This is a genomic window from Lysinibacillus sp. NPDC097231 (assembly GCF_044761885.1).
Classification (GTDB): domain Bacteria; phylum Bacillota; class Bacilli; order Bacillales_A; family Planococcaceae; genus Lysinibacillus.
Map to the genome: position 1 here is coordinate 1 of NZ_JBIWDH010000006.1, position 57,671 is coordinate 57,671.

58 protein-coding genes, 1 pseudogene and 2 other annotated features (1 of these 61 running past the window's edge) are annotated in these 57,671 nt (G+C 37.8%); of the genes and pseudogenes, 7 read left to right on the plus strand and 52 right to left on the minus strand.

Annotated elements, in window-relative coordinates; translation table 11 throughout:
- Positions 1-154 precede the first annotated feature (154 nt).
- Positions 155-1,411 (minus strand): MFS transporter, encoded by a 1,257-nt coding sequence (locus tag ACIQXF_RS05690; RefSeq protein WP_402780300.1) that lies wholly within the window; start codon positions 1,409-1,411, stop codon positions 155-157.
- A gap of 236 nt (positions 1,412-1,647) precedes the next feature.
- Between ACIQXF_RS05690 and ACIQXF_RS05695 the strand changes: the two genes are divergently transcribed.
- Positions 1,648-2,094: a MarR family winged helix-turn-helix transcriptional regulator gene (locus tag ACIQXF_RS05695; protein WP_402780065.1), complete on the plus strand. Its 447-nt coding sequence runs from the start codon at positions 1,648-1,650 to the stop codon at positions 2,092-2,094.
- Positions 2,095-2,136: 42 nt separating this feature from the next.
- On the opposite strand, the gene ACIQXF_RS05700 is transcribed toward ACIQXF_RS05695, so the two are convergent.
- A complete protein-coding gene (locus tag ACIQXF_RS05700; protein WP_402780302.1) occupies positions 2,137-2,484 on the minus strand; it encodes a PhzF family phenazine biosynthesis protein in 348 nt (115 codons plus the stop codon).
- Positions 2,485-2,555: 71 nt separating this feature from the next.
- Positions 2,556-2,963, minus strand: a pseudogene (locus ACIQXF_RS05705) (PhzF family phenazine biosynthesis protein).
- 115 nt (positions 2,964-3,078) lie between these two features.
- Here ACIQXF_RS05705 and ACIQXF_RS05710 point away from each other — a divergent pair.
- Positions 3,079-3,207, plus strand: coding sequence for a hypothetical protein (locus ACIQXF_RS05710; protein WP_402780067.1), 129 nt, complete (start codon positions 3,079-3,081; stop codon positions 3,205-3,207).
- 121 nt (positions 3,208-3,328) lie between these two features.
- Here the strand turns inward: ACIQXF_RS05710 and ACIQXF_RS05715 are convergent, their stop codons facing one another.
- From ACIQXF_RS05715 to ACIQXF_RS05750, 8 genes are all read right to left on the minus strand, one after another.
- Positions 3,329-3,841 carry an adenine phosphoribosyltransferase gene (locus tag ACIQXF_RS05715; protein ID WP_402780069.1) on the minus strand — a complete coding sequence of 171 codons (513 nt, stop codon included), beginning with the start codon at positions 3,839-3,841 and terminating at the stop codon, positions 3,329-3,331.
- 33 nt (positions 3,842-3,874) lie between these two features.
- Positions 3,875-6,193, minus strand: coding sequence for a single-stranded-DNA-specific exonuclease RecJ (gene recJ, locus ACIQXF_RS05720; RefSeq protein WP_402780071.1), 2,319 nt, complete (start codon positions 6,191-6,193; stop codon positions 3,875-3,877).
- Between the two features lie 134 nt (positions 6,194-6,327).
- A complete protein-coding gene (gene trpA / locus ACIQXF_RS05725) occupies positions 6,328-7,116 on the minus strand; it encodes a tryptophan synthase subunit alpha (protein WP_402780073.1) in 789 nt (262 codons plus the stop codon).
- Complete coding sequence (gene trpB, locus ACIQXF_RS05730; RefSeq protein WP_402780075.1) at positions 7,113-8,324, minus strand: tryptophan synthase subunit beta; 1,212 nt, start codon at positions 8,322-8,324, stop codon at positions 7,113-7,115. The genes trpA and trpB overlap by 4 nt, the downstream gene beginning before the upstream one ends.
- On the minus strand, positions 8,324-8,938 hold the full coding sequence (locus tag ACIQXF_RS05735; protein WP_402780077.1) for a phosphoribosylanthranilate isomerase: 615 nt from the start codon (positions 8,936-8,938) through the stop codon (positions 8,324-8,326). The genes trpB and ACIQXF_RS05735 overlap by 1 nt, the downstream gene beginning before the upstream one ends.
- Positions 8,935-9,726, minus strand: a complete 792-nt coding sequence (trpC, locus tag ACIQXF_RS05740) for an indole-3-glycerol phosphate synthase TrpC (RefSeq protein ID WP_402780079.1) — start codon at positions 9,724-9,726, stop codon at positions 8,935-8,937. Before trpC ends, ACIQXF_RS05735 begins: the two co-directional genes overlap by 4 nt.
- A complete protein-coding gene (gene trpD, locus ACIQXF_RS05745; protein ID WP_402780081.1) occupies positions 9,723-10,754 on the minus strand; it encodes an anthranilate phosphoribosyltransferase in 1,032 nt (343 codons plus the stop codon). Before trpD ends, trpC begins: the two co-directional genes overlap by 4 nt.
- Positions 10,754-12,127 (minus strand): chorismate-binding protein, encoded by a 1,374-nt coding sequence (locus ACIQXF_RS05750; RefSeq protein ID WP_402780083.1) that lies wholly within the window; start codon positions 12,125-12,127, stop codon positions 10,754-10,756. The genes trpD and ACIQXF_RS05750 overlap by 1 nt, the downstream gene beginning before the upstream one ends.
- 430 nt (positions 12,128-12,557) lie before the next feature.
- On the opposite strand from ACIQXF_RS05750, the gene ACIQXF_RS05755 reads away from it, so the two are divergent.
- Both ACIQXF_RS05755 and ACIQXF_RS05760 read left to right on the plus strand, forming a co-directional pair.
- A complete protein-coding gene (locus ACIQXF_RS05755) occupies positions 12,558-12,713 on the plus strand; it encodes a hypothetical protein (RefSeq protein WP_402780085.1) in 156 nt (51 codons plus the stop codon).
- Positions 12,714-13,050: 337 nt separating this feature from the next.
- On the plus strand, positions 13,051-13,788 hold the full coding sequence (locus tag ACIQXF_RS05760) for a methyl-accepting chemotaxis protein (RefSeq protein WP_402780087.1): 738 nt from the start codon (positions 13,051-13,053) through the stop codon (positions 13,786-13,788).
- A gap of 161 nt (positions 13,789-13,949) precedes the next feature.
- Here ACIQXF_RS05760 and secDF read toward each other — a convergent pair whose 3' ends face one another.
- Positions 13,950-16,217, minus strand: coding sequence for a protein translocase subunit SecDF (gene secDF, locus ACIQXF_RS05765; protein WP_402780088.1), 2,268 nt, complete (start codon positions 16,215-16,217; stop codon positions 13,950-13,952).
- A 347-nt stretch (positions 16,218-16,564) separates the two neighbouring features.
- Entirely contained in the window at positions 16,565-16,873 is a 309-nt protein-coding gene (locus ACIQXF_RS05770) for a post-transcriptional regulator (protein ID WP_402780090.1), read from the minus strand.
- Positions 16,874-16,966: 93 nt separating this feature from the next.
- Between ACIQXF_RS05770 and ACIQXF_RS05775 the strand changes: the two genes are divergently transcribed.
- Positions 16,967-18,484: a putative polysaccharide biosynthesis protein gene (locus tag ACIQXF_RS05775; protein WP_402780092.1), complete on the plus strand. Its 1,518-nt coding sequence runs from the start codon at positions 16,967-16,969 to the stop codon at positions 18,482-18,484.
- Here the strand turns inward: ACIQXF_RS05775 and ACIQXF_RS05780 are convergent.
- Complete coding sequence (locus tag ACIQXF_RS05780) at positions 18,481-19,116, minus strand: DUF421 domain-containing protein (RefSeq protein ID WP_402780094.1); 636 nt, start codon at positions 19,114-19,116, stop codon at positions 18,481-18,483. The two genes, ACIQXF_RS05775 and ACIQXF_RS05780, sit on opposite strands and share 4 nt — an antisense overlap.
- A gap of 457 nt (positions 19,117-19,573) precedes the next feature.
- Here ACIQXF_RS05780 and ACIQXF_RS05785 point away from each other — a divergent pair, with 457 nt between their 5' ends.
- A complete protein-coding gene (locus tag ACIQXF_RS05785) occupies positions 19,574-20,425 on the plus strand; it encodes a polysaccharide deacetylase family protein (RefSeq protein WP_402780096.1) in 852 nt (283 codons plus the stop codon).
- A gap of 96 nt (positions 20,426-20,521) precedes the next feature.
- On the opposite strand, the gene yajC is transcribed toward ACIQXF_RS05785, so the two are convergent.
- From yajC to ACIQXF_RS05820, 7 genes are all read right to left on the minus strand, one after another.
- Positions 20,522-20,794 carry a preprotein translocase subunit YajC gene (gene yajC, locus ACIQXF_RS05790; protein ID WP_402780303.1) on the minus strand — a complete coding sequence of 91 codons (273 nt, stop codon included), beginning with the start codon at positions 20,792-20,794 and terminating at the stop codon, positions 20,522-20,524.
- A 173-nt stretch (positions 20,795-20,967) separates the two neighbouring features.
- A complete protein-coding gene (gene tgt / locus ACIQXF_RS05795) occupies positions 20,968-22,113 on the minus strand; it encodes a tRNA guanosine(34) transglycosylase Tgt (RefSeq protein WP_402780098.1) in 1,146 nt (381 codons plus the stop codon).
- 122 nt (positions 22,114-22,235) lie between these two features.
- Positions 22,236-23,276 (minus strand): tRNA preQ1(34) S-adenosylmethionine ribosyltransferase-isomerase QueA, encoded by a 1,041-nt coding sequence (queA, locus tag ACIQXF_RS05800; RefSeq protein WP_402780100.1) that lies wholly within the window; start codon positions 23,274-23,276, stop codon positions 22,236-22,238.
- Between the two features lie 18 nt (positions 23,277-23,294).
- Positions 23,295-24,299: a Holliday junction branch migration DNA helicase RuvB gene (gene ruvB / locus ACIQXF_RS05805; RefSeq protein ID WP_402780102.1), complete on the minus strand. Its 1,005-nt coding sequence runs from the start codon at positions 24,297-24,299 to the stop codon at positions 23,295-23,297.
- Positions 24,300-24,317: 18 nt separating this feature from the next.
- The gene (gene ruvA / locus ACIQXF_RS05810; RefSeq protein WP_402780104.1) at positions 24,318-24,938 is read right to left on the minus strand and encodes a Holliday junction branch migration protein RuvA; all 621 of its coding nucleotides are present in this window, start codon (positions 24,936-24,938) and stop codon (positions 24,318-24,320) included.
- A 113-nt stretch (positions 24,939-25,051) separates the two neighbouring features.
- Entirely contained in the window at positions 25,052-25,813 is a 762-nt protein-coding gene (locus ACIQXF_RS05815; protein ID WP_402780106.1) for a phosphotransferase, read from the minus strand.
- A 106-nt stretch (positions 25,814-25,919) separates the two neighbouring features.
- Positions 25,920-26,918, minus strand: coding sequence for a LysM peptidoglycan-binding domain-containing protein (locus tag ACIQXF_RS05820; protein ID WP_402780107.1), 999 nt, complete (start codon positions 26,916-26,918; stop codon positions 25,920-25,922).
- A gap of 142 nt (positions 26,919-27,060) precedes the next feature.
- Here ACIQXF_RS05820 and ACIQXF_RS05825 point away from each other — a divergent pair, with 142 nt between their 5' ends.
- Positions 27,061-27,594, plus strand: a complete 534-nt coding sequence (locus tag ACIQXF_RS05825; RefSeq protein WP_402780109.1) for a transcription repressor NadR — start codon at positions 27,061-27,063, stop codon at positions 27,592-27,594.
- A 192-nt stretch (positions 27,595-27,786) separates the two neighbouring features.
- On the opposite strand, the gene ACIQXF_RS05830 is transcribed toward ACIQXF_RS05825, so the two are convergent.
- From ACIQXF_RS05830 to ACIQXF_RS05980, 31 genes are all read right to left on the minus strand, one after another.
- On the minus strand, positions 27,787-28,149 hold the full coding sequence (locus tag ACIQXF_RS05830; RefSeq protein WP_402780111.1) for a thiol-disulfide oxidoreductase DCC family protein: 363 nt from the start codon (positions 28,147-28,149) through the stop codon (positions 27,787-27,789).
- Positions 28,150-28,323: 174 nt separating this feature from the next.
- Entirely contained in the window at positions 28,324-29,202 is an 879-nt protein-coding gene (gene pheA / locus ACIQXF_RS05835) for a prephenate dehydratase (RefSeq protein ID WP_402780113.1), read from the minus strand.
- Between the two features lie 323 nt (positions 29,203-29,525).
- Complete coding sequence (locus tag ACIQXF_RS05840) at positions 29,526-29,981, minus strand: ACT domain-containing protein (protein ID WP_053484814.1); 456 nt, start codon at positions 29,979-29,981, stop codon at positions 29,526-29,528.
- Positions 29,982-30,005: 24 nt separating this feature from the next.
- Positions 30,006-31,295 (minus strand): GTPase ObgE, encoded by a 1,290-nt coding sequence (gene obgE / locus ACIQXF_RS05845; protein WP_402780115.1) that lies wholly within the window; start codon positions 31,293-31,295, stop codon positions 30,006-30,008.
- Positions 31,296-31,300: 5 nt separating this feature from the next.
- Entirely contained in the window at positions 31,301-31,828 is a 528-nt protein-coding gene (locus ACIQXF_RS05850) for a Spo0B domain-containing protein (protein WP_402780117.1), read from the minus strand.
- 141 nt (positions 31,829-31,969) lie between these two features.
- Positions 31,970-32,269, minus strand: coding sequence for a 50S ribosomal protein L27 (gene rpmA, locus ACIQXF_RS05855; RefSeq protein ID WP_053484817.1), 300 nt, complete (start codon positions 32,267-32,269; stop codon positions 31,970-31,972).
- Complete coding sequence (locus ACIQXF_RS05860) at positions 32,266-32,622, minus strand: ribosomal-processing cysteine protease Prp (protein ID WP_402780119.1); 357 nt, start codon at positions 32,620-32,622, stop codon at positions 32,266-32,268. The genes rpmA and ACIQXF_RS05860 overlap by 4 nt, the downstream gene beginning before the upstream one ends.
- 16 nt (positions 32,623-32,638) lie before the next feature.
- Positions 32,639-32,947, minus strand: a complete 309-nt coding sequence (rplU, locus tag ACIQXF_RS05865; protein WP_402780121.1) for a 50S ribosomal protein L21 — start codon at positions 32,945-32,947, stop codon at positions 32,639-32,641.
- A gap of 14 nt (positions 32,948-32,961) precedes the next feature.
- Positions 32,962-33,037 (minus strand) — a sequence feature (ribosomal protein L21 leader region).
- 45 nt (positions 33,038-33,082) lie between these two features.
- Positions 33,083-33,694 carry a site-2 protease family protein gene (locus ACIQXF_RS05870; RefSeq protein ID WP_402780123.1) on the minus strand — a complete coding sequence of 204 codons (612 nt, stop codon included), beginning with the start codon at positions 33,692-33,694 and terminating at the stop codon, positions 33,083-33,085.
- Complete coding sequence (locus tag ACIQXF_RS05875; RefSeq protein ID WP_402780125.1) at positions 33,684-34,238, minus strand: peptidoglycan DD-metalloendopeptidase family protein; 555 nt, start codon at positions 34,236-34,238, stop codon at positions 33,684-33,686. Before ACIQXF_RS05875 ends, ACIQXF_RS05870 begins: the two co-directional genes overlap by 11 nt.
- A gap of 89 nt (positions 34,239-34,327) precedes the next feature.
- Positions 34,328-35,125: a septum site-determining protein MinD gene (minD, locus tag ACIQXF_RS05880; protein ID WP_402780127.1), complete on the minus strand. Its 798-nt coding sequence runs from the start codon at positions 35,123-35,125 to the stop codon at positions 34,328-34,330.
- 1 nt (position 35,126) lies between these two features.
- Positions 35,127-35,795 (minus strand): septum site-determining protein MinC, encoded by a 669-nt coding sequence (gene minC, locus ACIQXF_RS05885; protein ID WP_402780129.1) that lies wholly within the window; start codon positions 35,793-35,795, stop codon positions 35,127-35,129.
- A gap of 27 nt (positions 35,796-35,822) precedes the next feature.
- A complete protein-coding gene (gene mreD, locus ACIQXF_RS05890; RefSeq protein WP_402780131.1) occupies positions 35,823-36,347 on the minus strand; it encodes a rod shape-determining protein MreD in 525 nt (174 codons plus the stop codon).
- A complete protein-coding gene (mreC, locus tag ACIQXF_RS05895; RefSeq protein WP_402780133.1) occupies positions 36,347-37,261 on the minus strand; it encodes a rod shape-determining protein MreC in 915 nt (304 codons plus the stop codon). Before mreC ends, mreD begins: the two co-directional genes overlap by 1 nt.
- A 13-nt stretch (positions 37,262-37,274) precedes the next feature.
- Positions 37,275-38,294, minus strand: a complete 1,020-nt coding sequence (locus ACIQXF_RS05900) for a rod shape-determining protein (RefSeq protein ID WP_402780135.1) — start codon at positions 38,292-38,294, stop codon at positions 37,275-37,277.
- A gap of 517 nt (positions 38,295-38,811) precedes the next feature.
- Positions 38,812-39,483 (minus strand): RadC family protein, encoded by a 672-nt coding sequence (radC, locus tag ACIQXF_RS05905; protein WP_402780305.1) that lies wholly within the window; start codon positions 39,481-39,483, stop codon positions 38,812-38,814.
- Positions 39,484-39,517: 34 nt separating this feature from the next.
- Positions 39,518-40,111: a Maf family protein gene (locus tag ACIQXF_RS05910; RefSeq protein WP_402780137.1), complete on the minus strand. Its 594-nt coding sequence runs from the start codon at positions 40,109-40,111 to the stop codon at positions 39,518-39,520.
- A gap of 99 nt (positions 40,112-40,210) precedes the next feature.
- Entirely contained in the window at positions 40,211-40,855 is a 645-nt protein-coding gene (locus ACIQXF_RS05915; RefSeq protein WP_402780139.1) for a hypothetical protein, read from the minus strand.
- A 568-nt stretch (positions 40,856-41,423) separates the two neighbouring features.
- Positions 41,424-42,677, minus strand: coding sequence for a bifunctional folylpolyglutamate synthase/dihydrofolate synthase (locus ACIQXF_RS05920; protein WP_402780141.1), 1,254 nt, complete (start codon positions 42,675-42,677; stop codon positions 41,424-41,426).
- Positions 42,674-43,966: a bifunctional folylpolyglutamate synthase/dihydrofolate synthase gene (locus ACIQXF_RS05925; RefSeq protein ID WP_402780143.1), complete on the minus strand. Its 1,293-nt coding sequence runs from the start codon at positions 43,964-43,966 to the stop codon at positions 42,674-42,676. Before ACIQXF_RS05925 ends, ACIQXF_RS05920 begins: the two co-directional genes overlap by 4 nt.
- 185 nt (positions 43,967-44,151) lie before the next feature.
- Positions 44,152-44,553 carry a hypothetical protein gene (locus ACIQXF_RS05930; RefSeq protein ID WP_402780145.1) on the minus strand — a complete coding sequence of 134 codons (402 nt, stop codon included), beginning with the start codon at positions 44,551-44,553 and terminating at the stop codon, positions 44,152-44,154.
- Between the two features lie 203 nt (positions 44,554-44,756).
- Positions 44,757-47,402 carry a valine--tRNA ligase gene (locus ACIQXF_RS05935; RefSeq protein WP_402780147.1) on the minus strand — a complete coding sequence of 882 codons (2,646 nt, stop codon included), beginning with the start codon at positions 47,400-47,402 and terminating at the stop codon, positions 44,757-44,759.
- Between the two features lie 137 nt (positions 47,403-47,539).
- Positions 47,540-47,824: a binding site (T-box leader), on the minus strand.
- Positions 47,825-48,101: 277 nt separating this feature from the next.
- Positions 48,102-48,779 carry a valyl-tRNA synthetase gene (locus ACIQXF_RS05940; protein ID WP_402780149.1) on the minus strand — a complete coding sequence of 226 codons (678 nt, stop codon included), beginning with the start codon at positions 48,777-48,779 and terminating at the stop codon, positions 48,102-48,104.
- 435 nt (positions 48,780-49,214) lie between these two features.
- A complete protein-coding gene (locus ACIQXF_RS05945) occupies positions 49,215-49,661 on the minus strand; it encodes an SRPBCC family protein (RefSeq protein ID WP_402780151.1) in 447 nt (148 codons plus the stop codon).
- A 991-nt stretch (positions 49,662-50,652) separates the two neighbouring features.
- Complete coding sequence (hemL, locus tag ACIQXF_RS05950; protein WP_402780153.1) at positions 50,653-51,945, minus strand: glutamate-1-semialdehyde 2,1-aminomutase; 1,293 nt, start codon at positions 51,943-51,945, stop codon at positions 50,653-50,655.
- Positions 51,946-52,926 (minus strand): porphobilinogen synthase, encoded by a 981-nt coding sequence (hemB, locus tag ACIQXF_RS05955; RefSeq protein ID WP_402780155.1) that lies wholly within the window; start codon positions 52,924-52,926, stop codon positions 51,946-51,948.
- A complete protein-coding gene (locus ACIQXF_RS05960) occupies positions 52,923-53,684 on the minus strand; it encodes a uroporphyrinogen-III synthase (protein WP_402780157.1) in 762 nt (253 codons plus the stop codon). Before ACIQXF_RS05960 ends, hemB begins: the two co-directional genes overlap by 4 nt.
- Positions 53,674-54,606, minus strand: coding sequence for a hydroxymethylbilane synthase (gene hemC / locus ACIQXF_RS05965; protein WP_402780159.1), 933 nt, complete (start codon positions 54,604-54,606; stop codon positions 53,674-53,676). Before hemC ends, ACIQXF_RS05960 begins: the two co-directional genes overlap by 11 nt.
- Before the next feature lie 18 nt (positions 54,607-54,624).
- Entirely contained in the window at positions 54,625-55,452 is an 828-nt protein-coding gene (gene ccsA, locus ACIQXF_RS05970; protein ID WP_402780161.1) for a cytochrome c biogenesis protein CcsA, read from the minus strand.
- Between the two features lie 179 nt (positions 55,453-55,631).
- Positions 55,632-56,996: a glutamyl-tRNA reductase gene (hemA, locus tag ACIQXF_RS05975; protein ID WP_402780163.1), complete on the minus strand. Its 1,365-nt coding sequence runs from the start codon at positions 56,994-56,996 to the stop codon at positions 55,632-55,634.
- 501 nt (positions 56,997-57,497) lie between these two features.
- Positions 57,498-57,671, minus strand: the 3' portion of a protein-coding gene (locus ACIQXF_RS05980) for a peptide ABC transporter substrate-binding protein (protein ID WP_402780165.1). Its footprint extends 312 nt past the window's final position; only the last 174 of its 486 coding nucleotides appear in the window; its start codon lies beyond the right edge, outside the window — the gene reads right to left on this strand; it ends in the stop codon at positions 57,498-57,500.

A 57,671-nucleotide genomic window follows, 5' to 3' on the forward strand; every position in this document is an offset into this window, starting at 1 on the left:
TCACCACGGACACCCTTGCTCTTGGCTAACCTCTACTTCTGTCTTCGGGGTTCGGGACTTGCACCCTATAGTTCATACGCATGCCGGGCGCACATCAAAAAAGTTGAAGCCGATGTGTTATTGGCTTCAACTTTTTAAATTAATTTTTTGATTATCAAGCATTGGCTTGTTGAGGTGGTTGTTTTTTAACAATGATGACAAATAAACTTGCCAATGCACAGAAAATCCCTGCAAGGAAAAAGGCCCAAGTATAGGAATTGAAAAACTTATAGATAAGGCCTCCACCATAAGCAGCAACCGCAGCTCCTACTTGATGTGAGGCAAAAATCCACCCATAAATAATGCCACTTTTATTTGTCCCAAAAATTTGTCTAGAAATACTAATTGTTGGAGGTACTGTAGCAATCCAATCTAATCCATAAAATATTGTAAAGATTGTCAATAATACTAAGGATCCCTTCATTAAGGCATATGGGAGTAAAAGCAGAGAAGCTCCTCTTAAAAGATAATACCAAAACAATAACCATCGATTATCCAAACGATCAGACAGCCATCCTGATAAAGTAGTTCCTACGAGATTAAATACACCCATAAAAGAGAGAAAGGATGCAGCGGTTACTAAAGGAACGCCGAAGCTAATACAAAAAGAAACAAAATGAGTTCCCACTAACCCACTAGTTGAAAGTCCACAAATAAAAAAACTTCCCGCTAATAACCAAAATTCTTTCACCCTTATAGCCTCAAATAAACCATTAAAAGCAATTCTAATTGGATTTTTCTTTTGTTTCTCTTGGTGCAGCACTAGCTCTTCTTCCATTCCATAAGGTAGAATTCCAATATCCTGAGGCTTATTTTTGATAAATATAAAAATAGCGGTGAACATAATACCGCTAAGGATAAGGATTAACCCAATCGCCCACTGCCAAGAATAATGTTCAATAATAATTGCCAAAACAGGGAGGAGAATTAACTGACCCGTTGCTGTACTTGCTGTTAAAATCCCTACTGCTAGCCCTCTTCTTTTCACAAACCAATGATTGGCTACATATGGACTTAACACAGTTAAAAAGAGACTTGCTCCTAAACCAATAACACCTCCCCAGATAATAATCAACTGCCAAGATTGAGTCATGAATAGTGTTAGCGACAAGCCTATTAATAAAGTTGTCATTGCAGCTAACATCATTTTCTTTAAACCTGCTACTTCCAGTAATGCTGCCATAAATGGACCGGAAAACCCATATAAAAATAAACTCACTGCAAAGGCTAAGGCAATTAAAGATCGATCCCAATTAAATTCCTTTTCAAAAGAATCAATAAAAACCCCTGATGATGACATTGTAATTCCTGCAACAATAATTGAGAAAAAGGTTATGACTAAAATAAACCAACTGTAATGAATACGTTTCACCATGACACCTTCATTTCTTAAAGATTTTTAATTGTACTCTTTAACAGGAAAAATAAAGCCATATGCTTGTATACATAGCGAATCTCTTTCAAAATACATGTATATACATATATAATCATAGTAACAGCTCTTATCACTGTCAAGAAGCAATTTCCAACTTAACAAAATAATTCAATAAGGCTACTATAATAACAAGAGGTTACTATTTGAACCAACTCAAAAAGGAGTACGGAGCAATGAAAAATATAGATTACACACAAATATGTGTATGCGCAAACCTTCGAAAAAAAACAAGAGTCGTGACACAATTGTATGATAAATTACTTCAGCCCACTGACTTAAAAATTACACAATACTCAATGCTAGCAAATATTGCCCATCTACAATCTATTTCCATAAGTCGCTTAGGTGAAATTTTGCTACTTGATCAAACAACCGTTACACGCAATATAAACTTGTTAAAGCAAAATGGTTATGTAGTTTTATCGAGGGATCCTCAAGATGCCCGAGCGAAGATTATTACACTGACTGATAAGGGGATGGAAAAGCTAGATGAAGCCACGCCTATTTGGCAAGGTGTCCAAGAAAGGATTATTGATGATATTGGAATAGAAAAATATGAGGATTTCTATGAAACGCTGAAGACTATCCAAAAAATAATTAAATCTTATGATGAAGAATAAATAAAGGACTTAAACAAAAGAATCCATTTTGAAAATGATTAATCAAAATGGATTCTTCAGGTTGATTATATGACGAGAAGTCACCCCTAGCATAGTTCCCCTTTTGACAAGATAATTGCTTTTACCTACCATAACTTTTGGATTATTTTTATTTATTAATTTTGTAATGATTTTAGAAGGTCTGCCCATGCTATGCTCTTGAAGAAAGGTGTACTCTTGATTAAATTCATTTAGTATTTTGTTATGAAAAAGATAATCGGTTAACGCCCCATTTGAAGTACCTGTCGTAGCTTCCTCATTAATACCGTAGAGTGGGCAAAAATTCCTACTCTCTGCTATCCCTTCTTTTGTGTCGAGCGTAAATGCATGAATGCCCCCACTTTTGTATATTCAGCAAGTGCTGTAAAATCAGGATTTAAAGCATACAAAGCATCCCTTGTTTTTATTGGAAGCATTATATCTCAAAGACCAGTACTTGCAGCTTGAGGCACTAAATTATAATTTTCATCTCCTATTTGGCTTTTATCAATTTTGAAAAGGTTAGACAAACTATCATAATCATTGAATATTTTTCCTAACTGAGGTTCAGCTTGCTCCATCATTATAAATGATTGATTCACTTCCACAGTAAGTGTGCCAGCGAGTGTTTTCATAAAATATGTATTATTATCTTCAATAGCAGAACTGTCTAATAACGCCTTGAAGGATGCGATAGTAGCATGTACACAAAGTTGACCTGTGCTGTTGGTGTAAAAAACTTTATGTTAAAATTTTTATTGTCTTTTTTTTTTAATAAATACTGTTTCTGAAAAACGAATTTCTGCAGCAAATTTCTGCATAAACTCTTCGTCTAAATTTTCATGGATCACTACACCTGCTGGATTACCACCAAATTTTGTTTCTGTAAAAGCATCAATTACATAATATAACAAAGCTAACTCTCCCTTGGCTCATCATCAAAAGTTGGAGATGACATTATTAAATATGCATGTAAATAAGTTAATAGGAGTGAAGGTTGTGCAGCTCATCGGATGTTGGAACGGAAATCAATCCCACGTTATGATGATGGCATTTTCTTTATTTAATAACTATAAAAATGACTTTATTGCTTAATGATAAGCATTTCATTTTTTTCATACTTTCTCAATGTTTTTTTATAAAAGTTCACAAATAAAAAAGCGCCACATGGATGTGACGCTTTAAGCTTTCTTTATAATAAGAAACCCATCATTTATTAATATTGAATTAGTGTTTTCACGTTTAAGTCGCCAAGTTTTGCACGACCGTTAAGTTCTTCTAACTCGATAAGGAAGGCACAGCCAACAACCTGACCACCTAATTGTTCCACTAAACGCACTGTCGCTTCAACTGTACCACCAGTAGCAAGTAAGTCGTCACAAATTAATACTTTTTGACCTGGTTTAATCGCATCTTTGTGCATAGTTAATGTATCTTTACCGTACTCAAGACCGTAATCAGCACTTACCACTTCACGTGGTAATTTTCCTGGCTTACGAACAGGTGCAAAGCCAATTTCAAGCGCATAAGCAACAGGGCACCCAATAATGAAGCCACGAGCTTCTGGACCTACCACAATTTCTGCACCTAGATCTTTTGCGTAACTTACGATTTGATCTGTTGCATATTTGTAAGCAGGACCGTTATCCATAATTGTTGTAATATCTTTGAAGCTGATGCCCTCTTTCGGCCAGTTTTCAACCGTTGTTACGTATTGCTTTAAATCCATGTTATTGCTCCTCCTACGAAACTTTTTCGTATATTAATGTAATCGTTCATCAAACCATTGTTTTAATTCTATATAAGGAGCATAGACAAGCTTTTGCTCCATTTCAATCTGTTCTGAACGTAGTTTGTAAGACGGTGCTTCAGTGAGTGCTTGTTTTGGCGCATTCACGTTGACAGTCGTCAGTCCACTCTCCATTTTAACAAAATCAAGCTCAAAAAACACCTGTGTCATAAATTTTAATGCATCTAATGGCCATCCTGTATGCTTTGCTAAATCAGCCAACTGCATATTTATTGGAAAAGCAGGGCGATTTTTTAAAAACTTATAATACCAAGCGAATTGCTCACGCGTAGGTAGTCCATTGAAATACTGTGAATCAGGCATATAAAAATGCGCATAAATACGAGATGGTGCAGTTTTTCGCAATACATTTTCTAACATTTGAACATTTTGTGGCAAATCCAATAGCACGATATAATTAGACTGTTCAACATTTGAAAGCGAAGGATCCACTGCTAGAATCGGCACACCAATAAGCGACTGATAATAGGTTATTGTCTCTGAACGGAAGGCGATGAATGTCGCTTCCTCTCTCGGGACTGTATTTAACCAGCGTGAAGTTTGACGAATACCACGAATATCAAATAATTGCCACTCCGTCGTCTGAACATCCGCTATCATAAATTGTGCTTTCTTACGTCCTTGCCACTCATTAATTTGTAAATCCCCTGTAAAGGATACTTTTATTCCATATGTTAGCTCATCATGTAGATGTCCTTTATTAAAACCGACACTATCCAATTTATCATAGCCATCCGTCAATTCCATTTTAATATGATTTTCGGCTGCTCCAATTTTTCGCATGGAGGCAATCTCCACATCTTCGAGCACATATACAGGCTTCGGAAAATCAGTACCAAATGGACCGAGTGTAGAAATTTCTTCTATGGCATCTGCTGAAATTTCATCAATTTTTAGAGGAATATCAATATTGAGTATAGGTGTCAATTGCTCTTCTGATAAACATTCCCTTGCTTGGGCATCTAAGCGAGATCGTAATTCATCAACATGTTCAACAGATAATGTCATGCCGGCCGCCATTGGATGTCCACCAAAATGAGGCAATATATCTCGATTCTTCGCAAGTTCATTATACAAATGGAATCCCTCAATACTACGGGCGGACCCTTTAGCCGTTCCTTTTTCATAGTCTAGCGAAAGCACAATTGTTGGACGATAATATAGCTCAACAAGACGAGATGCAACAATCCCAACAACTCCCGCATTCCAGCCTTCTCCTGCAACGACTAAAACGAGTGAATCGCCTATTTTTTTGTCTGATTCAATTAGCGCAACGGCCTCATCTGTAATACTCTTTACGATATCTTTGCGCTCACTATTACATGTGTTAAGCTGCTTGGCCAATGCAGTTGCCTTAGCACTATCCTCAGCCATTAATAGCTCTACACCTGGTGCCGCTTCTCCAAGTCGGCCTACTGCATTTAAGCGTGGACCAAAGTAAAAGCCTATTGTTTCCTCGTTAATTTTAGCTTGCTCAGCACTTGCTACTTCACATATAGCCTGTACCCACGGACTAAGTGAACTGCGCATTTCTTCTATTCCTCGCTTTACAAGGTAACGGTTTTCATCAACTAATGGCACTAAATCTGCTACTGTACCAATGGCAACAAATTCCATTAAATGTGTCGGTAGTTCCCCGTACAGTGCGTGTGCTAGCTTAAACGCTACACCTACACCTGCGAGCTCACCAAATGGGTAGTGTCCTTCAGGAATACGAGGATGTAAAATGACATCTGCTGGCGGTAATTCTTCACCTGGCTCATGATGATCTGTAACAATGACATCCATGCCTAGTTCCTTTGCGACACGAATCGGTTCAATACCTGAAATACCATTATCCACCGTAATAATTAGCTGAACACCCTCATCATATGCTTCACGGAATAATGCCTCATGTGGTCCATAACCATGAATAAAACGATTCGGTATTTTAAACGACACATCAGCACCAAGGTCAAGCAGCGCATTTAGTACTACTGTCGTACTTGTAACACCATCGGCATCGTAATCTCCATATACTAAGATTTTCTCTCCGTCTTCAAGCGCTTTTTCAATACGTGCAACTGCTTCTGTCATGCCATGCATTAAAAACGGATCATGGATGTTTGCTTCTGTCATATTTAATAAGCTTTCTGCATCAGCTGAAGTTTCACAGCCCCGTGCTGCTAAAATTTTCGCTGCAATAGCAGAAAGTTGTAGGTCATTTTGTAATGCTTGTACAAGCTTAGCGTCTGGTCGCTCCACTTGCCATCTTTTTTTCGATAGAATCATCTTTTCACTTCCTTACGAAGGTTATTATACCGAAAATCATGGCTATCCGCACTATCCATTAGATTGATAGTTTTATCCTTTCTATCCATCAGTTATATCCAGTTATCCGACCTCATAAAAAAAGCCTACTCTATTTAAGGAGTAGACTTTTTAACACTTTTGGAAGCGGACACTAATGCCTCAATCTTAGTAAAATCTCCTTCATGTAAAGCTGTCACAATTGCACTTCCAACGATGACACCATCACCTAGTGCACCCATAGTTACCACCTGCTCAGGGGTCGAAATACCAAAGCCAGCAAGTACAGGTATTTGGCTTGCTTCACGCAAGCGTGCAAAATGGTCATCTAAATCCTCAGCAAAGTTTGAGCGAGCCCCCGTAATTCCATTGACCGTCACGGCATAGACAAAGCCTTGACTGGCAGCCGCAATACGTGCAATTCGTTCTAAAGGGCTTGTTAACGATACGAGCTGGACAATATCAATACCATATGGATTTAATGTGTCACGTAAAATAGCACTTTCCTCTAGCGGAACATCAGGAACGATTAATCCTTTAACGCCCCCTGCCACACAAGCCTTGCCAAATGCCTCGAAACCATAAGCTATAACAGGATTAAAATAAGTCATCACAACTAACGGAACGCGAATTTCTTCTTTAAATGACGCTAGTTCTTCTAACACTTTACGTAATGTTACGCCCACCGCTAAAGCTCGTTCACCAGCTTGTTCTATTGTCGGCCCATCCGCTACAGGATCCGTGAATGGTATACCTACTTCAATTGCTGTTACATCCATATGCTGCAGCCTCAGGATTGTTGGCTTCAATGTTTCTAGACCTCCATCACCTGCCATGATATATGGTACAAACGCTTTATTACCAGCAATCTTTGTTTGTTCAATTGCCTGCTGAAGTGTTGTCATGATACATCTCCTCCTAATGCTTTACGGACAGTATGGACATCCTTATCTCCTCGCCCTGATAAGCACACAACAATAATGTCATTGGTAGTCAGTGTCTGCGCAAGTTTGGCTGTATAAGCAATGGCATGGGAGCTTTCTAGTGCAGGAAGTATCCCCTCTGTTCTACTTAGTAACTGTAAGCTTTCAAGTGCTTCGCTATCTGTAATCGACTCAAATGTAGCACGCCCAATATCATGTAAATAACAATGCTCTGGGCCCTTCCCAGGATAATCCAACCCCGCTGAAATAGAGTGTGCTTCCTGTACAAAGCCATTGTCATCTTGTAATAAATACATGTATGCACCGTGTAAGACTCCGAGCTGTCCACCAGCAATGGCTGCAGCATGCTTTCCTGTCTCAATGCCACTTCCTGCAGCCTCCACTCCGTATAGTGCAACAGTTTCGTCATCGACAAAAGGATGAAACATTCCAATAGCATTACTACCACCGCCTATACAAGCAACGACTGCATCTGGTAAACGCCCTTCCTTCTCTAAGATTTGCTTTCGCGTTTCAACACCAATGACACGCTGGAAATCCCTTACGATTTTTGGGAATGGATGTGGCCCTAAAGCTGATCCCAAAATATAATGAGTATCTTCAACATTTGTCACCCAGTAGCGAAGTGCTGCATTGACAGCATCCTTCAACGTTTTTGAACCAGTTTCTACAGACTCAACCTTTGTACCAAGTAACTCCATGCGAAACACATTCAACTGTTGGCGTTTTATATCCTCTGCACCCATAAATACGACACACTCAAGATTTAATAATGCACATGCAGTTGCTGTTGCCACTCCATGCTGTCCCGCACCTGTTTCTGCCACTATTTTCTTTTTACCCATTCGTTTTGCAAGTAACGCTTGGCCAATGGCATTATTAATCTTATGGGCTCCCGTGTGATTCAAATCTTCCCGCTTCAAATAAATCTTCGCGCCGCCTAGCACTTTTGTTAAATTTTCTGCATAGTACAACGGTGTCTCACGACCAACGTATTCTTGTAAATAATAGGCTAGCTCATCCGTGAATGATTGATCTTTCATTGCATCATCATAAGCCGTCTCTAATTCTAACAAAGCTGTCATTAATGTTTCTGGAACATATTGTCCACCAAATTTTCCGTAACGGCCTTCCTTTGTGGGGACATTATTTGCAATTGAATTCGCCATTATGATCTTCCCTTCTTTACTGCCTGTATAAATGCATTAATTTTTACAATGTCTTTAATACCTTCAGTTTCCACACCACTCGACACATCTACCATATATGGAGACACAAGTGACACCGCTTCTTCAATATTTTCTGCTTTCAAACCACCAGCTAAGATTATTTTTTCTCGTGGAATACCTATCATTTCGAGGAGGGTCCAATCAAATGTGTGACCACTACCACCTTTAAAATCCGTACCTGGCGCATCAAATAAATAATAATCCACATCATAGTTAGCTGCCGCATGTACATCTTCAGCACAACGTACAGACAATGCTTTAATTGCTGGATAACCCTGTTGTCGAATAAAGTCAGGACTTTCCTCCCCGTGGTACTGCACATAATCTAATGGCACGTTTTCCACTGCTGTGCGTAACTCATCAGCTGTTGGATTGACAAAGATGCCAATTTTTAAAATATCCTCAGGCACATGTTTGGCTAATTGTTGTGCTTGTTCAATTGATAGTTGGCGCTTACTTTGGGCAAAGACAAAACCAATTGCATCCGCTCCTGCCTTTACTGCTGCTTGCACATGCTGCTGTTCCCTTAGTCCGCAAATTTTCACCTTCGTCATACAGATGCCCCCGCCTTACTTACTTGTAAACTTTTTAGAGTAGCTCCGACAGTACCACTACGCATTAATGACTCACCTACAAGAACTCCACTAGCCCCCATAGCCGCTACCGATTTAGCGTCTTCCTGTGTCCAAATACCACTTTCACTTATTAATACTCGCTCATCCTCGAATGGAAAAGCTTCTGCAATTTCACGTGTACGTTCTAAGCTCACCTCAAAGGTACGTAAGTCGCGGTTATTGACACCAATCAGCTTAGCCCCCACTGCAATAGCACGTTCAAGTTCCTGAAGATCATGCACCTCCACTAATACCTCTAGATCTAAGTCTGTTGCATAGCTATATAGGTCACATAATGCCTCATCTGTTAACGCTGCTACAATTAACAAAATAATAGATGCACCTGATGCTTTGGCAAAACGAATTTGCACACGATCAATCATAAAATCCTTACAAAGGAGTGGCGTTTGAACGACATTTGCAACTGCTACTAAATCATCAAAGGAACCTTTAAAAAACTCTTTATCTGTTAGAACCGAAATGGCCGCTGCCCCTTCTTGTGCGTAAATTTTAGCTTGCGCTACTGGATCTGTACCTTCTGCGATTAAGCCTTTTGAAGGGGATGCACGCTTCATTTCAGAAATAACCTGTAAAGTTTCAGCCGTCCGCATATGCTCAAATAATGATGGACGTGGTTTTGCTGTAAAATTTGCTAATGGGTCGGGTTGTTCAAGTAAAGCACCAACCTCTATCTTCTTTTGTTCGAGAATCTTATTTAAAATATTCATTGTCCAACCTCCACTTCTTTAATTTTTTCACTATAAGCAATGACTGCCTCTAATTTTTGTAGTGCACGTCCGCTAAATATACTTTCCTTTGCCATATCTACCCCTTCTTTAACGGTTTGAGCAATCCCATAGCTGAACAATCCGATACCAGCATTCAATAATACTGTGTCAAAGTAAGCACTTTGCTCGCCCGCTAATAATTTACGCATAATGGCAGCATTTTCGTCTGCATTGCCACCACGTATAGCCTCTAATGGAGCATAACTGAGTCCTGCATCCTCTGCTGTTAATGAAAATGGAATGAAGTCTCCCTTATCTACTAAGACAAAAGTATTTTGACCAGCCAACGACGCCTCATCTAATCCTTGTGGCCCTGAAACGACCATTGCACGTTCACGCCCTAGCATTTGTAATACGGAAGCATACTCCATTACAAAATTAGGACGGTTAATGCCCGTAAATTGTGTTGATAAGGATACTGGATTGGTAAGTGGACCGACAAGGTTGAAAATAGTTGGCTTACCAAGTGCACGACGTACCTCGCCAATTCGCTTTAATTTTGGATGTACATTTGGAGCATATAAAAAGGCAATTCCTTCGTTCTCTAATAATTCAACTGTTTGCTCAATCGTAATGTTCGTATGAATACCCAGTGCTTCTAAAACATCAGAGCTTCCTGATGCAGAAGAAATTTTGCGATTTCCATGTTTCGCCATTTTGATACCTGCACCAGCTAATACAAAGGCGGAAGCTGTGCTGATATTGAATGTATTGAGACCATCGCCACCAGTACCGCAATTATCCATATATACGCCTTCTTTTGCCGGTACATTTAGCGCAAACGAGCGCATGATTGTTGCTAATGCCGCTACTTCATGTGCCGTTTCACCTTTCACAGATAGTGCTGTTAAAAAGCTTGCGATTTCTTCCTTAGGAGTGTCATCCTGGAACACCCATGTTGCAGCCTGTAGCATCTCCTCATACATTAAATGCTCACATTGCTGTACTTTTTGACGTATTTTTTCCATTAATGTTGACTCCCTTCTTTTTCAAGTAATCTTAAAAATTCTTGTTCGTCCCCTTCTACTTGTCTTAGAACCTCTTTGACATTTGTGTATTTCGTTACCGTTACAGTTGATTGCATATGCATCGTATCATCTGCAATAACAATGGATTTCCCTGTTAAAGCAAAATCAAGATGACCATTAAAGCCAATAAATCCGAGAGCCCCCCCAAAAATCCCAGCAGTTTGACTAGATTTTTTTACATAGTCCTTGGCCCGCTCCTTTAGTATTCCAGTTGCTGCAAAGGGTGGTAAGGTTGCTGCTAAAACATCAAGTGCATGAAGCATCGGCAATATTTGACCTTCGACTCTTGATGTCAGGTGTAATGAATGCTTCGAGCGCTCAATTCTCATGGCATCAATTACTTGAATGGAATCCCTGAAGCACACGGACTGTAACTCCTGTTGGACGGCAGATACGAGCACAGCGTGGGACTTCCTCATTTCTGTGTTTTCAGAGAGCTTTCGTTCATGTTCTATATCTTCGCTCTTGGTTACCCCTCTAGGAAATATTCCTTCCGTCGGTGTAGCAATCACACGCTCACCTTTTACACGAATGAGACTTTCAGGTGATGTGCCCAAGACTATATGATCCTCAAACTCTACGTAATACATATAGGGTGCAGGATTTTTTTTACGCAATTGACGATATAAAGCGAATGCATCTCCCTGAAACTTTGCCAGAGAAAGCTTAGGTATTACGACCTTGGTAAGATCATTATCCAAGGCAGCTTTGATCGTTGTAAGTGACGTTGCAAATTGTTCATTCGTAGTCGAAGCAAGTGTTTGATAACAACAAGTTGTGTCCTCATGCTCGTGGCTATTTAACAACTGCTCTGCTAATTCTTCTAAGTTTGGTTCTTTTTTTTCCGCATCTATATTCGTATGAATCAATGTAACCTCGTCTGTTACATGATCAAAAACAATGACTGTCTCATACACATGGAAATGCACATCCGGTAACTGCACTTTATCATGGGAAGTAGATAATATCGGTGTTGCGCCATGACCTACATAACCAACAGCCCCTCCTGAAAAAGGAAATTGCGCCGTATTAGAAATGCGTGGCATTAATCTCTTTAGTAAAACAAAAAGGTCGCCTTTATGGGTATATGTTTTTCCGGTTTTATATGAATATTCCTGAATCTCATCTCCTACGCCTTTATACGTTTTTCTTGGATTTGCACCGATAAAAGAAAAACGTCCTGCTCCCTCATGCTGCGCTGAACTTTCAAGCAAAAATTTGTGATTACCTTGTAACCGTCTAAAAATTAAAATCGGCGTTAAGGAATCACCATTAATGGTTTTCATTTTTGTTCTTGAACTCGTTGATAGCATAATTACCAAGCTCCTTTGTTAAATTTCCCCTTTGAATGGGTTAACTACTATTTAGTTGTAAAAAATAAAAAAAGCCCTCTGCAAAAAGGAAATTTCCTAATTGCAGAGGACGATCATGACCGCGTTGCCACCTCATATTAGAGCATATTTGCTCTCCCTTATGTGCTCAGTCTTAGTCCATTAAAGTGATGCATCTTTTTATTTACAAAAGATTAATCCAAGACTCTAACTTTTTTGTCCAAGCACCCCCTATAACGTGGGGAATCCGTTCGCTATTATCAATTTCGCCTTGGCGTAATTGCGTCCGGATTTTGAATTGTGGCCAGTCCTGCACAACGCAGGTCAGTTAGCCGTTTTCGCAGGATGCGAAGGTTTTAGGCTCACATCCTCAATTCATTCCTTTCAAAATCCGTGACATCCGCTGGAGGCATTGGGCCAACAAGATGTTGGTCACTCAGTCGTTGCCACAGGACGTGGCGTTCTTAGACTGAGTTCCTCTATTTCAGTAAGTGTTTGGACACCCACTGAAAAGGAGCCCACATTCGCAATCGTCTCACCACCTGTAGAGGTGGGAGTCTACTGCTGAATGAAGATAATAAGCGACTCTCATAAGTCCATTCACATAAGTTACAAATCAGTTTGCACCAACCACTGACTCTCTAGATTGCATACTTAAGCTACTACTCTTATTCAACAATTTTCTCAGCTATTCTTATCTAAACTCAGCTCATCTGTTCTAAGGCTGACCTCGCTCCCGAGATCTTCTGCCTTGTATCGAACGAAAAGTTAGCCTTATTCTATGCCACTTCACCAAAATTGTCAATCAATTCAGAGAAAAAGAAAAAATATTCAAAGAAATATTATCTTTTAAACAAAAAAATGTTTCCGTAAAGATAGTTCCCTGTTAATAAATAAAGAACAAGTTGATTCCAAGAATTGCTGAGAATACACAAAATCTGCATCACAATGCTATAAATATGACACAGCTTGCTAATACGGGCGGTAAAACCATTACATCTGCTAAAGAGCAAATGGATACTATTTATGAGACTACTTCACGAATTGCAGATTTAACGCAAAAGCTGAGTCAGCAATCTGAAGAAATTGGACAAATTACAAAAGTGATTACTGCGATAACTGAACAAACAAATTTACTAGTACTAAACGCTACCATCGAAGCAGCTCGAGCTGGCGAGCACGGTAAAGGCTTCGCAGTAGTTGCTGATGAAGTACGAAAGCTTGCAGAAAAATCAAATCAATCTGCAGGCCAAATTGTTGCTCTTACAAATGAGATTCAAACGGATACAAGAAATGTAGCAGCTGCTGTAGATGAGGGGTTAGCTTCTGTTCAGGATGGCGTAGCGAAGATTCACGAAGCAGGTGATGCATTCTATTCCATCACAGCATCTGTTCAGGCATTTACCGACCAAATTGAAGATATTTCTGCCACTTCACAACAGATTTCCGCAAGTGCTGAAGAAGTGGCTGCCTCTGTTACCGAAACTGCAACTAGTGCAAACATGTCAGTAGGTAACTCTAAAATCATTGCTGAAGCAGTAGATGAACAAGTAGCAACCATGCAACAAGTTAATGAGGTTGCTGAGGAATTGAGCAACAACGCTCTGCAACTGCAATCATTACTACAACAATTTAAACTTTAATGAACGAAAGAATCTACTTGTTTTCCCAAGAAAACAAGTAGATTCTTTTTTCATCAAAAAGCAGGGAAAGATATGTTTCCTTCCCTGCCTCATTTAAGAATTATAATCAATTAGGCCTTGGCATAATTGCGTCCGGAATCGGCTTTAACTTCTGCTAGAAGTTAAACAACAGGCTCATCAGTACCCCATTGTTTTTTCTCTTTTTTGTGTATTGGACCATCTGATTTTTTCATCTCACGAATTTTTAGTGAATACCAGATTTGTGCAGCGATACAAATTGAAGAATACATACCAGTTATTAAACCAATTAATAACGCGATTGAGAAGTTTTGAATTGATGGTGCACCTAAAATAAGAAGTGCCACTGTAACGATAATAACCGTTAACACTGTATTGACTGATCGACCCATTGTTTGACGTAGTGATTTGTTAACGATATCCGCTAACACTTCACGGTCTTTTATCGTATCATATCGTTCTAAGTTTTCACGCATACGGTCGAATGTAACTATCGTATCATTGATGGAGTAACCGACAATTGTCAGTACAGCAGCAATGAACGTAATATCGACTTCTAAACGCATAAAACTGAATACAGCAACTATTAAGAATACGTCATGTAGTAACGAGACAATTGCCCCAATACCCATGCGCCACTCAAAACGAACCGCAACATAGATAATGATACCGAGAGCAGCAAGAGATAATGCTTTAATCGCATTTTTCACCAGTTCTTTACCGACAGTTGGAGACACTGTGCTTACGCCAGGCTCATGACCATATTTTTCGCCTGCTTCTTTTTTGAACTTTAAAATTTCTGCTTGTGATAGGTCATGTTTATAACGGATAACCGCAGAGTTACTCTTTTCACCTGCCAAAACGATATCTTCAGATGAGAAGTCAATACTATCAAGATATTTTGATACTTCCTCTTTATTCAACGTTTGATCCGCTTCAATCTGCACACGAGTACCACTTGAGAAGTCAATACCAAGGTTTAGACGGAATATACCAAGAACCACTAAACCAGCTACTAGAATAGCTAATGAGAATGTATAGAATTTCTTACGGTTGTGAACAAAGTCAAAACGATCAAATTTCGTTGATAAATCTAATGTTCCGATATTTTCATCCAAGCTATGCTGTTTAGATTTTGGAATACCAAACCAAGCTGGATTGTTGAAATATCCACTATTTACAAGTAACCCTTGTAATATACGAGATCCCCAAACAGCTGTTACGAAGCTTAGTAAAATACTGATAATTAATGTTGTTGCAAAACCTTTAACAGAGCTTGTCCCGAATTGGAATAATACAGCAGCTGCTAATAATGTAGTTAGCTGCGCATCGACAATTGCTGATAAAGACTGCTTCGAGCCAATCTGGAATGCTTGTTTAACCGAATAACCTACCCGGAGCTCTTCACGAATACGCTCTGCTGCTAAAATATTCGCATCAACGGCCATTCCTATACCAAGAACGATAGCTGCGATACCTGGAAGTGTTAACACAGCATTAATCCAGTCGAAGACAACGAGCACTAGGAAAGTGAAAATAGCAAGTGTAATGATGGAAATAAAGCCAGGTAAACGGTAGTAGAATAGCATAAATAAGAAAATAATGACTACGCCCACAACGCCAGCGAAAATTGTACTTTTCAGTGCTTGGTCACCAAATTGTGCACCAACTGAAGTAGAATAAATTTCATTAAGCTTTACAGGAAGTGCCCCAGCATCTAAAATACCCGCTAAATTTTTCGTTTCTTCAACTGTGAAGTTCCCGCTAATCATTACATCTGTTGTATTTAATGTTTGGCTAACTGTTGCAGCAGATGCATAGCGAGGCTTCGCTTTTTGTGATTCTGCTTTATAAGAGTCAACACCCTCTTCAAAATCTAACCAGACAACAAGTAAATTTTGTCCTGCAGGTTTAGCGGCAATTTTACTTGTAACGTCGGCAAATTTTTTCGCATCTTTTAACGTTAGCGAAACAATCGGACGATTTTGCTGGTCAAAGGAACCTTTAGCACCACCTGGCTTTAAGTCATTACCATCCAGCAATAAATTGTCATCGACATCACGGAATGTTAGATTTGCAGAAGTAGACAATAATTTACGTGCTGATTCTTGGTCTTCAACTCCCGCTAATTGCACGCGAATGCGGTTTTTGTCTTCAACCTGAATGCTTGGCTCACTTACCCCGATAGCATTTACACGTTCACCAAGAGCTGTAGCTGTAGCTGTCACAACTTCCGGTGTAATTTTTTGTCCCTCTTTTAATTCTTTAACCTCATAAAGAACCTCAAACCCGCCTTGTAAGTCAAGACCAAGCTTAATGTCCTTTAAGACGCCGTTTACAGTCGTACTAATGGTTGCTGTAAAGATTACCAAAAGTAGCACGAATGCAACAATACGACTTTTTAGTTTCATTTATAAATCCTCCTCGAATAGGTGTAAGGCAATTCCTTACACTACAAACAAGTATAATACAAATCCTTTTGAAACGTTTATTCCTCCTTTTCCTTTAGAATAATGTAGCCTGTGCTTCAAAAAGGTTGCTCTACTTATTTCAATCGTTCATAACGCGCAAATTTATTCCAGTATTTGAATAGGTGTATTCCTCCAAATTCAGAAAAGAATTATATGGAGGTTTTTGAATAAATATATTTATACAAATAAAAAAAGCGCAACACACTCATTATGAAACACGTTGCGCTTGGTGTCAATTCAACACTTTTAGTATTCTTTTATTATTTGACAAAATTCACATATTCTTCTTAAGATTTCACCGGACCAAGCAGCGTTTTTAATTCTTCTGTACTTATTTCTGTAAACCAATCATTACTTTGTAAAAATTCTACTTGATTAAACGATACGATATCGGACGGTGATACAGCAAAAATAGTGGCGATAATCTCATGTAAACGTAATTGTTCAATATTTTTTTTTCGCCATTTTTTCTCTACACAGTAGCGCCATAGTTCCTCTGCTGTAATAGCATCGTATTGATAATGCTTAAACTCTTCTATCTTACTATCAATTGCCGGACGAATTTTTTCAAATAGTTGCTCATGTTGCATACTCATTTTGAATCATCTCCAATCAAAGTTGTATCGTAAGACATGTCTGCATACAAATAGTGTAAATGAATTTTTGTGGCTTGAGAAGGGACGGATGGCATGAGTTCTTTTGTGCGAGGTACACTATTTTTAATGTTCGTGATTTTTTTATCTAAACTCTTTGGCTTCTTTTATAGAATGCAATTTATGCGTATTGCTGGTGAAGAGGCAGTCGGCATTTATATGACCGTCTATCCGGCATTTATTTTCTTCATCTCACTCATTCAACTTGGACTACCTATCGCTGTGGCAAAAATTGTAGCAGAGTTACTAGCAAAAAACAAACGTGAAAGCATCTATGGTGTTATGCGGACTGCTATACTTTGGTCATTTATTGGAATGATCATTTTTATGCCGATTGTTGCACTTACAATACCATATATCTCGACTACACTTTTACATAATGAACAGACAACAATTACGCTATGGATTGCACTCTTTGCTGTGCCAGTATCAGTTGGCTCTGGATTATTGCGCGCTTATTTACAAGGCATTACGAAAATTACACCTACAGCCTGGGCACAAATGATGGAACAAATTGTGCGCATTGGTTTCATCACATTCATGCTGCCATTTGTGGCTGCTTATAACAATGCTGCCATTACAGCAGCCTCAGCTATGGGTATTACACTTCTAGCTGAAGTCGTTGCTTTCTTGTATCTGTGGATGCATTATATTGTTTCAAAGAAAAATCTATTGGCGAAAAAAAGCAAAATCGAGGCGTATCCTTCCTCGCCAATGCTACGAATCGCCCTTCCTTCTGCAGGAAGCAAACTGTTTGGATCTTTTACTTGGTTTTTAGAGCCCATTATCTTTTTAAAAGCTTTAACAATGGCTGGACTGACAGCCTCTGCAGCAACGATTCTTTATGGCATTATTTCGGGTGTATTAGTTCCTTTATTATTATTCCCAGCTTTTGTGTCCGCAGCACTTTCGATTGTCCTTATTCCAGCTGTAAGTGATGCTGTTGCACGTCAGCACATACCTCTTTTACAGGAACGTATCTCTGTGTCATTACGCTTATCTTCTCTGGTGGGTTGTATTGCAGCAACGTACTTCTTTGTTCATGGCGACGAATTAGCGGTGAAGCTTTTCCACTTAGAAGAAAATCGTGGCTATGTGAAAATATTAGCTCCAATTTTTTACTTTTATTATATTCAAAGTCCTTTGCATTCGATATTACAAGCAATTGGTGAAGCCCGTTCTGCGATGATGAACTCCATTTACGGTGGTCTTGGTAAGCTCTTTGTCATGTTCGTGCTCGCCTCTCAGCCTGGTATCCAAGAAAAAGGTGCCGTTGTGGCAATAGGCTTTGGCGTTTTACTGACTTCGTTCTTGCATATCGCAACAGTAAGACAACGTAAAAATTTGCGTGCTGGTTTTAGAATGTTTGTTGTTCCATATGGCTGTTTTATTGCTGTTTGTGTTACCCAGTATTTTCTAACAAAAATAATGCCATTGCCGTTCATTTTAAGTAGCTGCGTAACCTTATTTTTACTATTTACATTCTTACTATTCTCCAACCAGTTACGCATCACAGATTTCCGCTATCTTCGTAAGTTGGCCAAGAAAGTTTAACTTTCTTTTAGTTGGATATGAAGACGATTGTCCTCCCAAATACAAAAAAATACAGTGCTACTATCCGTAATATTATTTTTAGTTAACTCAGCCTTTAACCAATCAACATCCTTATGCAATACTTTTAAATGCTTTTCCTGAATATCGCCGTCGATAATCAATGGATAAGCAAAGGACTTTTCATCTTTTTTATACACAGAAAGATTGCCAGAAGGCTCTAAATAAGCATAAGCAATATCCGTGACAGAAGCTACTCCATTTTCACGCAATTGCTGACATAAATCATCTAAATTATAGCGGTGCTTGCGCATTTCGCTTTCTATAATAACGCCATCTCTTACGAGCAATGCTGGATCGCCATCGACTAAATCACGTACTTTTTTGAATTTAAGCGATAATAACGCACTTAATATTTGAATAATTAGCAACACGATGATTGGTAGAATGGCATTAAATAAAGAACTCTCATAGTCATCCAACGCAAAGGCTGCAACCTCTGCAATTAATATAAATACCACTAAATCGATAACAGATAATTCACCAAGTTCACGCTTACCCATCATGCGAAAAACGATAAGGATAAACACATATAAAAAGCAAGTTCTAAAAATAATCGTAAAGTATTCTTCCATATAGTCACCCCCATACTAATCAAGGTGACCTTACTCATCGATTTTTATACAGGATGATGTTATATGGATAATGTTGTTTTTTTACCACTTATTGTAACTAAAAAAGATTTTTTCCTGCCAACCTTTAAGAAACCAAGTTTTTAATTTAATCGCAGCAATAGAAATGCACAATAACATTAACAAAATAACACTTCTTTGTTTATAATAGGAAAATGATGCTGTACAATTTCCGTAAATCGAAAGAATAAACCCTAGTAGTTTGTGCAAAATAAAAGGAGCTGAAATTATTGTCGTAATGCACCTTTTTAGCTTAAAAACACCCGTACAGTTAACAAGGACATTTCATGATAACAATAAATTGTATAAAGGTCATCATCATTTATACTTCCACATTTAGTAAATGATCACCGTTTCCTAATTTAACAAGACAACTCAAACATGAATACAAGGTGAGAAGATGAAAAGGATAGTAATTTTTTTAGTTATTGTTGCTTTTAGTATATTGCTCATTAAACCTAACCCTATTTATGGATATCAAAATGAAAAGATTCCAGTTCCCGTTCTTATGTACCACCATTTAGAAAATAACGTAAATAATAATACAATTATTTCCCCAGAGAATTTCGAAAATCAAATTAAAACGCTCAAAGAGAAAGGGTATAATTCGATTACAGCTCAAGAATTATATGATTATTTGAACGGTAAAAAAAAGTTACCTAAAAATCCAGTGTTAATAACTTTTGACGATGGTTATTTAAGCAACTATGAAAAAGCTTATCCCATTTTAAAAAAATACAAAATGCATGCAGAAATCTTTGTTATTACTAGTCACATTTTAGAAAAAAGCGGAAAGAATGTACGTCCAAACGAAATTCCTAAAATGAACTGGGATCAATTAAAAGAAATGAAAGATTATATAACCATCCAAAGCCATACTTGGAATTCACATTCTAAATTACAATCATTCAGCGGAGGAATGAAAGGTGCTATTTATGGGCGTAGTTACATTAAAGGAAACCTAGAAAAACAAGAAGAGTACGAAGAAAGGGTTAAAAAGGATTTACTTCTTTCTAGGAAAATTATTAAAGAAAAGTTAGGATATGAACCAATTGCTCTTAGCTATCCCTTTGGAACTAATTCTGAAGATGCAATGAGATTAGCGAAAGATGTTGGATTTAAAATGGCTTTTGTTATTAAAAATAAAGGTGTTAATATGGGCGATAATGTTTTTGCTTTAAGTAGAATAACGGTAAATGGCAATGAAACTGGAGCTGAATTAATTAAGAAACTAAAAAACGATGGCACTTGAGCAAAACGGGAATAAAATAAAGAGATAATCATGTATCGAGCTTAACAAAAAAAGACTTACAACTCATTATGCAAATTGTAAGTCTTTTTCTCATTATTATTTTAATTGGTCGTCTTTTACAACTCGTCCAATTGCTTGACGGTCAAATTTAACGCGCACATTGTCTGCAATTTTTAATGTCACAGTTGTGTCCTCAATTGAGTCAACCTCGCCATGTAAGCCACCGATTGTAATCACTTTATCACCACGTTGCAAACTATTTTGCATATTTTGTGCTTCCTGCTGTCTCTTTTTAGCTGGGCGGATTAAAATAAACCACATTGCAACAAACATGATTAAAATCATAATTAAGCCAGAATATTGTTCCATCATTCTTGCCCCCTTTCCAATTCTCACTTTTTTAGTATAGACTATTCCACCCTAAAAAAGCGATGGACAAGCCCAAAATTTTTCTATATTACTAATATTTTTTCTATGATAGACAACTATTTGCTAGAAATATTCATATTTCACACAAATTTACATGATTTTTTTACGAGATATTAGAAGTTCTTTGCATCTGGTCCATTAAAGCCGTATTTCTCGAAAAATTCTTCTCGGAAATCGCCAAGACGATCTTCACGGATTGCCTCACGTACTTGTTCCATTAACTTTAATAGGAAGTGCAAGTTATGGTATGAAGTTAAACGAATACCAAACGTTTCTTCAGTACGAATTAGATGACGGACATACGCACGCGAATAATTTTTACATGTATAGCAGTCACAATTCGGATCAATCGGGCCAAAATCACGTGCATATTTTGCATTTTTAACGACTAAACGGCCTTCTGATGTCATTAATGTACCATTACGAGCGATACGTGTTGGTAATACACAGTCAAACATATCAATGCCTCGAATAGCTCCATCAATTAATGAATCTGGTGATCCGACACCCATTAAATAGCGTGGTTTATTTTCTGGCATCAATGGCGTAGTAAACTCTAATACTCTGTTCATGATATCTTTAGGTTCACCTACGGAAAGTCCCCCAATGGCATAGCCAGGGAAATCTAGTTCAACTAATGCTTCTGCAGAACGACGGCGTAAATCCTCATATTCTCCCCCTTGAATAATACCAAAGAGACCTTGTTCCTCTGGACGTTTATGAGCTTCCTTACAACGTTTAGCCCAACGTGTTGTACGATCTACAGACTGCAGCATATAGTCATATGTCGCTGGAAAAGGTGGACACTCATCAAATGCCATCATAATATCTGAGCCTAAATCATTTTGAATTTCCATCGCCTTTTCTGGGCTTAAAAACAATTTATCCCCATTCAAATGATTGCGGAAGTGAACCCCTTCTTCTTCAATTTTTCGGAATTGACTAAGTGAGAATACTTGGAAACCACCTGAATCTGTTAAAATTGGGCGATCCCAGTTCATAAATTTATGCAAGCCCCCTGCTTCCTTGACAATATCATTACCTGGTCGTAGCCATAAATGATATGTATTCGAAAGAATAATACCTGCATTCATTTCTTTTAGTTCCTCAGGTGACATTGTTTTAACAGTTGCTTGTGTACCAACAGGCATAAATGCTGGCGTTTCAAAAGAGCCATGTGGTGTATGCACGATACCAAGACGTGCTCCTGTTTGCTTACAAGTATGAAGTAGCTCATAACGAATTGCTGGTTGTGTCATAAAATAAATATTCCTCTCTTATCTGAAGTAAAAACAGAGGCTCGCACGATGCGAGTCAGTTAGTCGTTCGTTGACACAGGATGTGCCGTTTTTAGACTAACTCCCACTGATTACAAATAGTTTTATCCTTTCGGACGAATAAACATAGCATCACCAAAGCTAAAGAAGCGATATTTTTCTTCTACAGCTTGTTTATATGCACTTAAAATGGTTTCTTGTGTGGCAAGTGTACTCACAAGCATCACAAGGGTTGATTTTGGTAAATGGAAGTTTGTGATTAAACCATCTACAACTGTAAAGTTATATCCTGGATAAATGAAAATGGACGTCCAACCTTGTTCTGCACGCACTTCGCCTCCGTATTTAGAGCCAATAGTTTCCAATGTTCGTGTAGAGGTTGTCCCAACAGCTATCACTTTTCCTCCATTACTCTTTATCCGGTTAATGATTGCTGCCGCTTCTTCCGTCACACTATAAAATTCGGCATGCATTTCGTGATTTTCAATTGATTCTACACTTACAGGACGGAAAGTTCCAAGTCCCACATGTAAAGTAATAAATACAACTTCGACCCCTTTTGCTTTTACTTGCTCCAGTAATGCTTCTGTAAAATGCAGGCCTGCAGTTGGTGCTGCTGCTGAACCACGTTCTTTTGCATAAACAGTTTGGTAACGATCTTTATCCTCTAATTTTTCACGAATATATGGAGGTAATGGCATCTCACCAAGTTGCTCTAATATCTCATAAAAAATCCCATTATAGTTAAACTCAAATGTACGTCCACCGTGATCAAGCTCTCCTGTACAAGTAGCTGTCAGTAAGCCTTCTCCAAATGTTATAACTGTACCAACTTTTACACGTTTAGCCGGTTTAACAAGTGTTTCCCATTCATCTGTACCAGCCATTTGCTTTAATAAAAGTACCTCTATATGGGCACCTGTTTCCTCTTTAACGCCCATTAAGCGTGCTGGTAAGACCCTTGTATCATTTAACACAAGACAATCTCCAGCATGTAACTCCTCTAAAATATGGGCAAAATGATGATGCTCCACTTTTTTTGAACCTGGCGTCACTACCATTAATCGACTTGCAGTACGATCCATAAGCGGTGTTTGTGCAATAAGCTCCTCTGGCAATTCAAAATCAAAATCTTCTACACGCATGAAAAAAACTTCCTTCTTCTATGTTTGTTGGGGATAATCATATCCGAAATGTTCGTAGGCTAGATGTGTTGCCACACGTCCACGTGGTGTCCGCTGTATAAAGCCAATTTGCATCAAATATGGCTCGTACACATCTTCTATCGTTACACGTTCCTCACCAATGGAAGCTGCCAATGTATCTAAACCTACAGGACCACCACGAAAGCGCTCAATCATATTGGTCACAAGTTTATGGTCAATATGGTCAAGCCCTCTAGGATCAACTTGTAATAGCTCAAGTGCTTGCTTAGCTAGTCCATCTGTAATCATACCATCACCAAGCACTTGTGCATAATCTCGCACTCGCTTAAGCAAACGATTTGCAATACGAGGTGTGCCACGAGAGCGTCTTGCCATTTCGCTTGCTGCTACTTGCTCAATTTCAACAGCAAATAAATGTGCACTACGCACAATAATTTCAGCAAGTGAGGTATCATCATAATACTCTAATCTCAGTAATACACCAAAGCGATCCCTTAAAGGTGCTGATAATGCGCCAGCCCTTGTTGTGGCACCGACAAGCGTAAATGGTGGTAAATCAAGACGTATAGATCGTGCTTCAGGTCCTTTACCAACGACAATATCTAAACAAAAATCTTCCATGGCTGGATAAAGCACTTCTTCAATTGCACGAGGCAGGCGATGTATTTCATCGATAAAAAGCACATCTCCAGGCTCCAGTGAGCTTAAAATAGCTGCTAAATCTCCAGGACGTTCGATTGCAGGGCCGCTAGTCATGCGTACATTGACATTCATTTCATTGGCAATAACAGCAGCTAATGTAGTTTTACCCAGTCCAGGAGGTCCATATAACAGCACATGGTCTAAACTTTCCTGACGAAGCTTTGCTGCTTCAATGAAAATTTGTAAATTTTCTTTTACCTTATGTTGACCAATATATTGTGCTAATCTTTGAGGCCTTAAAGATAATTCAAACTGTTCATCATAGCTCCCTGCCTCACTGGCCATCATACGTTCAGACATGTACTTTCCCCCCTTTCACTATTTTAACTTTAATAGCAATTGTAAAGCTTGTTTCATAAATGCATCTGTTGTTTCAAGCTTGTCATTATCCTCAAGCTGTGGACGAATTTTTTCCAACTCTTTTTCAGAATAGCCAAGCGCCATTAAAGCAAGGATGGCTTCCTCAAGTTCATGTTTATATGGATTCACACCGAATAGTGGTAACTCATCTTCTGCACTAGGTAGCTCAATCGTCTCTAATAAACCACCAAGTTTACCTTTTAAATCTAGAATCATTTGACGTGCCGTTTTCTTACCCACTCCTGGGAATTTCACTAAAAATACTTCATCTTCTCGTTCAATGGCACTTATAACCTGCTGCGGATTACCAGTAGCTAAAATAGCTAAAGCACCCTTAGGTCCAATTCCTGATACTAAAATTAGCTTTCGGAACAGCTCTCGTTGGTCTAAATTTGGAAAACCATATAATATTTGTGCATCCTCACGTACATGTAAGTGTACAAAAATTTGTTGCTCAAGTGCAGAAGTCCTAAACGCAAATGGATTAGGTGTATTCAGCTGCCAGCCAATCCCTTGTTGTTCAAGCACGACATACTCAGGAGTAATACGCTTAATTTGTCCTTTTAAATAATCATACATCTATAATCCCTCTCAATCATCGTCTTCGATTATAGCATAAAGCGAACGAATGCTCGACTATAAGAATAGTACTAGTAATTGATCTCACAGAAAAAATGACCGCCAAAAGACGGTCATTTTTTCATCATTCTATCAATATCGTACCACAGTTTTGGCCAACATGTGAGGGCTCGTTTAGTAAACGGCACTAAATAATCTAAAAATACTAGCTGTTGATCTAACGGTAAATCCACTGCAAAAAGCCATTCACGCAATAACTCATTTGGATATTTTAAACGATGTAGCTTTCTTTTATCTAATCGCTTTAGCTCTGGTAACTCTTCAAAAACTTTACCAAGGTCATAATCTACTGCTGGCAATACACGATGTAACCATAGAATATATTCATCATCCGCTTCTCCAAGGTGTGCCAAATCAAAATCAATTAAACGCAATTTCCCATCGGAGCACCATAAAAAATTATGATGAACGACATCGCCATGTAAAAGGGTAATTTCTTTTTCAGGTACATTCTCCATAGCAATTAACTGTAATGACTTCTCACTATAGTGTAAAATTTGATCTATTTCTTCTTTCGTTAAAAATGCAAGAAATTCATTTTGTCTACTCTTAAAACGCATATGACGCATTTGCCATTTTAAAAGTTGTGAATAGGTGTGTAAGCCAGATAGTCTCTGCCAAGCAATTTTTTTATGTGTATCATGTAAAGCAACTAATAACTTAAGTGATTCTTTTCGGTCTATTTTATGTGCAAAATTAGCACTATTACTTTCTTCTTGCCAATCTTGTACGATTAAAAGCTCATCGTCACTTTTCACTAAAGGCAAGATAAGCGTGGGCTCAAGACGTTCAAGCTGTCGATGAATAAGTCTCACCTTGTCTGCTATTTCTAACTGCTTTGCTCGTTTGACAAAATAATTATTCGATCGATATTTATATTTCCAGATATTCGGCTTTACTTCCTCAACAATATACGCTTTTTTACCATCGATAAGGCGTCATCCCGCCTGGGTAAAAATGCGGTGACATCCATTGTCCTGACGGGTGATGCATTGGGTAATGTGACGGACATGGTGGTGGGCACGGCGGCGGTGGACAATGGCATGTGTCCATTTGCCAGCTCGGCATTACAGGCTGTGCATTACAACCACAAGAATGCTCCATTTTCATCTCTGGCATTGGCTGTACAGGGAAGAATGGAGATGTACTAGATTCTAAGAAATCCCCCATTCCTGCAACCTTTCCTGCTGGCATTTCACAAGATGGTTGTTCCGGCATTGTATAGGCCTCTACTTGTGGATGCATTGGCATTGGCCACCACATATGATGATGTACTGGTTGATGACAGCTTGCACAATGTGGCACCATTGGCATTTGTGGCATAATGAAAATAGGTTGTGGCATTGGTGCTGGTGCTGGTGGCGGTGGTTGAATTTGAACTGGCGGTGGTGTAACAGCTTGATTTTGCTCTATTGATGGCATGACAAGTTGTTGATTCCAACTTAGCTCTACAGGCTGTGGTACATACATTGGTTGCTGAGGCATCGGCATTGGCATTGGATAAGGTATTGGAATCATTTGTGGTTCTGGCATCGGTGGTGGTGGGACTACAACAGGTGGAGGCATTGGTCGCTGTATCTCTTTTTTTACAGTTTCTTTTATGTGAGTAGGTGACTCCTTATGTCCTTCTTTATGCGATTCCCAATGTGTCTCCTTATGCCCTTCTCGGTGGCCATCTCTGTGTCCTTCTCGGTGGCCTTCCCGATGATGTTCCCAGTTTGTTTCTCTATGTCCCTCTCGATGGCCTTCTCTATGTGTATCTTTGTGTGCTTTTTCAGGCAAAATAATTTCCATGCCAGGCACTATATAATCTGGGTTGGCAAGATGGGCATTGAGTCGCTTTAATTCTTCAAATGAAATGCCGTACTCTTTCGCAATCTTCCACAACGTATCTCCTTTTTGAACAATATGAATACGCAATTTTTTCCTCCCTTCCTCTCTACGTATCATATGTTCAATGTTTCATTTGGATACAAAAAATTCACGCATGTTGCAAATGCTTCATGGTACACTAGTTTTTAAGGAAAACTGCTTCCTTCATTACAGGCAGAGGTGATCTCTTATGAAAAAAATGTTAGGCGAAGAACGCCGACTGCAACTTCTAGCACAACTAAAAAATAGTTCAGCACCAATAACAGGGACAGACTTAGCTAAATTCGCTAATGTATCAAGACAAGTCATTGTTAATGATATGACATTATTAAAGGCTAGAAATGAACCTATTATTGCAACTAGTCAAGGCTATCTTTATATGAACCAGGAACAATTACACCATACTGTTGAACGTACAATCCCTTGCTTCCATACCTCAAAGGATACAGAAGATGAACTTATGACAATAGTTGATTGTGGTGGTACAGTAAAAAATGTTATTGTTGAACACTCTATTTATGGTGAAATTATAGCTTCCATTATGGTCTCTAACCGGCATGAGGTGAAGAAATTTATTCAACGAGTTACCGAAACACAGGCAAGTTATTTATCTGAACTCACTGGTGGTACACATCTTCATGTTATCTCTGCGCCTTCAGTTGAAATTTTAGATTTAATTGAGCAAACATTATATAAAAAGGGCTATTTAGTTGCGGATCAATAAATCTTTAATCTACATCCACTATAATTTCCCACAGATTTTGGACTTTAATAATTAAGTAGCTGCTAGTCTTAACCCCTTTAGCTCGTATTAACTTCACTTCATACTGCATGTTTAATGCCTATAACTACTTATAATTTTATTTACTCTACGACAAAAAAGAGCTATCCACAATTAGTTGGATAGCTTCAGTAGTTAAAGGAATCTTTTTCGTTGTACAGGTGTTGGCATTAGGCACACTTTTTTTCGACCGAATAGGCGATAGCGATTTTTAGCTACAATTCGGTAAACCGTATTTCGTATAAAAAGAGGCAAAAAGATGAAAACATAGCAAACTGGCCACAAGCCATCTAACTTCCGACATATTTTTAGTGCTGCTGTGGATTCAAAATACGCCTTTCCTTGTTCGATTAATATTACACTATCTATATTTTCAGGTATCTTATATTCAACAAGTAGTGCTTTCCCGGCCTCACTTTGGATGGATGCAAATTGAAAATAAGCTGCTTGATCATTTTTGATTATAAATTGCACACTGCTGTCACAAAAATTGCACACTCCGTCAAATCAATTTCGCCTTGGCGTAATTGCGTCCGGATTTTGAATTGTGCCTGCACAATTCATTCCTTTGAAAATCCGTGACATCCGCTGGAGGCTTTATTTTCATTCAGTAGGTGTTGCTGAATGAAGATAAAATAATGCCACCACCACAATAATTCCTCCTAGTCACTTCTATGCCTCGGCTGAAGTTAAATAAGTAAAGTATGTACCAAGTGACTTCACCTTGCAACCAAGTGCAGCTAGTTCTTCCATAGCTCCTCGCATCATAGGTTCTTTTTCATCTGCCAATACATCAATCATAAAGAAATAATCTCCTAAGCCTGTTTTTAATGGCCGTGACTCGATTTTACTTAAATTTAGCTGTCGCCAAGCAAATACTGATAATACTTGATGTAATGCCCCTGAACGGTCTGTTGGCAATGTTATCATGAAAGTAGTTTTTGCCTGACCCTCTGATAATTCTTGTGGTAATCGTATATTTTGCTTTGATAATACGAAGAAACGTGTATGGTTAAAATGGAAATCATGGATATTGGATTGTACGATTTCTAAGCCATATTTTTCAGCTGCCGCTGCATTCCCTACTGCCGCAATACACTCATTTGGATTTTCGGATACATATTTTGCCGCAGCTGCAGTTGATGTTGTTTGATGCAATGGAACATGGCTGAAGCGATAGAATAAGTACTTATGACATTGAGCTAACGCATGAGGATGCGAATAAACACCTTCAAGCGATTCCCAATGATCCTTCTGAGCTTTATTCACCATCAAATGCTGTTGGATTTTCAATTGAAGTTCCCCTGTAACATATAGAGTTGCCTCATGGAATAAATAATCGAGCGTTAATGACACAGAGCCCTCTAAAGCATTCTCCAGTGGTACCACCGCTAAATCTACTTTCCCTTCTGCGACTGCCTCTATGCATTCTGGAATTGACGTACAAGGGACGAGCCACTCATTCGGAAAGATTGCCTTTGTTGCTAAGTATGTAAATGATGCCTCTGGTCCTAAATATCCAATCCGTTTTTCCCATTGTTGCTCTGTCATTACATTTACCTCCTTCACTACAATTGTAGTATAAAGTTTAATTTCAAATAGTTAAAATGTAAAAATTTTGAATTTTCATTTTATGACTCAACATCAAATGTTAGGGTGAGGCACAATGTGAATTCTCCACATGTTTTGACGACTGCCCTTACCTATACGAACGTTCTATCCGTCTCTTAAGAGATAAGAATAAGGAGCTGTCCCAAAGATACTTAAATCAAGTGGGACTGCTCCTCTTAGAGCTTTATTTGCAGCCGTATGCCTGGATCCGTTCGCAAATTTTACACGCTCATTTATCTTTCAAAGGGAACTTTTAACCAATCTTACAATGCACCTGAACTAATGACTTCCGCTGACTCTACAAAATCTAAACGTTTAAGTTGTTGTATTAAATCATCAAGTTCACATGTCATACTCGTTACATCTAATGACAATGTAACATTAGCACGTCCTTGAATCGGTATTGTTTGATGGATAGTCAGTACATTGCAATGCGTAATTGTCACCGTTTCTAAAAGCTTAGCAAGTGTTCCTTTTCGGTCTTGAAGCTGTAAAAAGACTGTTAAAATGCGTTCCTGCACAATTGAGTGAAATGGAAATACAGCATCACGATATTTGTAAAACGCACTACGCGATAAATCCACCTGCTTTACCGCATCCCAAATGGAAGATACCGAACCACTTGAAAGTAGGTGCTTCGCCTCCAAAGTTTTTTGCATAGCATCGGTTAAAACATCTTCACGAACTAAATAATATCGCTGATTCGCAACATTCTTCATACGCTTCCCCCTAAAACTCTTGTCTTAATCGACAAATTCAAATTCAAACTCTTGTAGACGAACTGTATCGCCATCTTGTGCTCCACGTTCACGTAGAGCTTCATCTACACCCATTGCTCGCAATTGACGTGCAAAACGGCGAATACCATCTTCGCGGCTAAAGTCAGTCATTTTAAATAGGCGTTCAATTGCGTAACCACTAATGATAAATGTACCATCATCATCACGAGTAATTTCGAAATCTTCCCCTTTTGCTTCATGCTTGTACATTACTGTTGCTTCTGATTGCTCTTCTAAGTCATCATATAGAGGGAATTCAGGCGTCACTTCAAGTAAGTCCGCAATAGCAAATAGTAACTCTTTTAAACCTTGACGTGAAATTGCCGAAATAGGGAATATTTGTATATCTTCTTCCACTTTTTTGCGGAATTCCTCTAAGTTTTCTTCTGCTTCAGGCATATCCATTTTGTTTGCCACAATAATTTGTGGACGCTCTGTTAAACGAAGATTATATTGCTTTAGCTCTTCATTAATCGTTAAATAGTCCTCGTACGGATCGCGACCTTCCATTCCTGACATATCAATTACATGGACAATAACACGTGTACGTTCGATATGACGTAAAAACTGATGACCTAAGCCCACTCCTTGATGTGCTCCTTCAATAAGACCAGGTAAATCTGCCATCGCAAAGCTACGATGATCATCTGTTTCAATCATTCCTAGATTCGGAACAATTGTTGTAAAATGATATGCACCGATTTTTGGCTTAGCAGCAGAAACAACAGATAAAAGTGTTGATTTACCAACACTTGGGAAACCTACTAGTCCCACATCTGCTAAAACTTTTAACTCTAATATAACATTTAATTCTTGTCCTGGCTCACCTTTTTCAGAAAGTTCTGGAGCTGGATTTGCTGGTGTCGCAAAGCGAGAATTTCCTCGTCCACCTCGGCCTGCTTTAGCAATTATTGCTCTTTGCCCATGCTCGACTAAATCAGCAATGACAGCATTTGTTTCCTCATTGATAACAACTGTGCCTGGTGGTACTTTAACGATTAAATCGTCTGCACGTTTACCATGCATTCCTTTACTCATACCATGCTCACCACGGTCAGCCTTGAAATGGCGTTTGTAGCGGAAATCCATTAATGTACGTAAGCCTTCTTCTACTTCAAATACTACGTTACCACCATGTCCACCGTCTCCACCAGCTGGACCACCATTCGGTACATATTTTTCTCGGCGAAAGGCAACCATTCCGTCCCCACCGTCGCCACCTTTTACATAAATCTTAACGTGATCGACAAACATTTAGTTCACTCCCTATTTGCACTCATTACATATTGCCAGCACTTATTAGTCTGCTCAATTGTTTGAATGTCTAATTGTTTCAAACCTTTTTCGGTGAATGCGTCAGCACTCCATTGTCCATTTAGCGCGAAAGTCACGGCAAATGTATGATCGTCAACACGTACATTGAGCGCTAAGCTCTGCTCTGTAAATGGATCTAATGTATCATAAACATGCATAACTGTTCTGTTTAAGTAATCTACAATTTCCGAATCAATAGTATTTGTAACAGGCTTTTTTATCTCACCACTGAGCTTCATGGGTAATGAAGGATAGCGCCAGCCTGCTGTTTGTAGCCATTCGATTGTTTGTGGTAATTGTAAACGATTAAGGATAGAAAGTACTCGTAATTGTTCCGAATAATTTTGAATAAGTTTTTTCGATTCATCAATTCTACCTAAATCTAAATTCATGCGAATAAGCTGAAGCTGATTCACAAAATCATGATTTGCAAAACGTAATACTTCACTAATGGTTAGTGATTGATTGTTCATCCCATTCACTCCAATAAAGTTATCCTTACTAGTATAACAAGTTTTGCTGTATTTTTCCCTTAATTCTTCATCGAAATTTAGCCAAAAAAAGGACTGCAATAAATGCAGTCCTACGCTTTATATTTATCTTTATTATAAAGATTAAGCTTCTTGTGATGCTGGGTATACAGATACTTGTTTGCGATCGCGACCTAAGCGTTCGAATTTAACAACGCCGTCAACTTTAGCAAATAGTGTATCGTCACCACCACGACCTACGTTTGTACCTGGGTAAATTTTTGTACCGCGTTGACGGTAAAGAATTGAACCACCAGTTACGAATTGGCCATCAGCACGTTTAGCACCAAGACGTTTAGACTCAGAGTCACGTCCGTTTTTAGTAGAACCTACCCCTTTTTTAGATGCGAAAAGTTGAAGGTCTAATGCTAATAATAATTTCATCGAGTTCCACCTCCTACTTGTTTGTAGTTGATTTGGATGTATTGTCCATAATTTTGCACCATAGAATACACTTGGGCAGTCATTACTTGGACAATTAACTGTAGTTTTGCATCAATCTCAGGCTCTAAATCTGGCGGTAAATCTACCTTAAGATAGCCTCCACCTTCAGCAGCTTGTTCGATTTCTGGCTGTAATTGTAATAGTGCATAAATAGCATTTACCGTACCAATGGCAATTGTAGATGCTCCTGCACATACTAAATCCTTACCAGATTCATCGTATTCAGCATGTCCTGAAAATTCAAATGCTGACACATGTCTATTTTCATCGTGATGAATCGTAACTTGTATCATTCGCTACACCTCACAATTAAGCGTTGATAGTTTCAACAACTAATTTTGTGTAAGGTTGACGGTGACCTTGTTTACGACGGTAGTTCTTTTTAGCTTTCAATTTGAAAACAACGATTTTTTTCGCACGGCCTTCTTTAACAACTTTAGCTGTTACTGTAGCGCCTGCTACGAATGGAGCTCCAACTTTAACGTTTTCGCCACCTACGAATAAAACTTTATCGAAAGTTACAACTTCGTCAGCTTCTACGCCTAATTTCTCAACATAGATTTCTTGACCAGCTTCTACTTTGATTTGTTTACCACCAGTTTCAATAATTGCGTACATTTTACTGCACCTCCTCTTAGACTCAGACTCGCCTGTATATGAAGGTGATCATAAGATACTTAAACCTTCACAGAGCGGTTGTAGTAGCACGGGTGCTACAAACAATAACATTAAAATATTACCACATGAATATTCTTAAGTCAATCTATTCATTACATATTTCTCAAAGGCAATCCTATATTTTCGATAACTCCATTCTTTTAACGCTTGAAGCCATATAAATAAACATAGAACTGCTAAAAAAATAGATTGAGGTAAGTGACTTACAGTTATTATGAACAGGATAAACGTAGTAATAAGGGACAGCCAATAGTAATATTCAACCACACGAACACTTGGATAAAATAAAAATAAACATGCTAAAAGTATTCTACCACCGTCTAGTGGAATAATCGGTATAACATTGATTGTTAATAGCACAAACTGCACATTGACGAGCTTATCGGCAAGTAGTTCTGGCATAAAAAAAGCGAGGCCAATCCCTATTAGGGTAGCGATTGGTCCTCCTAAGGCAATCCATAGAAGTGACGATGCTGGCACGACTGCAGGATTTTCAAATTCGATTTCCCCCCCGTAAGGTGTAATTATGCATGATTTTACCTTAACACCGCATAGCATGGCAGCTAACAGATGTCCTGCTTCATGCCATAGTAACGAAGATAAAATAATGGCGTAATAAGCAATTTGACCACTAAAAATCATTAAAAATACAAGAGGGATACATAGAAGATGTAGTTTAATCTTCATCTGATGCCGTTGTTTCCAACCACTGTACAATCTGCTCTAAATTATAATATGTTTTATCCTTTTCTATCGATATATAAAGTTGTCCAGCCTCTTTCATGCCGATTAAATCATTTGCCTGCAACGTTGTATATGGTAATTGCGCTAAACTATCAAGCATACCATATGAAACTGTTGTGCCATCATCATAGCTAATCGTCATCGTTTTCCCGGTATATTTTGTATGACCTGTAAAAACGACAAGACCATTCTGTCCGGCATAAACAGGTAGGCCAATGTCATACTGCAATAAAAAACCTTCCTTAAAAACTTGTGCATTGGCAAATGTTAATAGCTCCGTTCGTCCAACATCACTCGATACCAAAATTGTTGTATCCTCTTTATTTAGCCAGCTTTGACCAAGCTCGCTTAAATAAGTTAAATCTGCTGATGTAGTTACGAGCTTTCGCACAGGTGTGTCCAATACGCCTTGATCCTCTAAACGAATAACGAGCATGATTCCAGCCACAAGTAAGATTGTTATTATCCATTTCCATTTCTTAAACAAGCCCTCATCCTTTTTTCACACTATATGAGGCTGCATGTCCATTCATGCAAAAAAAACCTTCTCGTACAAATGCACGAAAAGGCTTAAGATTATCTTGAAAACAATGCTTTAAGTTTTGAAAATACACCACGTTGTTCATCTTCAATTGCCATAAGCGGCACAGACTCACCAAGTATTCGACGGGCAATATTACGATAGCCCAAAGATGCTTTATTCGTAGGATCCATCACTACTGGTTCACCTTTATTAGATGATGAAATAACGCCTTCACTATCTACGATTATCCCTAATAGATCGATAGATAAATGTGTCGTAATTTCATTGACATCCAGTGTATCACCGTTTTTCATCATATGCTGGCGAATACGATTAATAATTAGTTTAGGCGCAGTAATTTCTTCTTGTTCAAGTAGTCCAATAATTCGATCAGCATCACGTACAGCAGAGATTTCTGGCGTTGTTACGACAATCGCATGATCTGCACCAGCAACAGCATTGCGATAGCCTTGTTCAATGCCTGCAGGGCAGTCTATTAAAACATAATCATAGTCCCTTTTTAATTCCTCTACTAAGCTCTTCATTTGCTCAGGTGTAACAGCATTTTTATCTGTCGTTTGAGCAGCAGGTAATAAAAATAGTTTCTCATCTACACGTTTATCCTTTATTAACGCTTGATGAATCTTACAGCGTCCTTCAACAACATCCACTAAATCATAAATAATTCGATTCTCCAGACCCAAAATTACGTCCAAATTACGTAGGCCAATATCAGTATCTACTAAACATATTTTTTTACCTTGTAGAGCCAATGCAGTCCCAAGGTTAGCCGTTGTCGTTGTTTTTCCGACACCGCCTTTACCTGAAGTTATGACGATCGCTTCTCCCACACTAGCTTCCTCCCTTAGACACATTTAACAATGGTCGAATATTTTTTAACGCGTGAATTTGATCGTACGTAATGCGTCCATCATAGTCAATAAATGCACAAGTCATTTCTGCATGATTAATTGCTTGCACATGTTCGTCTGACATTACCTGAACTTGATCAGCAATCATGATATGTGTGGCTTCAAAGCGAGATGCTGCAATGATTGCTTCTTTATTGCCATGAACGCCCGCATGTGCAATTCCTTTGAGCTTACCTAGGACATACACATTACCACCAGCTTCTACACGTCCGTTGGGATTGACATTCCCCACAATAATAATATCTCCTGGCGAACGCAGAATTTGACCCGATCTGACCACGCCTATATATGTATCTTGTTGACTTTCAATCATTTTCTGGTTGCTCTCATGGACAGTCAGAACTTCACTTTGCACCTTTGCTACGATTAATTGCTCTGTTTCTTGAACAATTTTAATGAGCTCCTTGATTTGTTCATCAGAACAGTATCGATAGCCTAAATATAATTGTACATCTACTTTACTATCGATACCGCTTTCTGAAACTTTCTTCTTTAACTCTTCTATTAAATCGACATATGCGCATTGATCATCTAAACGAAGAACAAAACCATCCTTTGTTCCCTTCATATTAACTAACTGTTTTTTCATGAATGCCTCACCTCACGTTGCTCTTTGTTAAGAAACCTCACGTGCTCTCTGTAAGACACGCGCATTAATTAGATATTTGAAGGCCCAACCAAGAATCATTAAGAATAACGTATTTGCAATGATCGTTGGCAGTAGTCGTGAACTTAGGAAATCCGATAATGGGATCGCTGTAAAGTCGATTAGATAGAAGAACTGATAGAGTACAAATTCTAAAATTGCTACTAAAACAACTGAGATCGTCGTTGTCACAACTAAGTGCTGATGAATAACTTTCACGATAGACCCTGCTAAAAAACAAGTAAGTGGATATAGCACTGAGTATAATCCAATAATATCAATGTAAAACACATCATACAAGACACCAAAAAAAAGTCCATACATTACCGCACGTTGACGGCTGTAATAGATGGATATAAATATTAAATATAAGATTAAAAATCTAGGAACTAAATAATAGACCTGCCCCTTCACTTCAATTGGTGAAAGCATCGCAAACTGCGGTTCTAGTAAAAATAGTATAACCGCCACAGAGGGGATGAGAAATCGAACCATTATTTTGCCTCCTCTTCATTCGCCTCTGGTGGATGTGTTAAATCCTCGTTCGATGCTGTACCATCAGATCCATCTATCACTGTAGAAGTGCGTTTAGCGATAACAACATGGTCTAAAATTGAAAAATCTGCAGATGGTTTTACATAAGCCATTTTTGTTAAGCCAAAATCATCTGTGCTTACTTCAGTAATTTCTCCAATTGGCACACCTTTTGGGAAAATACCACCTAAACCTGATGAAACTACTTGCTGGCCTTTCTTAACTGTTAAACTAGAATCGATTCGCTTCATAATGAGTCTATTACGTTCTTCATCAAAGCCCTCGATTAAACCGTATGCTGCTTTATCTCCTAAAACCATCGCAGAAACACGATAGTTTGGATTATTCGTATATAAAAGCTCTACCTCAGAGGTGAAAGGTGTCACTAAAGTAATTTTACCGACTAACCCTTTCGCTGTCATAACTGCCATATTTTTTTCTACACCATGTGAAGATCCTTTATCTAAAGTAATTTTTTCTTCCCACTGGTCAGGATTTCTAGCAATAACCGTTGCTTGAATCGGATTAAATGCTTTTAAACTCTCCGATTTGTCGAGGAGCTCACGAAACTTTTCATTTTCTAATTTTAAATCCGACGCTTCGGCTTGTACAACCGCAAAATCATCTAAGCGTGCTTTTAAACGTTTATTTTCTTCGTACGTGTTTAAGAGGGAGTCAATATCATTAAAAATACCAGTAATATAATTCGCCGGCTTCGCAACAATAGATTGTGCGACGCCGACAGTATCTTTAATAATTTGCTCTGGTAAAGTTGCATTTGTCCGATCACGTAATGAGAAGCTAATCAATGCCACAAGAAAAACCATGCCTACGAGCAGCAAAATTAATTTCTTATTGAAAAAAAAATGTGGCATTGCCTAAACCTCCTTACCCTTTAACTTGTTGTTGACGGATTAAATCAATATGATCAAGAGCTTTACCTGTACCAATAGCAACACAGTCAAGTGGATCTTCTGCGATGAATACTGGCATATTTGTCTCTTGACTAATAACTTTGTCTAAATTCGTTAATAGCGCACCGCCACCTGTTAACACAATACCGCGTTCCATTACGTCTGCAGATAATTCTGGTGGTGTTTGTTCTAAAGTTTTTCGGACACCATCAATAATAGATGCTACTGCTTCACGTAAAGATTCAGAAATTTCCTGAGAAGAAATTTCGATTGTTTTAGGTAAACCTGTTAATAGGTCACGCCCTCTTATCTCCATTTTGTTTTCCGGACCTTCAGCTAGCGCTGTACCAATTTCCATCTTTACTGCTTCTGCAGTACGTTCACCAATTGTTAAGTTATATGATTTACGAATATACGAAATGATGGATTGGTCCATTGCATCCCCGCCAACTCGAACGGATTCACTAGTGACAATACCACCTAATGAAATAACTGCAACTTCTGTTGTACCACCACCAATGTCAACAACCATTGACCCTGTTGGATCCCATACTGGTAAGTTCGAACCGATAGCTGCTGCAAATGGTTCTTCAATTGTAAATGCTTCTTTCGCACCTGCTTGACGAGCAGCATCGATCACTGCACGTTGTTCTACTGATGTAATACCGTAAGGCACACAAATCATGACATTCGGTTTTTTCCAATTGCCACCGGAATTTTTACAAGCTTCTTTTAAGTAATATTCTATCATTGCTGTAGTGATATCAAAATCAGCAATTACGCCATCCTTCATAGGACGGATGGCTACGATTGAGCCAGGTGTACGACCAATCATATTTTTAGCATCATTACCAACTGCAACGATGTCTCCAGTTTTTGTATTCTTTGCTACGACTGAAGGTTCGCGTAAAACGATTCCCTTCCCTTTTATAAACACTAATGTATTCGCTGTGCCAAGGTCAATCCCGACATCCTTGCTTCCTAATCCAAACAAATTTTGTACTCCCTTTCTATTTAAGCCATACTTTCGTTGACATTAATTACACCCCAGCCCGTATTTACGTCCGGAGCTTTATCTTCATTTAGTCGGTGCCCAACACTTACTGGAAAAATTACACACTCATTCACCTCACCACCTACTAGGTGGGAGTCGCCTACTGAACGAAGATAAAATCATACCGTTCATTATAACGGAAAAACGCAAGAATTTATAGTGCCACATACCTCTTCTTGCGGAAAAGATACTATTTTAATTCCCTCTTAAACTAAAAATAGTACGTATAGATTAGAATATAATTTTTATCCCTATAAGACAACGTGTAACAGGCTACCAATTTTTGTGAATATTATAGACATTTCTACGAATACAATAACGTTTTATATCAAAAAAGGTTCGCCTACCTTTGTAACCTTTCGCAAAAAAATACAAAATATTTATTTTTACAATAATAATCGTCTAGTATGTATAAGAAATACTAAATACATAAAAACTCTGCAAAATATATGCAGAGTTAAAAATAACCTTTTTCTTTCAAGCTAATAAACTGATGATCACCGATGATAACATGATCTATTAAATCAATGCCTATAATGTAACCAGCATCTATTATTCTTTTCGTCACTTCAATATCCTCAGTACTCGGTGTTGGGACACCACTAGGATGATTATGCGCACAAATTATAGATGCCGCAGATCTCTTTACAGCCTCGCGAAAGATCTCGCGTGGATGGACGATTGAAGCATTTAAACTGCCAATAAAAATTGTCTGCTTATGAATAATTTGATTTTTTACGTTTAAAAAGAGTACTACGAAATGTTCCTGACTTAATGAGGTCATATCAGGCATTAAATAGGCAGCAACATCTTGCGGAGAACGTATTGTAAATTTTTCATCATTTTGTTTTTGAGCTAGACGTCTACCCAGTTCAATGGCCGCTAATAATTGAATGGCTTTGACCTCACCAATTCCTTTAATAGCAACCATTTCTTCTATTGTTGCATGTTTCAAATGATGCAAACGCTCAAAAACACTTAGTACACGATTCGCAAGTACAAGAACGGACTCTTCTTTAGTGCCTGTCCTTAATAAAATAGCCAGCAGCTCCTGATTCGATAAACTCATAGCTCCTTGCCTCAATAGCCTCTCTCGAGGACGATCCTCTATATTAACGTCTCGTATCATCGTACTTGGTAAAACATCACTCGTCAAAAAAGTCTCACTCCTTCGCAAATTGGATAATATTAAGTGCTACCAATTGCGTAAACAACGCTGCAAGTGGTAAGCCGACAACATTGTTATAATCTCCTTCAATTCGCTTCACTAAAAGGGTTCCAGCAGTTTGAATGCCATAACCTCCTGCTTTATCAAATGGATCTCCCGAATCTACATACGCTTCGATTAGCTCCTGAGATAAATGATGGAAAACAACGGTTGTTTCTTCGACAAACGTGGTTTCATTACCGTCTGGCTCAATAATGGCAACAGCTGTCATGACCGCATGATGTTTGCCTGATAGACGTATTAAATGAGAGATTGCTTCCTCACGAGTTTTAGGTTTATGCAGTAGCTCATCATTATAAACAACGATTGTATCCGCTCCAATAATTGTTACATTTGGTGCCTTTTTTGCCACATCACGTGTTTTTAATAGAGCTACACCCTTTACATAATCTTGCATTGTAGGTGCCTGTATGCTTGTCTCTTCTACTTCACTCGTTATAATGTCGAATGGAAGTGATAGCATTGCAAGTAATTCTTTGCGTCGCGGTGAAGCAGAAGCAAGCACTAATTTGTGATTTGTTTTAAACATTATCTGACCAATCCTCCTTACTAATTATCATAACGGAGAATTTGGTATTTGAAAATTTTCAAAAAATCAAGATAAAGCCCTTTTCACAATGTTTTATGCTTAAAATTTCACTTGAAGACAAGTATTTTTCGATTTGTAATGCGCAAAAACTTGTAGGCGAATAATATTGATATCGTTTGAAATAGAAGATGCTGCCGTTCCAATTGATTGCCAATCAGCAGGCAATGTAGAATCCTTCAAGTTATCCTTAAAATTTAATTTTGTTGCATTTTTATCAGCTAGTACAGAAGGAATTTCTGCAAACGTTGGTTCTTTACAGCTATCACCGCTTACACTAAAAGCTTTTTTAAATGTTGCTGGATCTTCTAAAAAAACTAGCTGACTTTCATCTGTCACCATACTAGTCCAAACATAAAATTTTCCATCAACTTCGACAATGGCACTTTCTTTTAAGGAAGGATGTTCAGATACAAATGAGCTTGCACTTTCATAATTAGAATAAACTCCTGCCTGACTTGCATAAAACATGGATGACTTTGTCGCTCCTCCTGCTGTAGGAATTGTTTTTGCGTCTGTATTATTTGTAGTATTATCGGCTACCTCGTTGGTATCGTTTTTTAAAGATAGTTGAGTACTCGCTTGAAGAATTCCTAAAAAAATGGCTACACCAAAAAGTCCGACTAACCCTCCAATAAACATTGCTCGAAATACTTGTTGTTTCATCACCTGACTTACAATTTTCATTCATCCATCACCTCTTCCTTCAAGATATCAATTTCAATTTAAAAAAGACGAGACTGCTTACGACTACAATTTGATATAAGTATATGTACAGAAGTGTGTGTAAATGCTAATTTACTACATTTTGATTTAGTAGTTGTTTTCGAGCTTTAAGATAAACAATTTACTATTTTTAGGTGTGACAGAGACAAATTTAATTTTTATATAGAAACTACTAATTATCTATTCAACATAAAAAAGGAATTTATAAAAAGAAAATCGAAAATATAGTTATTGAAAAGAGAAGGGAATGGGTAATCCAATAATTATTGGATTGAACAAACTGATCTATTGGAAAAAGTCTTGAGGGAATGAGCGTGTTGCTCAATTTGTGAAAGTGCTTGGTGGGAAGATTACCAGTGGCCTTAAACTTTTCCCAGCCCTACTTACTATGCTTTTTATTTCGAAGATCCTTGTGGAAATCATTATGAAATAGTCCATCGTACAAACTGATGAAGGGAATTACCATGCTAACTAGAAAAGAAAATCAGGACCCATTTTTATAATGAGCACCTGATTTTCATTGAAATTTTTATATAGTTTTTAATCTACTACGCACTTCTGTTAATAAATACAAAGAGCCCGATACGATAGTTCTTGATTTGCTTTTTGACTGCTGTTGTAAAAATTGTGCATAATCGACTAAAACTTCTTTATGGGAGGCATTAGACAACCCCAGCATTTTTTGTGCAGTCATCGCACGTGGATTATGAAAATCAACAAAATAAAAACGATCACTTACCTGCTCAAAAAGATGTAAAATCTCTACTACTGCTTTATCAGCTAGTATGCCAATGACAAAAGTAAGCTGCTCTCCTGGGAATTCTTGTCTTATCGTTGCTATTAACTTCTCAGCACTAGCCGGATTATGGGCACCGTCTAAAATGATATAAGACAGGATCTCTTCAAAGCGTCCTAAAATGGTTGCTTTTGTAACAGCATGCTGAATAGCATCTTTGCTTACTTGTATCTCTAGTGCGGTTGCCACTTCAAGAAAGGCTGTGATAGCAAGTGCCATATTATGCGCTTGATGCGCCCCCTTCATTGAGCGAAGAAGTTTTGTAATATGGAAGCTCTTTTCACGATGTTCGTAGAGCTCTCCCACATTCTCTTGCTCCACATAAAATTGACGATTTAGCTCAAGAACAGGTGAATGTTTTTTCTGAGCCTCTTGATAGACAACATTCTTTGCCACTAAAGGTAAATCACCGATAATAACTGGTCGATATAGCTTAATAATTCCTGCTTTATGGTGAGCGATACTTTCAATCGTATTGCCTAAAAATTTTGTATGCTCTAATGCGATGCTCGGTATAATTGACACAATTGGTGTCACCACATTCGTGCTATCTAGTAACCCCCCCATACCAGCTTCAATAAGGGCGATATCGACGTTACTAGCAACAAAATGTAAAAATGCTGCAACAGTTATAAGTTCAAAATCTGTTAGTTTCCCACTAAGTCCAGCTATCTGCATTTGTTGGAATACGCGATTCATCTCCGCTTCTGTTATAGCTTGACCCTCCACTTGAATTTGGTCATGTACGTCCAAGATACAAGGGGACATAAATTTACCAACACGTAAGCCATGTTCCTTAGCAATTGATTCGAGAAATGTAAGTGTCGAGCCTTTACCATTCGTGCCCGCTACATGTACAACTTGCAATTTTTTCTCTGGATTGCCTACTAGTGTCAATGCCTCTTCAATCGCAGTAAGGCCCGGTTTAATAATATCATCGCTCTTAACGTTCCATATTTCCTTATAGCTATTCAGTTTTGGAATCATTTTCTCTCCCCCTGTAGCCATTGTCGAACTTCCGCTATAAAATACAATGAACCTGTTATTACTACAATATCTTGAGCATCTTTTTGATGCAGCACTGTTTGAACTAGTTCTTTCCAATTCTCATTGAATGCTATATTTGTGTTGGTAGATAATGTAGCTAATTTTTCAGCATGCATTGCATTCGGTAAATCGATTTGTGTAAAGGCGATTGATGTAGCAACAGTATCCATTAAAGCAATACTATTTGTATGATCTTTATCTGATAATGCTGCATATATAAATCGATAGTTTTGGTTTGGATACACCGTTTTAAGTGTTTGAATGAGGGCAGCTGTTCCTTCTGAATTATGTGCTCCGTCTAATACAATATTGCCAGGTAATTGCTCAAATCGACCTGCCCACTGAGCATTTGCCAATGCTTGACGAACTGCTTCGTCTGAAATGTTAATTGCTCTATTCTCTCTTAACGTTAGGATAGCTGTGATTGCTAGACTTGCATTATCTATTTGATGTGATCCAGCCATTTTTAATGAGACATCTGCCATCTCCACATTTGCTTTTTGGTAATGAAAATGCTGCATATTAGTACCTTGTATAGCGTTTTCAACAGTAAAATCTTCCCCTAAAACGAGGCATGGCGCATGACGCTTAAGGGCCACCTCTCGAATTACAGTAAGTGCCGTATCACTTTTAACACCAACTATAACAGGTACACCTTCTTTAATAATCCCTGCCTTCTCAAACGCTACTTTCGCTAACGTATCTCCTAAAAACGCAGTATGTTCTAATGAAATCGTTGTAATAATTGATATAAGTGGCGTAATGACATTTGTAGCATCTAAACGTCCACCAAGACCTGTTTCAATAAGTGCGATATCTACATCTTGATCCGCAAAATATTGGAACATTATTAATGTTACGACCTCAAAAAAGCTTGGAAACTCTCCCCCATAATGTGTCTCAATAATTTCAGCAACTTTGTTCATATAGTGTAAAAACTGTGTATCAGAAATTTGCAATCCATTAATGGTCATTCTTTCATTGACACGTTCTAAATGTGGTGAAGTAAAGGCACCTACTTTATAGCCAGCATGTTGCAACATTTCTCTTAACGCATTCACTGTTGAACCCTTGCCATTTGAGCCTGCTAAATGTATTGTGCGCAGCTTGTCCTGTGGGTTATTTAAAAGTGCTAGTACCTCTCGCATCAACACGAGTGGTTCACGTTTATGGTCAACTGCCTTTAATGTAAAAATAAATTCTGTACACTCTTTCATCGTTTTAAACAAAAGAAACACTCCCTCTTCCTACAATATCTCTATTTTAGTACAAGTGGTGCCTAATACACATAGATTTAACAAAAAACTCTTATTCAGTTTTCCATTTTGCTAACACCTTCAATGAAAATTAAAAACACAGAACAGCACTTTACTAAGTGATATTCTGTGTGTTTTTTATCTAAATTCAGTTGTTACTATTGAAGTTGATGAGCACCTAAAAGCGCTCCCATATCATCTAAAATAATTTTCGCATCATTATTTAAAAGAGGAAGAACATCAGATCTTTGCACTAATTCAAAGGAATTTTTCAACGTTCTTTTTAACATAGAAATATCAAAATTCGAGCAATACTCATTAATTTTATTAATTATCAATAAATCTGCCCGTGTTAATTTACTCTTTGCTTCCCCTTGATTCTTGCTATCCGCTAAAACATGCTTAATTAGAACTCGACCACTTGCATTTAATAAACGATAATATTTAGCTTCTGATAACTTCATAAGGTTAGTTTCAATTAATACTCTTGCGCTAACAAAATCTAAATCATCACATGCTTTGTTAATTTTCGTAATAATCGTTGTTGTATTACCTGTCATTCTGAACCTCCGATTTGCAATTTACACTAAAAAAAAGAATGGTTTACTTAGGTTTAGTGACCTATTGTGCCCAAAATTTATATTCACTATTATACTAATTATCATAAATATTACTATATATTTTTTCCTATTACAACACATATCTTTGGTTGCATAAAAAGAAAAAACAGCGGATGACTTTATTGCCATCCGCTGTTTAAATCTTACATATTTTTTAGTTCTTCTAGACGTTTTAAGACAACCGCATGCTTACTCTCATAATCGGCTAACTTTTCACGTTCTGCATTTACTAATGCTTCTGGTGCTTTTGACACGAACTTCTCATTCGATAATTTACCAGTAACAAGCTTCACTTCTTTCGCCCATTTTTCTAATTCTTTTTCAAGACGAGCGACTTCTTCTTCTAAGTTAATAAGTCCAACAAGTGGTAAGAATAGCTCAGCGCCAGTTACTACAGCTGTCATTGATTGACCTGGAGCCACTAGGCCTTCGCCAATTGTTAACGACTCTGGATTACAGAATTTCTCTAAATATGCTTTATTCGCTTCAAGCACTTCAACCGTTGCGGCATCCTTAGCTGATATATAAAGCGGTACTTTTTTGCTCATTGGTGTATTAACTTCCGCACGAATATTACGCACTGAACGTATAATATCCATTAGGAGCTTCATATTATCCGCTTCCTCTGCAAAATGAAGTTCCGCACGTACAGTCGGCCATGTTGCCACCGTAATGGATTCACCTTCATGAGGTAAATGCTGCCAAATTTCTTCTGTGATGAACGGCATGAATGGATGTAATAGACGCATTGTTTGATCTAATACGTAAGCTAAAATAGAACGAGTTGTTTTCTTAGCAGCTTCATTTTCACCGTATAAAGGTAATTTAGCCATTTCAATATACCAAGAACAGAAGTCATCCCAAATAAAGTTATAGAGTTCGCGACCAACCTCACCAAATTCGTAGCGCTCTCCAAGAGATGTTACACGCTCAATTGTTTCATTTAAGCGAGTTAGAATCCATTTATCAGCAACTGATTTTTCACCAGTTAAATCGATTTCATCAAATGTCAAACCTTCCATGTTCATTAAAGCGAAACGAGATGCATTCCAAATTTTATTAGCAAAGTTCCATACTGCTTCTACTTTTTCAGTTGTATAACGTAAATCTTGACCAGGTGATGATCCAGTAGCTAAGAAATATCGTAACGAGTCAGCACCATATTTCTCAATAACATCCATTGGGTCTACGCCATTTCCAAGCGATTTACTCATCTTACGTCCTTCACCATCACGTACTAAACCGTGAATTAAAACATCTTTGAATGGGCGTTGACCTGTAAATTCAAGACCTTGGAAAATCATTCGAGATACCCAGAAGAAAATAATATCATAGCCAGTTACAAGTGTGCTTGTAGGGTAGTAACGTTGATATTCTTCATTTGTTTCATCTGGCCAACCCATTGTAGAAAATGGCCATAGTGCTGAAGAGAACCATGTATCTAATACGTCTTCATCTTGCGTCCAATTTTCTGCATCTGCTGGCGCTTCTTTTCCTACGTAAACTTCACCTGTTTCATTGTGATACCAAGCTGGGATTTGATGGCCCCACCATAGTTGACGAGAGATACACCAGTCACGAATATTTTCCATCCAGCGAGAATATGTGTTTTCAAAACGAGATGGTACGAAGTTTACTTTCCCTTCTCCGTCTTTTTGAAGCTCTAATGAAGCATCTGCAAGTGGTTGCATTTTAACAAACCATTGTGCAGAAAGGTACGGTTCTACAACAGCACCAGTACGTTCAGAGTGACCTACTGAATGCATATGCTCTTCAATACGAATAAGCACGCCTGCTTCTTGTAAATCAGCTACAATTTGCTTACGGCATTCAAAACGATCCATACCGTTATATTTGCCAGCAAGCTCGTTCATTGTACCATCTTCATGCATCACAAGGATTCGTTCTAGGTTATGACGGTTACCAACTTCAAAGTCGTTCGGATCATGCGCTGGTGTCATTTTTACAACCCCAGTACCAAATTCCATATCTACGTAATCATCTGCTACGATAGGTATTTCGCGTCCAACAATTGGTAATATTACTGTTTTACCGATTAAGTGTTGATAGCGTTCGTCTTTCGGATGAACTGCTACCCCAGAGTCACCAAGCATTGTTTCAGGACGTGTTGTGGCAACTTCCACATGGCCTGAGCCATCAGCTAATGGATATTTCATGTGGTAGAAGGCACCTTGAACATCTTTATAAATAACTTCGATATCTGATAATGCTGTTTTTGCTGCAGGGTCCCAGTTAATAATGCGTTCGCCACGATAGATTAAGCCTTTTTCATATAAATCAACGAAAACAGTTTTAACTGCATCTGAAAGACCTTCATCAAGAGTGAAGCGTTCACGAGAATAATCTAAACCAAGACCAAGCTTCGCCCATTGATCACGAATATGACCAGCATACTCTTCTTTCCATTCCCAAGTTTTTTCGAGGAATTTTTCACGTCCTAAATCATAACGTGTAATATTATCCTCACGCAGCTTTGCCTCAACTTTGGCTTGTGTTGCAATACCTGCATGGTCCATTCCTGGTAACCAAAGTGCATCATAACCTTGCATGCGCTTCATACGAGTTAAAATATCTTGCAATGTTGTATCCCAAGCATGGCCAAGATGTAATTTACCTGTTACGTTCGGTGGTGGGATAACGATAGAATAAGGTTTCTTATTACTTTTAGGCTGTGCCTCGAAATATTTCCCTTGTAACCACCATTCATAACGGCCTGCTTCAATGGATTGAGGATCATATTTTGTAGGCATTGAAATGTTTTCTGTCATTTTGACTCCTCCTGTGTCTTTTAATTTTGGCAAATATTTATTTTACCGTTGTGAAATTGTCCCAATCACTCTGTATTCATGTCTTACATTGAGTGAATCACAGAGGATTGAATGAAAATAAAAAAACTCCTAACGTCTAAAAGGACGAAGGAGTTTAAGTTCGCGGTACCACCTTTAATTCCAGCAGAGGCAAGTTGAGCAGTCATGGATACAAACATTTCATAAGGAAACGGTGTGTACTGCTTAAGCCTTTAACTACTGGCTCTCAATTCGGTAACGGTGTTTAACCGGCTTTAACTACTGTTAGTTCACTAAAGCTGCTCGAGGGCTACATTCAATTAAGTACAGATAGAAACTTTTCAGCTACCGTTTCCTCTCTTAAAATGTACAAATAATTTACTCTTCCCTGTCATAGCATCTAATATTCGACTTTCCACATTGTACCGCAAAAACATGCAATTTTTCAAGTGATTTAGTCATTTTTTAGTAATCACTACAAAGTAAATAGAAAAGGAAGTGAATATCCAAATGCGACGACGTAAGTATAGTCCTTGGCTTTTACCACCATGGTTACGACAATTTCGTTTTTATTGTAGAACGATTATTGTGCCAATCTGTGTTTTTCAAGTTGTACGTGTCATAATTATTCCAACATCTGGCGATTTCATCATTTTATTACTCCTTCTACTTCTATGCTATTTACTTTTGAATGATGTCATTTGAAATACGAACCTTTAACGGCGTATAGTCCTCCGTTAAATTCCAGATCATTGATGGGGCTTCATACCACGAGCTAGACTCACGGACCACAATATGACTTGATGATTCTTTTAATACTATTTTTTGCTCAACAGGCGCAGGTTTTTCTCGTTGTGTTGAAGCAACTACAGCTGCTGACTTTTCTCCATGAGCTGAAAATGCTACAGCTGTAGATTTTTCTTCTTGTGTTGAAGCTGCGAAAACTGCAGGCTTTTCTTCTAAAACCCGCGCCTTTTCAAAGGCAGGTTCAGGCTCATTAAAAATACTCGTTACTGCCCATTCGAGTTGACACATCTGATTTGTAAGTGTAGGACGAATATCTTTTACCATTAAATCCTCAACAGCTGAATCTATTGGTAAATCGACATTTAAAGGAACAGCATATTCAAAATAACCAGTATCCCCTTGAATATCAAGGGCATCAATTCTTACTAATTCTTCATTATCCAGATGTGCTTGAATGTCTTGAAAATCAAAGCGAACATGTGCTGTGATATGATAAATACCTGTTAATCTTAGTGAATCTTCTAACTGCGTCGTTTGCCACTGAGGCTTAATTTGTACAGCTGCTATTTCTGTTGGGCAGCCATAACCAGGAAAACAGAAAGTTTCACGCATATTCCAAGTTTTGTGTTCGATAATAATCCCTCCCCTTGCATCATATGAATAACGGGAAGTTAGTATGCAATAAGTTAGTTTAATGAAGAACACAAATAATAAAAAAATTTCACTCGAGCCTCCTTTATAGCTAACATTTTACTGCCACTTAGATGTACAAAGTTCACACAAGATTATTCTTTTTACATAAGTTCTTCAACAGTAGGGGTTTTCTTTATCATCTATCGATTATTTGTCTTCTCCAATCGGGGAGTTACAGGCAGTTAATTTCCCACTTAGTTTCTTTGCTTTCGCTGATGTTGAGGTGGGATACTTCTGTATCTGCGCTGCCGCTATGCTTTCGCGCATAAAACATTTGCTGAAAGAAGTTAATGCGGGATAAAAAATGGCATACTAGAAAAACTCCTAGCATGCCATTTTATTGCTGTAATTTAATTATACATTGACCAATTTAATTCTATTTGCCACACGATCTGTTAGCATTTGTGTTGCTTTTGGTACGATTGGCTTAAAGATTGGATTTAAAACAGGTCCAGCTAATCCTCCAGCTATTACTTCTAAGAAGCCTGTCATTTTTGTATTTTCTGCATCAATACTTTCTGCTAAAAAATACCCATTCCCTGAGAAATTATCAGAAAGACCCTTTAATTCGAATGTTACTTTCGAAGGTGCAGTCCATTCTAAAATAGTAATCTCTACTTCTACTGTTTTTTTCAGAACACCTACATTGCCTTTAAAAGTCCATGTTGAATGTTTGTCGTCAATCATTTCATGTGCGTTATAACCTGGGACAAGCTTCGCCCATTTCTCCATATCACTGACGAAATCCCATACATTTTCAATTCCTACGGGTACTTCGACCAAATGTGTGCCAGTTGCCATATCAATTCACTACTTTCTTTTATGAATAGCTATATTATAATCGATTTCGACTACAATTTGACTATGCTGAAAGATATAATTTTTACAAAAACAGGTCCTTCACCCAGCAACGCTCTTTATTTTTATATAGTAAAATTCGCTATGTTTTTTCTCAACAAATACGTTGACCAGGTACTACACATATTTTTTCTTCATTAAAATCATAATTGAATTTTATTAAATGGTGTTAAACAGCCTAATCATTCAAGGGTAGGTTGTTTATAAAGGGACTATTCCTCAGCAAATAATTCAAATCTGTTCATTATTTCTAAAGTCATAATTAAATCATTTTTGAGAATCATTGAAATAATTTTTCATAACAGATTCATCAATACTCGATTGGGAATCTAGATATTTTATCATGTTCTCAGCATAATGTTTTGAATTGTACAGAAATGAAGAGAAATAATTATCTATTTCTTTCTCATTATCATCCATTAATTTATACTAAATATTTTCTATAGATATCTTTGTTAGATTCAACACCAAATGCACTTAAACCCTTTAAACTCTCGTGAAGTTCATCATAAGCTAAACGAGTCTCTGAAAAAGGTAGTGTAATAATCAAGTGATACATTTCCAATTTGTACACCTATAGGATAATTAAATACGTCTACTTTTGGTTCAGTACTAGCATTTACTTTTTCATCACTACCATTTCCGCAAGCAGATAGAATTATTAAAACACCAAAAATCAAAAAAGTATATTTAATCTTTCCAAAATTTAACAAAACCCCATATTATCTATTTTAGTTGTATATTACCGCATGCAAATTTAATTCTAAATGTCTTTCTTTTTTGAGTATGTGAAAATTGGTATGGTTAGCGCATAAAAAATAGTTAAAAAAGCATACAAAAAAACACCTACTATCAATTTTTAGCATTGATAGCAAGTGGTTTTATTAGTTAATTGATTGAGAATTACACTAAAGAACATCTATTTGCTTCCATTTTATCTAGCCAATTGAGCAAAGACTTTATTGAAGGCATCCACCGTTTTTGCGATATGCTCTTCTGTATGTGCTGTTGAAATGAATAATCCTTCAAATTGAGATGGTGGTAAGAAAATACCTTCCTCTGCCATTAAGCGGAAATATTCAGCGAATAATTGTAAATCAGATGTTTTTGCTGAAGCAAAATCAATAACTTCTTCATTCGTAAAGAAGAATCCAATCATTGAACCAGCACGGTTAACAGTATGTGGTATATTATATTTCGTAGCAGCTTCACGGAAACCAGTCTCTAATTGATCTCCTAACTTTTTGAAGTATTCATAAGTATTTTTATCAAGGCGAGATAATGTTTCATAGCCCGCAGTCATTGCTAATGGATTGCCTGATAATGTTCCAGCTTGGTAGATTGGACCAGCTGGTGCAACTTGCTCCATAATTTTCTTATTCCCAGCAAATGCACCTACCGGAAGTCCCCCACCGATTACTTTTCCTAATGTTGTTATATCTGGTGTTACATCGAAATACCCTTGTGCACAGCTATAGTCAACACGGAATCCTGTCATAACTTCATCAAAAATTAACAATGCTCCATGTTCCTTTGTTAACTCACGTAAACCTTGTAGGAAGCCTGGTTGTGGAGGCACAACACCCATATTTCCTGCAACTGGCTCAACAATTACTGCTGCAAGCTCTGAACCAAATTTTCCGAAAACTTGTCTTGCCCCTTCTAAATCATTGTAGGCAACTGTTAATGTATTACGTGCAACATCTGCTGGAACACCAGGGCTATCAGGTAAACCTAGTGTGGCAACACCTGAACCTGCTTTAATAAGCAAGGAATCGCCATGACCATGATAGGAGCCCTCAAATTTTAAAATTTTATCGCGTCCCGTTACCCCACGAGCAACACGTAAAGCAGACATCGTAGCCTCTGTTCCAGATGACACAAAGCGAATCATCTCCATACCAGGCAGTCGATCTAATACTAATTTGGCTAATCTATTTTCTGTGTAGCTTGGTGCTCCAAATGAAGAGCCTTTCGCTGCTGTTTCTGCAATTGCCTTCACAACCTCTGGATGCGTATGACCTAAAATAAGTGGGCCCCACGATAATACATAATCAATATATTCATTACCATCAATATCTTTAATGATGGCACCGTGTCCAGATTCCATGAAAATTGGATCCATATTTACAGATTTGAATGCACGTACTGGGCTACTAACACCACCTGGCATTAAATTAATTGCTTCAGCATATGCTTGTTTTGATTTTTCATAAGAACGCGCCATTTATTTCTCCTCCAACCAACGTGCAACATCTTTTGCATGATACGTAATGATTAAATCAGAACCTGCACGCTTCATGCCTAGTAATGTTTCAAGCACAACTTTTTTCTCTTCAATCCAACCATTAATAGCTGCTGCTTTGATCATTGCATATTCACCAGAAACGTTATATGCAACAATCGGTAATGGATAGTTATTTTTCACATCACGAATAATATCTAAATAACTTAGTGCTGGCTTAACAATTAAGAAATCCGCACCTTCTGCAATATCTGACTCTGCTTCACGGAATGCCTCTATACGATTTGATGGGTCCATTTGGTATGATTTACGGTCGCCAAATTGAGGGGCACCATCAGCTGCATCACGGAATGGTCCGTAGTAACTAGATGCATATTTTACGGCATATGACATAATCGGTACATTTTCAAAACCTGCTTCGTCTAAACCAGCGCGAATGGCAGCAACAAAGCCATCCATCATATTCGATGGAGCAATGATATCTGCTCCTGCTTTTGCTTGTGATACGGCTGTACGTGCTAAAACATCTAATGAAGGATCGTTTAAAATTTGATCACCTTCAATTAATCCACAATGTCCATGATCTGTAAATTCACATAAGCATGTATCTGCAATCACTAATAGCTCTGGATGACGAGCTTTAATAAGTCGTGTTGCTTCTTGCACAATACCATGGTCATGGAATGCACCAGTTCCTACTGCATCTTTTTCTGCTGGTAAGCCAAATAAAATAACAGCTGGTATTCCTAATGCTACAACTTCATCAATCTCAGCTTCAAGGTTATCTAATGAAAATTGAAAAACTCCTGGCATAGAAGGTACTTCATTTTTAATATTTTTACCTTCAATAACAAAAATCGGATAAATTAAATCCTCTTTGTGTAAGTAAGTTTCTTTTACCATTGATCGTATTGCTGCATTTGTACGCAAACGACGATGTCTTTGAAATTGTAATTTTGTCATTTTCTTTCCTCTACTTTCGTTATTTCCTCTATAACTGCTTGCATAGTATATACACTTGGCATTACATCCACAGTAGCATCATGATTTACAATGGCTCTTTCTGTAATATGACCGATTGCTGCAATACGTGCCGCCTTCCAACCAATTACCGAAGCAACATCCATCGCGTAAACATCAACAGCGGAAGGACTCGCCAAGATCACTGTGACGTCACTATTCGAACGGATACAATCAATAATTACCTGTTTTTGATCGTGCCGCTCAATCGTTTCATAAACTGTCCATTCCTTCAATTTAAAGGGTAACCCTTCTTCCAATGTCTTTTTCGCTTTTTCCCCACGAATAAATAGACAAGTAGGATTACTACCTACTACACTAGGAAATTCTTTAACAAATACATCTGCACTAAATACAGAAGGCATAAAACTTACATGAAATCCCAATTTTTCTAATGCTGTAGTAGTCTTTGTACCAATTGAAGCAATTTTCCCTTGAAAATGTCTTGCACTTAAATTAAATCGTTGCATTTTGCTAGCAAAAGCATCTACAGCATTTTGACTAGTAAAAATAAGCCATTCAAATTGACGTGCAAATTCTAAATACACATCATCTTTTCTATCAATGAGCTCGCAAGTTTCAATCAATGGGGCGATAACTGCTAGGCCACCTAAAGCTGTAATATCATCTATAATTGTTGCAGTCTTAGATGTACCTGTCAAAATAATAGTTTTACCTTGTAAAGGTAAATTACTTTGCATCTTGCTCTGCCTTTACTCGCTGAATTAGATCAAATGCACCTTGCTCCGTTAAAATTTCAGCAAGCTCTTTCCCAACTGCTTCCGCGTCGGTGCCCACAACTGTTTCCTTATAAACAACTGATGCATCTGGGGCAGCAACAAGGCCAGTTAATGTAATTTCTTCCCCATTAGACTTTGCGTATCCCGCAATCGGTACTTGACAGCCACCATCCATAGCAGCCAAGAAAGCACGTTCTGCATGTGCTTCTTGCCATGTAATACTATCTGTTAACTTGCCTAATTCCGCTAATAGCTCCGTATCATCCCCACGGCATTCAATTCCTAAAGATCCCTGAGCTACTGCAGGTAGACAATCCTCTACAGGTAAAAACTCAGTCACAACATCATCGCTCCAGCCAAGACGTTTAAGCCCCGCTGCCGCTAAAATAATTGCATCGTATTCATCTGTTTCAAGTTTTGCTAAACGTGTATCCACATTTCCACGAATCCATTTTATTTCTATATCTGGACGAACTGTTAAAAGTTGAGCACTACGGCGAAGAGAACTTGTCCCAACTATAGCTCCTGCTGGAAGATCGGCAAATTTCACATGTCCTTTTGAAATAAATGCATCACGCGCATCCTCTCGTGGTGGAATACAGCCGATCACCAATCCTTCAGGCAATACTGCCGGCATATCCTTCATAGAATGAACAGCAAAATCAATTTCTTTGTCATAAAGTGCTTGTTCAATTTCTTTGACGAAAAGCCCTTTACCTCCTACTTTAGAAAGCTGGACATCTAAAATTTGATCACCTTTTGTAACAATTTCCTTCACTTCAAATTCAAATGGTACGCCAGCTGCTTTTAACTCATTGATAAACCAATTTGTTTGCGTTAATGCAAGCTTACTTCTTCTAGAACCTACAATAATTTTTCTCACCAGTCTCCAACCTTTCTTCTAATACCATACATGAAATCGCGATAAACCACTTCCTAAAAAGAAGTTCACAACAACTAATAGATATGCGTAAATATGTACCCACGCATAAGTTGTCCCTGTTAGCTTACTTTTACGATTCACATATAAAATAAAGCAATACAAAATTAAAATAATAAAGGACCCAATAATCTTAGCGTCAAAAATCGAAAAACCCTTTAACGTTAGTAGTGCCCATTCAAACCCTAAAACTAAACTTATAAATAACATTGGAATCCCAATGAAAAATGATACATTCATCCAATTGCTCGTCTGTTGTAATGAGGGCAACCTTGTCCATAAATGTGACCATTTTTTCTTTTTCAGCAAACGATATAACACTAAATACAATATTGCAAAAACAAATGTTAACGAAAAAGCTGCGTACGATAAAATCGCAAATGATATATGAATAAAAAGCATTTCCGAAATCAGCGTGTCACTAACCGCCCCTGTTGGCCGTTTCGGCATAAAAGTAAAAATACTAGCGAACAAAAATCCTAGTATATTAATTACAAACACCGGTAGATCAACTCGTGCAATACAGTGCAAAATAATAGATAATGTCACGAGCAGCCATGAATAAAATAGAATTCCTTCAGACAAGGATAAAATCGGAAAGCGCTTTGTTTCCACAAAAGTTAATATAATGATGGCACTTTGAATTACCCAAACGAATGAAACAAGCCAAAAAGCAATTCGCCTTGCTTTTATTTGTTTATACAAGTAATCAGTAAAGTAAAATACCAGACTGATCGCATACAAGACGATCATTACTTCATAGAGCCTTGTCATTGTCAAATCAGCCAATAGACATCCCTTCTTTGTAACGAAAGTGCTAAAGTTTTCTTACTTCAGCCTAGAAAAGAAAAACGTTTTCGTATCCTTAGTTTACCATACAGATACGAAAACGCCTCATTTAATATCAGTAGAAAGTCTCGTTCGCAAAAAAAACTATTCAAACGTTGCACCGCGAACACGTAGACATCTTAGAAAGAGTATTTTGGTTCAGTGGAAGTTTGTGACGACTGTAAGAGTTCTTTACGTTCAAGTTCTTGCTTTGCCATCGCGTTAAGCTCGGCTTCCACCGCATCCTCAATACCAAAAATTTGTTGGAATAAACGTAACTGTTCATTTGCTTTTGGTGAATTTGCCATTTCCTTAGCTTGTAAAATTGGTTCTTTTAACAATTGATTGATAATAGATTTTGTATGCTTACTTAAAATTTTACGTTCCCGATCCGTTAAGTCTGGCATTTTATTTTCGATACTAATCATTGTCTCTTCTTGAATAGAATTTGCTTTTTTACGTAAAGCCGATATCACTGGAACAACCCCAAGAGTCGCAACCCAGTCTTTAAATTGCCCAACTTCTTTGCCAATCATTGTAGTAATATCAGCTGCAGCACGTTCACGTTCAGCTAAGTTTGCTTCAACAATTCCTTGTAAATCATCTATATCATATAAGAAAACATTTGATAAATCGCCAACACGTGGATCAATATCACGCGGAACAGCAATATCTACCATAAATAATGGTTTTCCTTTTCGCAAACGTTCAACAAATTGCATCAATTCGTAATCAATAACATAATCTGTTGCACCTGTAGACGTAATTAAAATATCCGCTTCAAGCAACGAACATTGAAGTTCCTTCATAGATTTTGCTTCACCATGGAATTTAGCTGCTAGGCTTTCTGCTTTTTCGAACGTACGGTTAATAACAGTTACTTTTCCGACACCGCTACCGTAAAGGTTCTCCATAGCAAGTTCCCCCATTTTTCCCGCACCTAAAATGGCCACATGTTTGCGCTGTAAAGATCCAAATATTTTCTTTGCTAATTCAACTGCTGCATAAGAGACTGATACCGCATTCTCACCGATAGCCGTTTCGTTATGTGCACGCTTCGCAAATGTCACCGCTTGTTTAAATAGCTGATTGTATACCGTTCCTGTTGTTCCAATCTCTTGTCCACTTAAGAAGCTCTTCTTTACTTGTCCTAAAATTTGCGTTTCACCAAGTACCATCGAATCAATTCCAGCTGTCACTTTGAATAAATGCTCGATTGCCTGATCTTCTTCACGTATAGTTAAATATGAAGAAAATGTCTCAACTGGCAGGTCGAACCAATTTGCTAAAAATTGTTTAACAAAATGACGTCCAGTATGCAATTGATCAACAACCGCATAAATTTCTGTACGGTTACATGTTGAAACGATAACATTTTCTAAAATACTTTTTTGTTTTTGTAGCGCTTCCATTGCCTGTGGTAGTTCACTCTCTATGAATGATAACTTTTCACGAATCTCAACTGGCGCTGTTTTATAATTCAAGCCTACTACGATGGTATGCATGAATAACACCTCACACGTTCTAATTCACAAATCTCATTATAGCACAGTTCGACAAGAGTTCATCTATAATTTGTGAACATGTCATGAAGAACTGTAATTCATCATCTACATTAGAATTATTATAAACTAAGTGTAACAAATTATACTTCATGTTTCAAATTAAAAAACTGCCCCTAAAAATTTTATTAAAAGTCAAGTTATTTTCTACTGTTAAAGATTTAACAACATGACAAATAGAATGTTACACATTATAATAGCTTTTTGCAGAATTAGTTGAAGGACTAATTCTGCTATTATTTTTATATTGATGTAGCTTTTTAATAAAGTTCGATTAAAAGTAAGTTGCAAACGCTGATTTTATACAGAAAGAAACCAACTGTTTTGAAACAAAGTTTGATCAAAACAGTTGGTTCTTTATTTATCTAGTTTGGTTTTTATAAAAAAGTTTGATTATTTCGGGATGCGAATATTCAATTAAAGCACCCCGTTAGCACAATAAAATTAGCTAACCCAGGTCTTTTTAACTTTTTTAGATTTCCACTTATTGCCCTTATAATGAACTGTCACTTCTACTCCGACAGCCCCATCACCTGAACGATACTTGGAACCTTCAAAATAGATATTGTTGTTGAATTTATAATCAACTTTATCTATTCTAAGAAGCACACCATCCAA

What these genes read in the sequence shown, in the direction of transcription:
- ACIQXF_RS05860 (WP_402780119.1), bottom strand. Translation starts at nt 32,622, where the DNA reads ATGATACAAGTTACGATTCATCACGATGAAAATAGACATGTGTCAGCA.
- trpA (WP_402780073.1), bottom strand. Translation starts at nt 7,116, where the DNA reads ATGACAACACTTCAGCAGGCAATTGAACAAACAAAGATTGCTGGTAAT.
- ACIQXF_RS05935 (WP_402780147.1), bottom strand. Translation starts at nt 47,402, where the DNA reads ATGACAGAAAACATTTCAATGCCTACAAAATATGATCCTCAATCCATT.
- ACIQXF_RS05695 (WP_402780065.1), top strand. Translation starts at nt 1,648, where the DNA reads ATGAAAAATATAGATTACACACAAATATGTGTATGCGCAAACCTTCGA.
- rplU (WP_402780121.1), bottom strand. Translation starts at nt 32,947, where the DNA reads ATGTACGCAATTATTGAAACTGGTGGTAAACAAATCAAAGTAGAAGCT.
- trpC (WP_402780079.1), bottom strand. Translation starts at nt 9,726, where the DNA reads ATGAATATTTTAAATAAGATTCTCGAACAAAAGAAGATAGAGGTTGGT.
- obgE (WP_402780115.1), bottom strand. Translation starts at nt 31,295, where the DNA reads ATGTTTGTCGATCACGTTAAGATTTATGTAAAAGGTGGCGACGGTGGG.
- radC (WP_402780305.1), bottom strand. Translation starts at nt 39,483, where the DNA reads ATGATACGAGACGTTAATATAGAGGATCGTCCTCGAGAGAGGCTATTG.
- mreD (WP_402780131.1), bottom strand. Translation starts at nt 36,347, where the DNA reads ATGGTTCGATTTCTCATCCCCTCTGTGGCGGTTATACTATTTTTACTA.
- ACIQXF_RS05770 (WP_402780090.1), bottom strand. Translation starts at nt 16,873, where the DNA reads ATGAGTATGCAACATGAGCAACTATTTGAAAAAATTCGTCCGGCAATT.
- ACIQXF_RS05850 (WP_402780117.1), bottom strand. Translation starts at nt 31,828, where the DNA reads ATGAACAATCAATCACTAACCATTAGTGAAGTATTACGTTTTGCAAAT.
- secDF (WP_402780088.1), bottom strand. Translation starts at nt 16,217, where the DNA reads ATGAAACTAAAAAGTCGTATTGTTGCATTCGTGCTACTTTTGGTAATC.
- ACIQXF_RS05710 (WP_402780067.1), top strand. Translation starts at nt 3,079, where the DNA reads ATGCATGTAAATAAGTTAATAGGAGTGAAGGTTGTGCAGCTCATCGGA.
- ACIQXF_RS05960 (WP_402780157.1), bottom strand. Translation starts at nt 53,684, where the DNA reads ATGCAAAGTAATTTACCTTTACAAGGTAAAACTATTATTTTGACAGGT.
- trpD (WP_402780081.1), bottom strand. Translation starts at nt 10,754, where the DNA reads ATGGAAAAAATACGTCAAAAAGTACAGCAATGTGAGCATTTAATGTAT.
- hemL (WP_402780153.1), bottom strand. Translation starts at nt 51,945, where the DNA reads ATGGCGCGTTCTTATGAAAAATCAAAACAAGCATATGCTGAAGCAATT.
- ACIQXF_RS05715 (WP_402780069.1), bottom strand. Translation starts at nt 3,841, where the DNA reads ATGGATTTAAAGCAATACGTAACAACGGTTGAAAACTGGCCGAAAGAG.
- pheA (WP_402780113.1), bottom strand. Translation starts at nt 29,202, where the DNA reads ATGACAGAGCAACAATGGGAAAAACGGATTGGATATTTAGGACCAGAG.
- ACIQXF_RS05840 (WP_053484814.1), bottom strand. Translation starts at nt 29,981, where the DNA reads ATGAAGAATGTTGCGAATCAGCGATATTATTTAGTTCGTGAAGATGTT.
- ACIQXF_RS05910 (WP_402780137.1), bottom strand. Translation starts at nt 40,111, where the DNA reads ATGTTTAAAACAAATCACAAATTAGTGCTTGCTTCTGCTTCACCGCGA.
- ACIQXF_RS05870 (WP_402780123.1), bottom strand. Translation starts at nt 33,694, where the DNA reads ATGAAGATTAAACTACATCTTCTATGTATCCCTCTTGTATTTTTAATG.
- tgt (WP_402780098.1), bottom strand. Translation starts at nt 22,113, where the DNA reads ATGACACAACCAGCAATTCGTTATGAGCTACTTCATACTTGTAAGCAA.
- ACIQXF_RS05735 (WP_402780077.1), bottom strand. Translation starts at nt 8,938, where the DNA reads ATGACGAAGGTGAAAATTTGCGGACTAAGGGAACAGCAGCATGTGCAA.
- ACIQXF_RS05930 (WP_402780145.1), bottom strand. Translation starts at nt 44,553, where the DNA reads ATGACAGGTAATACAACAACGATTATTACGAAAATTAACAAAGCATGT.
- hemB (WP_402780155.1), bottom strand. Translation starts at nt 52,926, where the DNA reads ATGACAAAATTACAATTTCAAAGACATCGTCGTTTGCGTACAAATGCA.
- ACIQXF_RS05825 (WP_402780109.1), top strand. Translation starts at nt 27,061, where the DNA reads ATGAAAAAAATGTTAGGCGAAGAACGCCGACTGCAACTTCTAGCACAA.
- ACIQXF_RS05785 (WP_402780096.1), top strand. Translation starts at nt 19,574, where the DNA reads ATGAAAAGGATAGTAATTTTTTTAGTTATTGTTGCTTTTAGTATATTG.
- ACIQXF_RS05940 (WP_402780149.1), bottom strand. Translation starts at nt 48,779, where the DNA reads ATGCGTGAAACTTTCTGTTTTCCTGGTTATGGCTGCCCAACAGAAATA.
- ACIQXF_RS05945 (WP_402780151.1), bottom strand. Translation starts at nt 49,661, where the DNA reads ATGGCAACTGGCACACATTTGGTCGAAGTACCCGTAGGAATTGAAAAT.
- ACIQXF_RS05920 (WP_402780141.1), bottom strand. Translation starts at nt 42,677, where the DNA reads ATGATTCCAAAACTGAATAGCTATAAGGAAATATGGAACGTTAAGAGC.
- ACIQXF_RS05775 (WP_402780092.1), top strand. Translation starts at nt 16,967, where the DNA reads ATGAGTTCTTTTGTGCGAGGTACACTATTTTTAATGTTCGTGATTTTT.
- minC (WP_402780129.1), bottom strand. Translation starts at nt 35,795, where the DNA reads ATGAAAAAACAGTTAGTTAATATGAAGGGAACAAAGGATGGTTTTGTT.
- ACIQXF_RS05750 (WP_402780083.1), bottom strand. Translation starts at nt 12,127, where the DNA reads ATGCTATCAACGAGTTCAAGAACAAAAATGAAAACCATTAATGGTGAT.
- yajC (WP_402780303.1), bottom strand. Translation starts at nt 20,794, where the DNA reads ATGGAACAATATTCTGGCTTAATTATGATTTTAATCATGTTTGTTGCA.
- ruvB (WP_402780102.1), bottom strand. Translation starts at nt 24,299, where the DNA reads ATGTCTGAACGTATGATGGCCAGTGAGGCAGGGAGCTATGATGAACAG.
- ACIQXF_RS05780 (WP_402780094.1), bottom strand. Translation starts at nt 19,116, where the DNA reads ATGGAAGAATACTTTACGATTATTTTTAGAACTTGCTTTTTATATGTG.
- queA (WP_402780100.1), bottom strand. Translation starts at nt 23,276, where the DNA reads ATGCGTGTAGAAGATTTTGATTTTGAATTGCCAGAGGAGCTTATTGCA.
- mreC (WP_402780133.1), bottom strand. Translation starts at nt 37,261, where the DNA reads ATGCCACATTTTTTTTTCAATAAGAAATTAATTTTGCTGCTCGTAGGC.
- hemA (WP_402780163.1), bottom strand. Translation starts at nt 56,996, where the DNA reads ATGCATACCATCGTAGTAGGCTTGAATTATAAAACAGCGCCAGTTGAG.
- recJ (WP_402780071.1), bottom strand. Translation starts at nt 6,193, where the DNA reads ATGATTCTATCGAAAAAAAGATGGCAAGTGGAGCGACCAGACGCTAAG.
- trpB (WP_402780075.1), bottom strand. Translation starts at nt 8,324, where the DNA reads ATGGCGAATTCAATTGCAAATAATGTCCCCACAAAGGAAGGCCGTTAC.
- ACIQXF_RS05915 (WP_402780139.1), bottom strand. Translation starts at nt 40,855, where the DNA reads ATGAAAATTGTAAGTCAGGTGATGAAACAACAAGTATTTCGAGCAATG.
- rpmA (WP_053484817.1), bottom strand. Translation starts at nt 32,269, where the DNA reads ATGAAATTATTATTAGCATTAGACCTTCAACTTTTCGCATCTAAAAAA.
- ruvA (WP_402780104.1), bottom strand. Translation starts at nt 24,938, where the DNA reads ATGTATGATTATTTAAAAGGACAAATTAAGCGTATTACTCCTGAGTAT.